At 45.8% G+C, this 57,671-nt stretch carries 47 protein-coding genes (2 of these 47 cut by a window edge); 23 read left to right on the plus strand and 24 right to left on the minus strand.

Translation table 11 applies throughout. From position 1 onward, the window contains the following. The 3 genes from NDI35_RS20460 to NDI35_RS20470 all read left to right on the plus strand — a co-directional run. Positions 1-482: the 3' portion of an ATP-dependent Clp protease proteolytic subunit gene (locus NDI35_RS20460; protein WP_333038231.1), read on the plus strand. Its footprint begins 178 nt before the window's first position; only the last 482 of its 660 coding nucleotides appear in the window; the start codon falls outside the window, past its left edge; its stop codon occupies positions 480-482. Between the two features lie 243 nt (positions 483-725). Beyond that, positions 726-1,319, plus strand: a complete 594-nt coding sequence (locus NDI35_RS20465) for an ATP-dependent Clp protease proteolytic subunit (protein WP_445314335.1) — start codon at positions 726-728, stop codon at positions 1,317-1,319. A gap of 130 nt (positions 1,320-1,449) precedes the next feature. Further along, the gene (locus tag NDI35_RS20470; protein ID WP_445314336.1) at positions 1,450-2,076 is read left to right on the plus strand and encodes a J domain-containing protein; all 627 of its coding nucleotides are present in this window, start codon (positions 1,450-1,452) and stop codon (positions 2,074-2,076) included. Here NDI35_RS20470 and NDI35_RS20475 read toward each other — a convergent pair. Then, positions 2,070-3,008, minus strand: coding sequence for a protein kinase domain-containing protein (locus NDI35_RS20475; protein ID WP_445314337.1), 939 nt, complete (start codon positions 3,006-3,008; stop codon positions 2,070-2,072). The genes NDI35_RS20470 and NDI35_RS20475 overlap by 7 nt on opposite strands. A 473-nt stretch (positions 3,009-3,481) precedes the next feature. Beyond that, positions 3,482-4,213 (minus strand): DUF7873 family protein, encoded by a 732-nt coding sequence (locus NDI35_RS20480; protein WP_190732936.1) that lies wholly within the window; start codon positions 4,211-4,213, stop codon positions 3,482-3,484. Between the two features lie 476 nt (positions 4,214-4,689). Here NDI35_RS20480 and NDI35_RS20485 point away from each other — a divergent pair, with 476 nt between their 5' ends. Then, on the plus strand, positions 4,690-4,944 hold the full coding sequence (locus NDI35_RS20485; RefSeq protein ID WP_190736500.1) for a hypothetical protein: 255 nt from the start codon (positions 4,690-4,692) through the stop codon (positions 4,942-4,944). A gap of 3 nt (positions 4,945-4,947) precedes the next feature. Here NDI35_RS20485 and NDI35_RS20490 read toward each other — a convergent pair whose 3' ends face one another. Then, positions 4,948-5,841, minus strand: coding sequence for an EI24 domain-containing protein (locus NDI35_RS20490; RefSeq protein WP_445314338.1), 894 nt, complete (start codon positions 5,839-5,841; stop codon positions 4,948-4,950). Positions 5,842-5,930: 89 nt separating this feature from the next. Between NDI35_RS20490 and NDI35_RS20495 the strand changes: the two genes are divergently transcribed. Next, positions 5,931-6,722: a 2-phosphosulfolactate phosphatase family protein gene (locus NDI35_RS20495; protein ID WP_445314339.1), complete on the plus strand. Its 792-nt coding sequence runs from the start codon at positions 5,931-5,933 to the stop codon at positions 6,720-6,722. 133 nt (positions 6,723-6,855) lie between these two features. Here NDI35_RS20495 and NDI35_RS20500 read toward each other — a convergent pair whose 3' ends face one another. From NDI35_RS20500 to NDI35_RS20515, 4 genes are all read right to left on the minus strand, one after another. Continuing rightward, a complete protein-coding gene (locus tag NDI35_RS20500) occupies positions 6,856-8,241 on the minus strand; it encodes a lipid-A-disaccharide synthase-related protein (RefSeq protein ID WP_445314340.1) in 1,386 nt (461 codons plus the stop codon). A gap of 390 nt (positions 8,242-8,631) precedes the next feature. Further along, complete coding sequence (locus tag NDI35_RS20505) at positions 8,632-13,827, minus strand: PAS domain S-box protein (RefSeq protein ID WP_445314341.1); 5,196 nt, start codon at positions 13,825-13,827, stop codon at positions 8,632-8,634. A 408-nt stretch (positions 13,828-14,235) separates the two neighbouring features. Further along, a complete protein-coding gene (locus tag NDI35_RS20510; RefSeq protein WP_445314342.1) occupies positions 14,236-15,528 on the minus strand; it encodes an ATP-binding protein in 1,293 nt (430 codons plus the stop codon). Between the two features lie 183 nt (positions 15,529-15,711). Then, complete coding sequence (locus tag NDI35_RS20515; protein ID WP_445314343.1) at positions 15,712-18,030, minus strand: tetratricopeptide repeat protein; 2,319 nt, start codon at positions 18,028-18,030, stop codon at positions 15,712-15,714. 160 nt (positions 18,031-18,190) lie between these two features. Here NDI35_RS20515 and NDI35_RS20520 point away from each other — a divergent pair, with 160 nt between their 5' ends. Further along, the gene (locus NDI35_RS20520; RefSeq protein WP_445314344.1) at positions 18,191-20,758 is read left to right on the plus strand and encodes a glycosyltransferase; all 2,568 of its coding nucleotides are present in this window, start codon (positions 18,191-18,193) and stop codon (positions 20,756-20,758) included. Here the strand turns inward: NDI35_RS20520 and NDI35_RS20525 are convergent. Further along, positions 20,755-20,919: a hypothetical protein gene (locus NDI35_RS20525; RefSeq protein WP_445314345.1), complete on the minus strand. Its 165-nt coding sequence runs from the start codon at positions 20,917-20,919 to the stop codon at positions 20,755-20,757. The two genes, NDI35_RS20520 and NDI35_RS20525, sit on opposite strands and share 4 nt — an antisense overlap. Between NDI35_RS20525 and NDI35_RS20530 the strand changes: the two genes are divergently transcribed. Continuing rightward, positions 20,918-24,430 carry a glycosyltransferase gene (locus NDI35_RS20530; RefSeq protein WP_445314346.1) on the plus strand — a complete coding sequence of 1,171 codons (3,513 nt, stop codon included), beginning with the start codon at positions 20,918-20,920 and terminating at the stop codon, positions 24,428-24,430. The two genes, NDI35_RS20525 and NDI35_RS20530, sit on opposite strands and share 2 nt — an antisense overlap. Positions 24,431-24,496: 66 nt before the next feature. Beyond that, a complete protein-coding gene (locus NDI35_RS20535; RefSeq protein ID WP_445314347.1) occupies positions 24,497-25,825 on the plus strand; it encodes a GH39 family glycosyl hydrolase in 1,329 nt (442 codons plus the stop codon). A 95-nt stretch (positions 25,826-25,920) separates the two neighbouring features. Here NDI35_RS20535 and NDI35_RS20540 read toward each other — a convergent pair whose 3' ends face one another. Both NDI35_RS20540 and NDI35_RS20545 read right to left on the minus strand, forming a co-directional pair. Further along, the gene (locus NDI35_RS20540) at positions 25,921-26,220 is read right to left on the minus strand and encodes a contact-dependent growth inhibition system immunity protein (protein ID WP_445314348.1); all 300 of its coding nucleotides are present in this window, start codon (positions 26,218-26,220) and stop codon (positions 25,921-25,923) included. Then, positions 26,217-26,756: an RNase A-like domain-containing protein gene (locus NDI35_RS20545; protein ID WP_445314349.1), complete on the minus strand. Its 540-nt coding sequence runs from the start codon at positions 26,754-26,756 to the stop codon at positions 26,217-26,219. Before NDI35_RS20545 ends, NDI35_RS20540 begins: the two co-directional genes overlap by 4 nt. 356 nt (positions 26,757-27,112) lie before the next feature. Here NDI35_RS20545 and rfbF point away from each other — a divergent pair, with 356 nt between their 5' ends. The 5 genes from rfbF to NDI35_RS20570 all read left to right on the plus strand — a co-directional run bounded on the left by rfbF (position 27,113) and on the right by NDI35_RS20570 (position 31,986). Continuing rightward, the gene (gene rfbF / locus NDI35_RS20550; RefSeq protein ID WP_333255384.1) at positions 27,113-27,889 is read left to right on the plus strand and encodes a glucose-1-phosphate cytidylyltransferase; all 777 of its coding nucleotides are present in this window, start codon (positions 27,113-27,115) and stop codon (positions 27,887-27,889) included. A 154-nt stretch (positions 27,890-28,043) separates the two neighbouring features. Then, entirely contained in the window at positions 28,044-29,108 is a 1,065-nt protein-coding gene (locus tag NDI35_RS20555; RefSeq protein WP_445314350.1) for an acyl-CoA dehydrogenase family protein, read from the plus strand. An 84-nt stretch (positions 29,109-29,192) separates the two neighbouring features. Further along, positions 29,193-29,924, plus strand: a complete 732-nt coding sequence (locus NDI35_RS20560) for a cyclase family protein (RefSeq protein ID WP_445314351.1) — start codon at positions 29,193-29,195, stop codon at positions 29,922-29,924. A gap of 177 nt (positions 29,925-30,101) precedes the next feature. After that, positions 30,102-30,848: a DUF1995 family protein gene (locus NDI35_RS20565; protein WP_445314352.1), complete on the plus strand. Its 747-nt coding sequence runs from the start codon at positions 30,102-30,104 to the stop codon at positions 30,846-30,848. A 367-nt stretch (positions 30,849-31,215) separates the two neighbouring features. Next, the gene (locus tag NDI35_RS20570) at positions 31,216-31,986 is read left to right on the plus strand and encodes a metallophosphoesterase family protein (RefSeq protein ID WP_445314353.1); all 771 of its coding nucleotides are present in this window, start codon (positions 31,216-31,218) and stop codon (positions 31,984-31,986) included. A gap of 187 nt (positions 31,987-32,173) precedes the next feature. On the opposite strand, the gene NDI35_RS20575 is transcribed toward NDI35_RS20570, so the two are convergent. Beyond that, entirely contained in the window at positions 32,174-33,025 is an 852-nt protein-coding gene (locus NDI35_RS20575; protein ID WP_445314354.1) for a M48 family metallopeptidase, read from the minus strand. Between the two features lie 373 nt (positions 33,026-33,398). Between NDI35_RS20575 and NDI35_RS20580 the strand changes: the two genes are divergently transcribed. Next, entirely contained in the window at positions 33,399-33,923 is a 525-nt protein-coding gene (locus NDI35_RS20580) for a DUF4330 domain-containing protein (protein WP_445314355.1), read from the plus strand. A 209-nt stretch (positions 33,924-34,132) separates the two neighbouring features. On the opposite strand, the gene NDI35_RS20585 is transcribed toward NDI35_RS20580, so the two are convergent. Further along, positions 34,133-35,038, minus strand: a complete 906-nt coding sequence (locus NDI35_RS20585) for an alpha/beta fold hydrolase (RefSeq protein ID WP_445314356.1) — start codon at positions 35,036-35,038, stop codon at positions 34,133-34,135. A gap of 529 nt (positions 35,039-35,567) precedes the next feature. On the opposite strand from NDI35_RS20585, the gene NDI35_RS20590 reads away from it, so the two are divergent. Continuing rightward, on the plus strand, positions 35,568-36,182 hold the full coding sequence (locus NDI35_RS20590; RefSeq protein ID WP_333135909.1) for a hypothetical protein: 615 nt from the start codon (positions 35,568-35,570) through the stop codon (positions 36,180-36,182). Here NDI35_RS20590 and NDI35_RS20595 read toward each other — a convergent pair. Next, a complete protein-coding gene (locus NDI35_RS20595; RefSeq protein ID WP_445314357.1) occupies positions 36,150-37,103 on the minus strand; it encodes a hypothetical protein in 954 nt (317 codons plus the stop codon). The genes NDI35_RS20590 and NDI35_RS20595 overlap by 33 nt on opposite strands. Positions 37,104-38,217: 1,114 nt before the next feature. Between NDI35_RS20595 and NDI35_RS20600 the strand changes: the two genes are divergently transcribed. The 3 genes from NDI35_RS20600 to NDI35_RS20610 all read left to right on the plus strand — a co-directional run bounded on the left by NDI35_RS20600 (position 38,218) and on the right by NDI35_RS20610 (position 41,647). Then, on the plus strand, positions 38,218-39,120 hold the full coding sequence (locus NDI35_RS20600) for an MBL fold metallo-hydrolase (protein WP_445314358.1): 903 nt from the start codon (positions 38,218-38,220) through the stop codon (positions 39,118-39,120). A gap of 239 nt (positions 39,121-39,359) precedes the next feature. After that, complete coding sequence (locus tag NDI35_RS20605) at positions 39,360-40,574, plus strand: bifunctional riboflavin kinase/FAD synthetase (RefSeq protein WP_445314359.1); 1,215 nt, start codon at positions 39,360-39,362, stop codon at positions 40,572-40,574. A gap of 164 nt (positions 40,575-40,738) precedes the next feature. Then, on the plus strand, positions 40,739-41,647 hold the full coding sequence (locus NDI35_RS20610) for an AAA family ATPase (protein ID WP_445314360.1): 909 nt from the start codon (positions 40,739-40,741) through the stop codon (positions 41,645-41,647). Between the two features lie 532 nt (positions 41,648-42,179). Here the strand turns inward: NDI35_RS20610 and NDI35_RS20615 are convergent. After that, positions 42,180-43,388, minus strand: coding sequence for a glycosyltransferase (locus NDI35_RS20615; RefSeq protein WP_445314361.1), 1,209 nt, complete (start codon positions 43,386-43,388; stop codon positions 42,180-42,182). A 384-nt stretch (positions 43,389-43,772) separates the two neighbouring features. Beyond that, the gene (locus tag NDI35_RS20620; RefSeq protein WP_445314362.1) at positions 43,773-43,979 is read right to left on the minus strand and encodes a hypothetical protein; all 207 of its coding nucleotides are present in this window, start codon (positions 43,977-43,979) and stop codon (positions 43,773-43,775) included. Between the two features lie 114 nt (positions 43,980-44,093). On the opposite strand from NDI35_RS20620, the gene NDI35_RS20625 reads away from it, so the two are divergent. Together NDI35_RS20625 and NDI35_RS20630 are read left to right on the plus strand one after the other, a co-directional pair. Continuing rightward, positions 44,094-44,420, plus strand: a complete 327-nt coding sequence (locus NDI35_RS20625) for an MgPME-cyclase complex family protein (RefSeq protein WP_445314363.1) — start codon at positions 44,094-44,096, stop codon at positions 44,418-44,420. Then, positions 44,417-45,154 carry a hypothetical protein gene (locus tag NDI35_RS20630; RefSeq protein WP_445314364.1) on the plus strand — a complete coding sequence of 246 codons (738 nt, stop codon included), beginning with the start codon at positions 44,417-44,419 and terminating at the stop codon, positions 45,152-45,154. The genes NDI35_RS20625 and NDI35_RS20630 overlap by 4 nt, the downstream gene beginning before the upstream one ends. 67 nt (positions 45,155-45,221) lie before the next feature. Here NDI35_RS20630 and NDI35_RS20635 read toward each other — a convergent pair whose 3' ends face one another. Next, positions 45,222-47,363: a tetratricopeptide repeat protein gene (locus NDI35_RS20635; RefSeq protein WP_445314365.1), complete on the minus strand. Its 2,142-nt coding sequence runs from the start codon at positions 47,361-47,363 to the stop codon at positions 45,222-45,224. Positions 47,364-47,820: 457 nt separating this feature from the next. Next, positions 47,821-48,762, minus strand: a complete 942-nt coding sequence (locus tag NDI35_RS20640) for an NAD-dependent epimerase/dehydratase family protein (protein ID WP_445314366.1) — start codon at positions 48,760-48,762, stop codon at positions 47,821-47,823. A gap of 349 nt (positions 48,763-49,111) precedes the next feature. Between NDI35_RS20640 and dnaG the strand changes: the two genes are divergently transcribed. Continuing rightward, positions 49,112-51,139: a DNA primase gene (dnaG, locus tag NDI35_RS20645; RefSeq protein ID WP_445314367.1), complete on the plus strand. Its 2,028-nt coding sequence runs from the start codon at positions 49,112-49,114 to the stop codon at positions 51,137-51,139. 87 nt (positions 51,140-51,226) lie between these two features. Here the strand turns inward: dnaG and NDI35_RS20650 are convergent, their stop codons facing one another. The 4 genes from NDI35_RS20650 to NDI35_RS20665 form a co-directional block, all read right to left on the minus strand. Then, positions 51,227-51,553 carry a YnfA family protein gene (locus NDI35_RS20650; RefSeq protein ID WP_445314368.1) on the minus strand — a complete coding sequence of 109 codons (327 nt, stop codon included), beginning with the start codon at positions 51,551-51,553 and terminating at the stop codon, positions 51,227-51,229. A 380-nt stretch (positions 51,554-51,933) separates the two neighbouring features. Then, a complete protein-coding gene (locus NDI35_RS20655; RefSeq protein ID WP_445314369.1) occupies positions 51,934-52,452 on the minus strand; it encodes an SET domain-containing protein-lysine N-methyltransferase in 519 nt (172 codons plus the stop codon). Positions 52,453-52,473: 21 nt separating this feature from the next. After that, positions 52,474-53,478, minus strand: coding sequence for a DMT family transporter (locus NDI35_RS20660; protein ID WP_445314370.1), 1,005 nt, complete (start codon positions 53,476-53,478; stop codon positions 52,474-52,476). Between the two features lie 298 nt (positions 53,479-53,776). Then, positions 53,777-54,292: a pentapeptide repeat-containing protein gene (locus NDI35_RS20665; RefSeq protein ID WP_333044350.1), complete on the minus strand. Its 516-nt coding sequence runs from the start codon at positions 54,290-54,292 to the stop codon at positions 53,777-53,779. A gap of 14 nt (positions 54,293-54,306) precedes the next feature. On the opposite strand from NDI35_RS20665, the gene NDI35_RS20670 reads away from it, so the two are divergent. Beyond that, positions 54,307-54,936, plus strand: a complete 630-nt coding sequence (locus tag NDI35_RS20670) for a YraN family protein (RefSeq protein WP_445314371.1) — start codon at positions 54,307-54,309, stop codon at positions 54,934-54,936. A 198-nt stretch (positions 54,937-55,134) separates the two neighbouring features. Here NDI35_RS20670 and NDI35_RS20675 read toward each other — a convergent pair whose 3' ends face one another. Next, complete coding sequence (locus tag NDI35_RS20675) at positions 55,135-55,524, minus strand: hypothetical protein (protein WP_006632408.1); 390 nt, start codon at positions 55,522-55,524, stop codon at positions 55,135-55,137. Positions 55,525-55,672: 148 nt separating this feature from the next. On the opposite strand from NDI35_RS20675, the gene queA reads away from it, so the two are divergent. Then, positions 55,673-56,812, plus strand: coding sequence for a tRNA preQ1(34) S-adenosylmethionine ribosyltransferase-isomerase QueA (gene queA, locus NDI35_RS20680; RefSeq protein WP_445314372.1), 1,140 nt, complete (start codon positions 55,673-55,675; stop codon positions 56,810-56,812). A gap of 42 nt (positions 56,813-56,854) precedes the next feature. Here queA and rpmF read toward each other — a convergent pair whose 3' ends face one another. Continuing rightward, positions 56,855-57,028, minus strand: a complete 174-nt coding sequence (gene rpmF / locus NDI35_RS20685; protein ID WP_006632406.1) for a 50S ribosomal protein L32 — start codon at positions 57,026-57,028, stop codon at positions 56,855-56,857. Positions 57,029-57,208: 180 nt separating this feature from the next. Beyond that, positions 57,209-57,671: the 3' portion of a TM2 domain-containing protein gene (locus tag NDI35_RS20690; protein ID WP_190738825.1), read on the minus strand. It continues 14 nt past the right edge of the window; 463 of the gene's 477 nt are visible here — the last part of the coding sequence; its start codon lies beyond the right edge, outside the window; the stop codon is at positions 57,209-57,211.

The raw sequence follows: 57,671 nt of genomic DNA on the forward strand, positions 1-57,671 counted from the left end.
ACCCGGATAAGCCGATCAAAATCTACATCAACTCGACCGGCACTTCTGGTTACAGTGGCGAACCCGTCGGCTTTGAAACAGAAGCCTTCGCTATCTGCGATACGATCAGGTACATTAAGCCGCCTGTGCACACTATTTGCCTCGGTTCGGCAATGGGGATGTCTGCGATGCTGTTAGCGGCTGGTACAAAAGGCTTTCGGGCGAGTTTGCCGCACGCTTCGATTGTGTTGCACCAACCCAAGGCTTACACGCGGGGTCAAGCAAGCGACATTCAAATTCGGGCTAAGGAAGTGCTGGCAAATAAAGCGACGATGCTTGAGATTTTTGCAAGCTGTACTGGCCAACCGATCGAAAAGATTACTAAAGATATGGATCGGTTGCTGTACATGACGCCCCAGGAAGCTAAAGAATACGGTTTGATCGATCGCGTTCTTGAAAGTTCGGAAGAATTGCCGAAACCGCTGCCTGCAGGAGTCATCTAACTGGGAATGGGGAATGGGGAATGGGGAATTGGGAATCGGGGATCGGGAATCGGGAATGAGTGAGAATTAAGGGTTAATGCCTAGTAGTTTCTACCCTGATTAGTTACTCAATAGTCTTTTTATGACTAACAATTCCCAATTACCAATTACCAATGCCCAATGCCCAATGCCCAATGCCCAATGCCCAATGCCCGATGCCCAATTGCCCGATCACCAATTACCAACTAAACGGAGTTCCGAATTATGCCTATAGGTGTGCCAAAAGTTCCCTATAAAATGCCGGGTGGTTATGATACTCAGTGGATTAATATCTACGATCGCCTCTACCGGGAACGAATTATTTTCTTGGGCAGGGACGTTGACGATGAAATTGCCAATCAAATCATCGCTGTGATGCTCTACCTCGATTCTGAAGATTCAGGTAAGGATATTATTTTGTACATCAATTCCCCAGGCGGAATGGTGTCGGCAGGCATGGCTATTTTTGATACCATGCAGCACATTAAATCGGACGTGGTGACGATTTGTGTGGGCTTGGCTGCTTCGATGGGTTCTTTCCTGTTAGCTGCCGGTGCGAAGGGGAAACGGTTAGCTTTGCCTCACTCGCGAATCATGATTCACCAGCCTTCTGGGGGCACGCGGGGACAAGCAACGGATATTCAGATTGAGGCGAAAGAGATTCTGCGGCTGCGCCACGAACTCAATAATATCTACGCTAAAAATACTGGCCAGCCGATCGAGAAAATCGAGAAGGACATGGATCGCGACTATTTCATGTCCGCTGAGGAAGCTAAGGAATACGGCTTGATTGACAGAGTGATCGAAGAGCGTCCGTAAGTTGTTTGTTCGCCTCAGTAGTGCGGGCAACCCTCGCACTACAACCTAGTTCGCAATAAATTTTGGCAGAATCTTTACATTTAAGGATTCTGCCATATTTAATGGTATTATAAACGCTCATTCATGCTAAATGGATATTGCAGATTATTACCGACAGTTAGGACTGAGGTCTGGCGCGAGTTTATCGCAAGTTAAGGCCTCTTATCGGCAGTTAGCCAGACAGTATCACCCCGATGTGAATCCGGGAAACGAACAGGCTAAGAATAAGTTTATTGCTATTACTGAGGCTTATAAGTTCCTGGTGAAGGTTGCCCCCCCCGATGTTGCGGAGTCGAAAGTTGCCAATTCAACTGTGCCGCCTACTTGGACACCGCCGGATCAGGGGGTGAAAGCTCAACCGCAGACAGTTAAAGTGACTCGAAAAGAGGCTGCGGTTCAATCTAATGCGGATCTGTCGGCTGCGGAACAAAAGTTAAAGCAAGATGCTTATTTTGAATTGCAGCAGTTGCTGAAATATCAGAGGTTCCCGCGGGCGATCGCCTTGATTGAGGGTTTGGCACAGCGGGTTCCCGAAGATTTGGAGGTGCGTCAGTGGCAGGCGATCGCCTATCAGCGCTGGGGACGGCATTTGATCGGAGAAAAGCAGGTTGATAAGGCGAGAATTTATTTGAAAAAGGCTGTGAAAACTGACCCTCACAATCGGGCTTTGTGGGCAGAAGTTGAGCGGGATTTTCGCCGGCTGGAAGAGATTTATTGAAGTGATGTTGCGTCCCCCTTTTTCAGGGGGTCTGCGTCGTTAATTTTTAAGTTTTCTAATTTTTCTAAAATAACTTGAGTATTTTCAGGTCGATTTTCTGGTAGCGGTTCGATCAATTCGTCGATCGAGTCTAGGAGTAACGGGTCAATATCTACAGCCTGGTTCCTCCAATTAATTTTACCAGTTTTTTCATTAAGGGGAAAGTCGATCGGCTCTATGCCTGTTAATAAATGTACAAAAGTACGCCCTAGGGCAAAAAAGTCCGATCGCACGCCTGCTTTACCTAGAATTTGTTCCGGTGCGGCGTATCCAGCAGAACCTATGGGTGCGGTATCTATATCTGCTTCTGTGGCGGCGCCGAAGTCAATTAATCTCAATTTCCCATTGGCTTCAACCATCAGGTTGGATGGCTTAATATCCCGATGCACTACATGATAATTGTGGATTTCCTGCAAAATATTGGTCATTTGTTGCAGCCAATCAAGAGCCAGCTTTTGAGAAACGTACTGTTTTTTAGTTAAGAATTCGGCCAAGTTTTCTCCGGTAATTTTTTCCATCACCAAACAAGACAATTTCTGGAAGTTATGGGGGAGTTTAATGGGGAAATAACCGTCAGGTTCGACTTGGGGAACGGAGCCCTTTCCGGCCAGCCAAATCAAAACTCGCGCTTCTTGCTTGAACAAGCGAACTAAATCGGGATTGTGGGTGTGTTTCAAGACTTTTAAAATTTTGACAGTTCCCCATTCGTTTTCCCCTGTTCCCAAATCTTCGACTTCAAAGATGTCTGTGGGGCGTGCGGGATTGGGCGATCGCACTGGTTTAAGGATGCGATAGCGATCGCCAATTAACAAATCTGTGCCGCAAGCCTGACAATTTTGAGCAGCAGCAGGATTTTCGCGTTGTTCGCAGTGAGGATTGATGCAATAAATCATCTGTCTTGATACGTCCAGGACTGACGGATTTAACGAATTGAATCAATTATTAGCATAAAACCCAGCAGTTCTGACCTTACTACTGGGTTTATATTTACCGCCCATTTGGGCACGCTATCACATTTAAGTCAAGGATTTAAGATTAATAGCATCGCGCTCTACCGATTGAGCTACCCCCCTGCGTTTGGTAGAGGGGGCTGGATATGAGCCAGCAACCTCGATGATGTGATTTTCCTGACATTCGTTTTAGCGATCGGCGGTGAATGCTGAGTTTAGAGTAATAGCTTGCTGTTGAATTTGTACGCAATGCTGCCTCTGCCAATTGGGCTACCCCCCTATTTTGGGCTCTATTTTGGGTAGGAGGGACAGGAGTCGAACCTGCACTGTCACATTTGTACGGTTTAAGTTTAAGTTTGAGTTTAAACTTGTACTCTGTTTATATCTTAAACCATAACTATCAAAAAAGCAAGCAATTAGCGGAAAATAAATTGAAATATTCGCTCTCCCACTCTCTGTTCCTCAACTTCAGAATTGTTAGCTTCTTCGCGGGCGAACATAACAGCTTGCTGCAAGATTTCCACCCTTTGCAGCAACTCATTGATCCGCCGTGCTGGCAAAGCTCCAGAAAACTTGACAGTCCGCCAATAGCCGATCGTAATATCTTCGTAATAAACATCGACTTGAGCCGGGTGGTGTTCGGTAGCTTCAGCTTTAACGTGATTGCGCGGAGTTTTAAAAGTCTTGAGAGTTTGCACCGGTTCTGTTGCCCAACAGTCGGCCGAAGCATCGAAGTTCCAAGTCTCGGAAGCATCTAAGACTGGAAGTTTTTTGATAAATGCTTGCAAATCTGCTAACTGCTTTTCAATGAATAGCAAATAGCTGACGGGAACTTGGCTCAAAAGCACGTTTCCGTCTACAGTTACGTCTGCGCGGGCGCTACAATTTGTCCAATCTTTGGTTGCGGTTACGTCGAAGAGTTTGGTCAAAACTTCAGTCGTTTTGCGGATAATCTCTTCTGCTTTGACTTCCACTTTTTTGGACTCTGGCGGCAGTTGTTCGCCTTCTTCGTCTTTGGGACGATAAGTGCGGGAGATTCCAGAAAGCACAGCGGGCTTCTGGAGAGCTTTTTGAGCTTCTGCCAGTTCTTGAACCGAGCGGCTTTTGATGCCTTTTTCGATCGCAATAATCTGATTTAAGCGTGCCATTGTTCGATTTTATTGACGCTGAACTCACATCAAGTCCGGTTGATTTTGATAATCAAATGGTTTGTCCTGTGGCTTTTAGGGCTTTGATAACTCTCCCTCCTCAGTACAAACTTCACGATCGTTCTTTAACCAGACTTGTTCATTTTGTAGTATTGCATAATTCAATATAAATTACAACCTTTTTTTTGTAGGCGCGGTGCCAAGAGAACCCGCCGCTATCCGTGCCCAGCAATTTATCTCTCAAAAAATCGGCCAAATCTCTAGCGTCGCTGCCAAAGTGTAGCAAATATAACTCTTTGTCAGCGCTCCAACTACCTCTGGAGATAGATGCGGGAATCCCTCTCAGGGCGCGTTGTCATATCGGGAAATATTTCTTAACATATAGATAACAAAGGGAATCCGAGGAGACACCAAAAATCCTTAAGCCCTTGGGGTGCCCCGGTTAATCAGACTTTTCGCAAACAAGGGCTAAATCAATGAACAAGCAGCAAAACTCCGAAGTTTCAGCATTTTTGCCCATGCTCCAAAAAGGCATTTGGCTGTTTGGGATTCTCTCTTGGATATTCGGGCTGACAGATAGAACTATTGCACTATTATCTGACGGATATTTGTCGGCGATCGATATTGTCCAGCTATTTACAGCATCCTTTTTCTTCATTAGCTGGCTGTTGTTAAGCCCGTTTTTGGGTCTTAACTCCCAGAGTCGGCCGAAGGAAGAAGCATCTTCCTAGTTTTTAATTGGTAATGTTAGTTTCTCGATCGCTCTTTGTTTCTTCTGGGGCAAAGCGGGCCGGCCAAATGCGATCGCAAAAAAACAAAGTTCCCGCCGTCACGCACAGCGGAATCGCCAACAGATTCAACAGCGGAATGCTCACCAAACCCAAACAAACCAAACCAAAACTCCCGCTGGCCGGCAAACTCGCCCAAATTATCTCCAATTTCTCCTGAAAAGGTCGCCTGCGCCTCTCCAAAGGTGCATCTAGAAAGTCCAAACAGACAATAGTCGCGCCCAAAGCTACGCCACCCAAACTGCTAAGAATAGAACCGACACCAGGGAGAAAATTTAGCAGCAGCAGCGGTATACCGACGCTAAACAAAATTTGTAGTTTTCGCAGTTCAAAGGCGATCGCCCTTTGAATATCCCCAAAACTACTCGCCCAATTCATTGGTGCTTCTGCGGGCAATTGACCGTTCCGCAGGAGTTCCAATTGTTCGGAAAGTTTGCCGTACCAGGGCGAACCTAAAATCACGCCAAACTGCACTAACAAAAATCCAATTATCAGCAAAAGTCCTGACACTAGGAGTACCCGCAGCAGCCAGCCGAAAGCAACTGTTAACACGCCGAGAAAGCTCAGCCAAGCTGGAAAACTCGCAATTAGAGTATTAAATCGGACGGACAAATCGGCAACCAAAACGTCTATCCCTGCCAAACTGGGAAATAGCAAGCTTAAATAAAGACCAATACCAATTATAAAATTTAGCACCACGGGAACTAATACATAAGTCCACAGCTTGGGAGTTTGCAAAATCAGCGTGAAAGCTCGCAAAGGATAGGTGAAACCTGCCAGGAGTCTAATTGGTGCGGTAATGGCGGCGTGGGCGGGGTTTGAATTTAGCTGTTTTGACATATTTTCTGCTTTTGAGGACTAGACTCTATTTTCTATTATCCACTTTCCATTATTATTGCTGATGAGGATTTATCGCAGGTAGCCCAAAAGTGAAGCTTTTTATTTACCATACCCCGGAACTTACGCCAGCCGACAAAATGCCGGCTTGCGCGATCGCAGTTGATGTGCTGCGGGCGACTACGACAATGGCAACGGCCCTGAATAATGGGGCGGAAGCTGTCCAAGTTTTCAGCGACTTAGATAAGCTAATGGCCGAGAGCGAAAAATGGCCTGCAGATAAGCGGATTCGCGCTGGAGAGCGCGGCGGCGGCAAAGTTGACGGATTTGACATGGGGAATTCTCCGCTGGACTGCACGCCAGAAAAGGTGACGGGGAAGCGAATTTTTATCAGCACAACTAACGGTACTCGCGCTCTGGAGCGAGTTCAAGCTGCTGCAACTGTGTTAACGGCGGCTTTGATTAACCGCAAATCTGTGGTGCAGTTTTTGTTAAATAAACGGCCGGAAACTATTTGGATTGTGGGTTCTGGTTGGGAAGGGAGTTATTCGTTGGAAGATACGGTTTGTGCTGGTGCGATCGCCCAAAGTCTCCTAGCAGAAAGCGGTATTCCTGCGAGCGATTTTGCTGGGAATGATGAAGTATTTGGGGCTATTGCTCTTTATCTCCACTGGCAAGATCGGTTACACGAATTGTTGGAACGTGCCAGTCACGGCCAGCGCCTCCTCGGTTTAGGTGTTATTGAAGATTTAAAATATTGCGCGCAAACGGATACTTTAGATGTGCTGCCCGTGCAGCGAGAACCGGGAGTTTTGGTTAAGTCGGATTTTAAAATTCCTCAAGCTAATTTCTGGGATCAATCTTCGGAAAAAACGGCGACTTGAAATTTTCTGCAAGGGCAGTATTAGTAAGGTGCGCCTAGGCGCACCCTACGGAAATTAGTAGTTACCGAACAATATTTTTTTAAAAGAAAGTAGTATTAAAGATACTGGGCAGGAACACAAAATTGTTTTGTTCCTAGTCTATTGCAGGCAATGGAGAATTGCTGGATTCACCGCCGAACCGCTGAATTAAACACTCGGCAATTCTGGCTGCTGCACCGGGTTCTCCCATGCGCCGCCAGCCATTGTCAGCGATTAGCTGCAACCTGTCGGGATCGCGGAGCAAAGACTGCACGGCGCCGGCAACTTCGGCGGGATGTTTGACTAAAATTAATGACGGGCCTAACAGGCGACTTTGAGCTTCTGCAAAGGCGCGAGTAAATTGCGGGCCGTTTCCGGGAATGGCGATCGCCGGTTTTCCTAAACCTACAAATTGTTCTGTAGCAGTTCCTGCCATTGCTATTGCTAAATCTGCTTCGTACAAACAATCGTTAAAACTTTGCTGAGTCAAAATCATCGTGGCGTTTCTCTGCACAAATGTCAGGGGCAATAGCAAATTAGGAGATTCTTGCTGGATTTCTTGAGCGCTAGAAACAGGAGGCCGCAAAATACTTCCTTCTCGCCGCTGCGTTCTAATTTCGCCGTCTTGTCGCCAGCCGAAAAATTCTAAACTAGGTCGCAAAGCTTCTAAGTTTAACTCTGGAGAAATGGCTCCGAAAAATAACAATTTCCGATCGGCAAACAGCGATAAAATTCCGGCTACAGCCTCTACTATTAGCAGCCAATTAGCATAGGCTTCCGGCGCTCTAGAACCGGGGAGTAAGGTGATGATGAGCGATCGCTCGATTTCCCGAAACTCTGCGTCAGGGCCGTAAAAACCGGCGGGGTTTTCCGGTTCGAGTCCGTCCATCATTGGGTTTCCGAGATTGTAAGCGGGAATTCCCAGCTTTTGTAAAGTCTCGGCGGTTAGCGCGTCCCTGGCAAAAACCGCCCGACAGCGCGCTCTACTCATCAACCAGCGCTCCCAAGGGAAATAAATCGAGCGCGGGCAACCCCACCAACCAAAGACTCGGGATTTGCGAGCCAGAGGCCCGTTCTCGTCGCGCAAATAATACTCCGACTTTGCCGTACCGACAAAGGCATAGGGCACGCCGCTGAGCCAAGCAAACAGCAGCGGTACAATATCCCCGCAGGCTAAAATAACGCCGTCTTGATTCCCAGACTGTTGTTGCGATCGCACCCAAGCGCGGATGGCTTTAAACTGAGCGATGGTTAACTGAAGCAGACCGCCTTTGACATCGCGCAAAAATTCCCTCCCGTCCATGTAAATAAAGCCGCCCGAAGGCATCCGCTGCACCGGGCCGATGATGCGGGCGTTTTCTAGTTGAGCGAAAGCTTGCCCTTCGCCCACTAGCGGAAACACGGCTAATTCTGGCGGATGCGGGTGCTGTTGCAGTTCCTGCAAGATGCGAAGGGCGATCGCGTCTTCTCCGTGGCCGTTACTGAGGCAAAGTAATTTCAATCCCAACTCTCTCAAAAACTCTATTGTCAAAAAATAGCCTGCAAACCCTGGGACTTCAGTCTAGGGATGGAAAGCAACTTTCCACTTTAGTTTACCAGAAAATTGTTGTTTGAAATAGTACAAAACACGGTAAGAGCGAACCCGATCCGGCGCCGATCAAAATGTCTGCTGTACCCAAAAATATCTGGCATTTAACAGCAGTTGATCTGACTCTGGGAGGGCAACTTCTGAAGCTGGAAAACAACTTGTTTAATGTTGGGACTTACGACCGCCTGCACTGACAATTCCCCGATCGACAATTGCCAGATATCCGGCTAAATAACGCGGCAGTAACTTGCTGCACATCTAAATTATCTGTATGCAGTCAAGCTCTCAATCATGAGAGTCATACTATTTTCCCTCGATATATTGCTTTAAAGTATTCCGAATTTGTTTGAGCTGAAATCCTTTAGCAAGTTGGCGCAGCTTCGAGACAAACGGCATTAAATTAGGTTCTAAACTCTCCAGCTTAGCACTCTCCTCAAAAATTTCTTCAATATCGCCAATAGCTGCGAGTTTCAAAAGTTTTGCTACTGACTCAGAAGCCGCAGGTAACAGAGAAGAATAAGCAGGAAAATCAGAGGCGGGTAGCAAACTGGGAGTTTTGCGCTTTTTGTTTTCCGAGGATTCCCCATAAATCCATTCTAGTCCCAAACGCACGCGCAACTGTTCCAAAAAGTGATTTGCTTCGATCGGTTTGGGAACAAAAGCATCGTACCCTGCGAGGATGCTATCTTGCTGCGTAGCCTCGAAAACGCTCGCTGACATAGCGATTAACACAACATCTTTTAATTCCGCAAACTGGCGCAGTTTTCGTGCAGTTTCTAAGCCATCCATTACAGGCATCCGCAAGTCCATTAAAATCACATCCGGTTGAAATTCAACTGTTTTGCAGAGGCATTCTTGCCCGTTTTTTGCTTCTGCAACCTCAAATCCCAAACGCCGCAGCAGCCTGCACAACAAATCGCGATTCTGTTGATTGTCATCCACGATTAGCACTTTCCGCTTGTTGCCGATAAAACCGACAAGCCAGCGTTTTTCCTGTAAAGGAGACACCTCCAAGTACCGTTTAGCTGCTGGCAATTCTAAATCTACCCAAAAAGTGCTGCCTTTTCCCAAAGTGCTGTGGACTCGAATTTCGGTACCCATTAGTTTCGCTAATTTCTGGCTAATTGAGAGTCCGAGACCTGTACCTTCAACAAACGTATTGCCTCCTACTTGGTGGAAAGGCAAAAATATTTCTTCTAACTTGCTTCGCTCTATTCCCGTGCCGGTATCTTCGACTTGAAAGCGGATTTTTAAAGCGTGTTGGGCTGCGATCGGATTGTGGGCGAAGCGCATATAATTTTCTTTCAGTTCCGAACTCAAAGTCGAGAGCTCATAATTTTCTCCTTGGCCTCGACTCCAGGCCCCTGTGCCGACATAGCCGACTTTGAAAGTCACACCGCCGCTGTTAGTAAATTTAACGGCATTGCTGAGTAAATTTATGAGAATTTGGCGCAATCTTTTTGGATCGACACGAACGCAGCTAGGGAGGGGAGAGACTTGTTCGTAATGGAATAAAATTTCTTTTTGAGAGGCGCGCATCTGAAAGAGATCGGCAATGTTTTTCGTGAAATTTAGAAAATTTAACTCTTCCGGGTAGAGTTCCATTTTTCTAGCTTCAATTTTGGAAAGATCTAAAACATCGTCGATTAACATCAGCAGGTGTTGACCGCACTGTTGAATATTGCTGAGACTTTCTTGGTGATCTGAGTTTAAGTCTTTGTCGGTTTTGAGGATTTGAGCGTAACCTAAAACGCCGTTTAAAGGTGTGCGTAGTTCGTGGCTCATGTTGGCAAGAAATTCACTTTTGGCACGGTTGGCGCTTTCTGCGGCTAATGCAGCTTGTTGGAGGGCAGATTCTGCAAGTTTGCGATCGGCAATTTCCGTTTGTGCTTGTTGAAATAGCGTTGATTGCTGGATCGCGATCGCCAATTGCACGCACAATTGCCGGAGGGATTCTATTTCTGAGGCATCCCAGGAACGGGGGCCACTGCAATCGTGAGCGATCAGGAGTCCCCAGAGGTGATTTTCTGTCGTCGGTTGGACTTGGGAAATGCTTTCTCGTGCTTGTAAAATCGGCACTATTAAGTTAGCTTTAACTTCAAATTGTTCGAGAAATTTAATGTGACATTCGCTCATATTTTCCGCGTAAATATCTGCTACAGCGCGAATATTACCTTGCTGATAAATATCCACAAAATTATCTCTAAAACACGTATCCAAATAATCCATATTTTGCAACGAAATTATATCTTTTGCTACGGATTCGACAACTACAAGACCGCTCCAGTCGGGATTAAAGCGGTAAATAATTGTGCGGTCTGTTTGCAAAAAGTGCCGCACTTCTTCGACAGCAGTGCTGAGGACTTCTTCTAAATTGAGAGAGGAGCGAATGCGATCGAGCATGGCAACTACTAGCCGTTCTCGCCTTAATTGCTGCTGCAGGGCCATCTCCGCTTGTTTGCGTTCGGTGATGTCGGTAATTACTCCCACTAACCCGATTAAATTACCAGTTTCATCTTTAATGCCGTCGGCGCGAAATAAAGTTGTTACCAGTTCGTTGTTTTTAGTGTTGATTTTGAGTTCGCCTTGCCAAGATTTGCCTTTACGGATCGTTTTAAACATTTCTAGCAGCACTTTAGTTTGGGGGTAAATTGCTGTTAATCCGCCTGCTGTGTTTAGTTCTTCTGCTGTGTAGCCGTACTGTTGAACAAAGGCTTGATTGTGGTAGAGCGATCGCCCTGTCAAGTCAGCAATGCCGATCGCATCGCTGGTGCTTTCCACCGCTTGAGTAACTCGCAGCAAATCTAATTCTGCTTGTTTGCGATCGCTAATATCAGTAATAGTGCCGATATAGCCTTTAATTTCCTGCTTGTCTCCGATTTCTGCAATTGCCTGACCGATCACCCAGATTACCCGACCGTCTGGACGCTGAAAGCGGTATTCTGATTTAAAAGGAATTTTCTCAATAATTGCTCGATGCCATTCATTTTTTACCCGCTCGACATCATCGGGATGTATGGCATTCATCCAGCCAATTTCGGCGGCTAATTCTGCGTTTAGTCCCGTAATTTCGCTCCACCGTTTATTCACATAAAGGCAATTTCCCAAGGTGTCGGTGTGGAATATGCAAACTGGCGATGCTTCTGCTAAAGTTTGGTAGCGGCGCTGGCTCGACCGCAGGGCTGATTCTACCTGTTTTCTATTAGTTATATCGCGGACTATAGAAATGATTTCGCCACCTACAAGCATTGTCAGCGACAATTCTTGAGGGAACTTAGTACCGTCCGGGCGCTGACCGCTCGCTTCTATATTGCAGTACCCTTTTTGCAGGAGAATCGGCATTATTTGTAGTTCAAAAAATAGATTTTCTGCTTTGCTGTAGAGCATTTTCCATTTCTTCCCATACAGTTCGCTAGGGCTAGCCAAGCCGTACATTTTGAGATAAGCGTCGTTGGAATAAATACATTCTTTATTATTATTAAAAATGGCGATGCCGTCATAAGCAGCGGCCATTGCTACTGCTTGTCGCTGGAGTTGGGACTCTGCTTGTTTACGAGAGGTAATGTCGTGACCGACTGAGTAGATTAAACCTTCTTCGCTAAATGGCGATGCAGTCCACAGGAAGTATTTGTAAGAACCGTCTTTGCAGATGTAGCGGTTTTCAAAGGAGATACTGGACGTACCGGCGATTAGTTTTGCTCCTTCGGCTGCGGTGGCTTTTCGATCGTCTGGATGAACAAATTCGATCATTGGCTTGCCAAACATTTCACTAATACTGTAGCCTAAAGCTGTTGACCAAGCTGGGTTTAAACGTTTAAAATGACCGTCAAAGCCAACAATGCAAAGCAAGTCTAAGGAGATAGTAAAAAAACGATCGCGCTCTGTTTGTGCCTGCTTTAATTCAGTAATATCCATCACTAAACCGTCCCAGAGAATATCGCCTTCGCTGCCAGATTTGCTCTCATTAGTGAGCCTTTCTGGTCTCGCCGCTCCTTGCAGCCACTTAACTTTTCCAGATGGTAAAGTCTGCCGCCACTGCTGCTGCCAAGGTTCCAGCGTAGTGGCTGAAATGGCGATCGATGTTTTTAAATCTAAGAGATCGTCTGGGTGAATTCCCTTAGAAATCAGTTCCGCATTTTGCTCTATTGCTTCTGCCTCTAATTCGTAGAGTTGGCTACTGCCTGAAGAAATGTAGGGGAAAGACATTTTTCCAGTTGCTGACATTCGTAATTGATAAATTATTCCCGGCAGGTTAGCTACCAATTTTTGAAAGCGAGCTTCGCTTTGTTCTAGGGCTTTTTGTTGCTGTCTGTATTCTGTAAAATCTCTAATTGTACCCACTATTACTTTACTGCCGTCGGCTATTTGGAAGACGCTTTTTTTGGTAGAAATTATGTGTTCTCTCCCGGCAGAGTCTGTGAAGTTTTCTTCGGTTTCCAAGCATACACCCGTTGTCAAGACTTCTTCATCTTTTGTCCAAAAAACAGCAGCTTCTGATTGGGGGAAAAAGTCATAATCTGATTTGCCCATCAGTTCTTGTCGCGATTTGCCGACCAACTGACAAAAAGCATCATTTAATATCATCCAGCGGTGTTGCTCGTCTTTGACAAAAATTGGGTCTGGCGTAGCATTTATGGTGTGGTTTAAAAATTCTTCTGACGCTTTCAGTTTGGCTTCGTAGCGGTAGCGATCGCTCACGTCCAACACTACTTCGATTATCCGGTCGATAGACCCGTCTAGGCGACGGATGCAGCGCAGGGAAACTCGCGTGTGAACTATTTCGCCGTTTTTTCTGAGCCACCTTTTGTCTGAGATGTAACCGTCGAGCCTACCTGCTAACATCTGAGAAAAATTTTCACAATTAGCCTCCAAATCCTCTGGATGAGTCAACTCTAGCCAATTCTTTTGCACGAGTTCGTAGCGCTCATAGCCCAGCAAATTGCACAGGGCATCGTTAACTTCTATCCAGTGACAATTTTGAGGAATTTCGCTGTCAATAATTGGAGCGATGATGGCAATGCCGATCAGGGAATTTTCCACCACCGAGCGATATTTTTCTTCACTTTTTCGCAAAGCATCTTGACTGTTCTGGCGTTCTATGGCGTAACGGAGCGATCGAATTAACAGTTCGCTGTCGATTTTTCTTTTTACCAAATAATCCTGTACGCCAACTGAAATCAACCGCAGGGCAAGTTCTTCGTCGTTTTGGGCGGTCAGAACTACGATCGGCACATTTACCCCGTACTCTTGTACCCGAGCCACCGTCTCGATTCCCAGACTATCGGGCAGTGAAAGGTCTAATAAAATTATGTCAAAAGTTTCTTGATTCAATCGCTGCTGCGCTTCGCTGAGACGCTCTACTTTCGTCAGCACTATACGCTGCGCGCCGCCAATTTCTGACAGCAAATCTTCAATCAGCTCAGCTTCATGAGGGTTGTCTTCTACTAACAGAACTTTAAAGCAGATAGGAGGCAAAGCTAAGTTAAAAACTGCTTTCATAATATTTATTAATCAAGAAAATATTAAACTAACTTGAATTTTACCTTTTATTTTCACGGCAGTCATTCAATTGCACGTACACATACATCGACCGTCAGATTGGGGAGGGTAAGCAAGCGCTACAAAAATTCTGTTTAATAATTAAAATTATATCACGCACCAACTCGACTGTCAACGGAAAAGAATTTTTATTATAACTGGCCATTTATACCACTTAAAAAAATGCAACTCTAGCCCATCTCCCCACCCCGATAGTCACAGTCATTCCCAATTCTTTACTGCTTTCATCTGCCCTATTCAATAGTATTACCTTCTAGATTATATCTTCTAGGTTAGGATTGAGAATATAGAAAGTAAGTAATTTTACCTCCCTTATAGCTTATAGCTGTTGCCGAAGTTATGTCTCAATTAAGCGAGAGTAAAGTAAAAAGTAGAACCTTGCTCCGGTTCCGATTCCACCCAGATACATCCGCCGTGAAGCTCCACAATCTTTTGACAAATTGCTAAACCAATACCTGTCCCCGAATATTCTCTTTGAGTATGCAAGCGCTGGAAAATTTGAAAGATACGTTTTTGATGCTGGGGAGCAATCCCAATTCCATTATCGGAGACAGAAATTAACCAGTTTTCCTCCTGTTTGCAAGCGGTAACATGAACCACAGGCGGTGCATCGTGGCGATATTTAATCGCATTGCTGACTAAATTTTGAAATAGCTGTACGAGTTGAGAAATATCCCCCATTACCGTGGGTAATTCGCTGTAGGTGACAACGGCTTTAGTCTCGCGGATGGCCCCTTGCAGGTTCGCGAGTGCTTGCTCGACTGCATGATTGCAATCTGTCAGTTGAAAAGGTTTCCGACTCCGGCCAACGCGCGAATATTCGAGTAAATCGTCAATTAAAGTTTGCATTCTGGTGCAGCCCTGAACGATATTACCGATAAACTTACTACCTTGGCTGTCGAGTTGGTCTTTGTAGCGTTTTTCTAAAAGTTGAGCGTAACTGGCAATGGTTGCTAAAGGCGCTTGCAAGTCATGAGAAGCCACATAAGCAAATTGTTCTAGTTCTGCATTTGAACGCGCCAATTCTTGGTTAGATTTTAATAGAGCAGATTCGGCGCGCTGGCGGTGGGATATCTCTTGTTGGAGTACCAAATTTTGCTCTTGCAGAGCTTTTTCAACAGCGCGACGGCTGCTGATTTCTTGTTGCAAGATTTGGTTTTTTTCCTGAAGAGTTTTTTCGACTGCTAAGCGGCTCGTGATTTCTTCTTGCAGCAGCATATTTTGTTCTTTTAGCTGCTTTTGTAAATTCCGCAGGCTGAGGTGACTTTCGATGCGGGCGAGCACTTCTTCAAACTGAAATGGCTTGCTGATATAGTCAACAGCTCCCACAGCAAATGCGTTTACTTTGTCAAATACTTCATCTTTAGCGCTGATAAAAATTACCGGGATTTCGCGAGTTTTTGCTTCTAGTTTCAAGTGCTGACATACTTCGTAGCCGTTCATTTCCGGCATCATTATGTCGAGCAAAATCAAATCTGGTGGATTAGAATTGCAGGCTCTCAAAGCCATTTTTCCGTTAATCACGCAGCGGGGGGTGTACCCCCTCTGAGTCAACATCGTAGACAACAGACGCAGGTTTTCTGGTGTATCGTCTACTACTAAAATGTTTCCTAACGGCGTCCCTGGTTGCTGATTGTTCATTGATTATTTCCCAGTTACTATTTTCTTCACAAAAAATGTTGGCAGCTATTTTATTTAGGACTTACGGAAAACACCCGGTTTATAGTAAGAATGTTGGGGAAAGAAAATGAGGAATCCGCTCATAAACCGGGTGTTTAGCCGTTTGTGTACAAGCAAGTCCTGTTATTGTTCGTTTACCAATCCTCAAATCCCCAGCAGCAGAGTCAGAGCATTATTGTCCCAAGTCAATCCTTTGTCTAAAACGTTAAATCCCGCGACTTTGCACATAGCTTCTAAAGCAGTAGCTGTAGGTAGCCACCACCACGGCGCAAAATTGTCCATGTCAAAAACGGCTTTTTCAGTTATCCCTATAAGTGCGTTGTTGTTGATGTATGTCCGCCAGTAAGCTGTTAAAATAGCTCGTTCTGCGTCGTCCAAAGCGGGAATAAACATTACTCCAGAAGCGGGAATTTCATAGCATCCCAACTCATTTTCTATAACTTCTTGGGTGATAGCTGAAGTGAAAACTAAATGCTCGCGAGTTATCTGACGCAAGGCAACTAAAATCTGCAACGGATGGGGGTGATGGTACAAAACTCCTGCACAGTGAACTACATCGTAAGGCTCGCCAATGTCTGCAAGCTGAATCTGAGTGATATCTTGATTGATACAGTGATAATTAGCAATATTTAAACTTGTCATGCGAGCATGAAAATCTTGCCACCAATGGAGGGATGCCGGCATGGCATCAATCATTGTCAGAGAAACTGCACCGTATTTGCTAGCTACAGATACTTTTTCGCTGACAGTTCCCCACAAGCCGCCGACTTCTGCAAAAGTCTTGCCTTTGACTACTCGGGCAATGTAGCGATCGCGAATATCCTTAGCCTTCAACTCTAATAATAGAGTAGATTCCCCTGTTTGACGCTGTTTTTCTAAAATATCCTCTAATTTTTTGGATATTTCTGGATCTTTTGGTCTAATTTCTAATGCCATCAAGTACAACATTATGGCCTCGTTCAGCCGATCGCTCTCAGTAAACTTATGGGCTATTTCGCAGTAAAATTCAGGAGCGTGCAGCGGCTGCATTTCGTGGTGATAGTAGCTAGTTGCTACATCTGCATCTACTGGAGTTCTTTTAATTAGAGCCTCACCTAACTTTGTGTAAATTCCCGGTAGAGACGGCTCGATTTGAAGGGCACAAAGGTAGGCGGAAACAGCATCGTTCCATGCGTGACTTTCACTCAAAGCATCGCCTAAATTGTAATAAGACCAAGAAATACTGGGATTAAGTTCAATAGCACGTTGGTAAGCGGTAGCTGCGGCTTTCCACTGTTGGGTTTTTAACAGCGCTTCTCCTAAATTGTGGTAAGTCCAAGAGAATTCTGGATTGAGTGCGATCGCCCGCCGATAAGCGAGTGTTGCTGCTGCAAACTTTTGAAGTTTAACTAAAGTCAAAGCTAAGTTATAATGAGACCAAAATAAATCCGCATTTAGTGCGATCGCCCGTTCGTATGCAGCCTCAGCTTCTGACCATTTTTCTAGTTTAAAAAGAGCATCTCCTAACTTGTGAAAAGCTGCGAAAAAATTCGGGTCTACTTCAGTAGCGCGCTGGTAAGCAGCAGCGGATTCAGACCATTCTTCTAATCGATCGCAAGCTGCACCAATGCTGTAGTAAGACCAAGAATAATCCGGGTTAATTTCCACAGCCGTGCGGTAAGCGATCGCAGCTTCTTGCCATTTTTCTAAATTGAGCAGCACGCTGCCTAAGTTGTAGTATGAGAAAAAAGAATTGGGATTTAAATCAATACTTTTTCGGTAAGCCGCCTCCGCTTCGCGCCAGAGTTCCTTAGCTTGCAAAACATTGCCTAATTTGTAATAAAACTCCGAAATCTCCGGCTGGAGTTGAATAGCTTTGCGGTAATGAATAATAGCTTCGTCCCACTTTTTTAGCTTGCTAGCAGCTTCTGCTAATTGGCAGTAAGCTTCGCAAAAACTCGGGTTTAAATAAATCGTGCGGTGGTAACAAGTCAGCGCTTTTTCGGGTTTGTTTTGCGCCAACAAAGTATTACCTAAATCAAGATATTCTTCCGCTATCTCTATCGGTTCCAACATGAGTGCTTGATACCAACAGTCTGCTGCTTCTTCAGCTTGACCGACTTGGGTAAATATCCGGCTCAAATTTCGGTAAAATCCTGCAAAGTCCGGTTGGATGGAGATGGCTTTTTGATAACAGGCGATCGCCTCTTGCCACTGTTCCAAAGTAGCGCAGAGAGTGCCGAGGTTAGCAAAAGCTTCGGCAAAATCGGGTTGCTGGGCGATCGCAACTTTATACCAATACCTTGCGTCTTCTAGTTTACCCTGAGCTTGCAGCGCCTTTCCCAAGGTCTTGCAAGTCTCTGCTGAATTGGGTTCAGATGCCAAAACTTGTTGGCAAAGTGCGATCGCCCGATCGAAGTTCCCTGTAGCTAAATAAAGTTCTGCCTGTTGCTGAAAATTCACCTGCGCTGTTTCCGAATTCATTTTTTATTTTCCTTTTGAGTTATCATTCCATGTAAGATTATATGCTACAATTTGCCAAACTTCAAGTTTCTGTAAGTAGAGCTAGCGAGCTGAGAATAGTTCTGAATTTCCGCGAGATTAATATAAACTAGACAGTAATAGGTTAACAGCGAGCTAAATAATGTCAACAGTCAATCCAACACCGCTAATCAGCGTAATTATACCTGTATATAATGGCGATCGTTACATCGTACAAGCGGTGGAGAGCGCCCTACGTCAAACTTTTACTAATTTTGAGATTATAGTTGTAGACGATGGTTCGACAGATCGCACGCAGCAAGTATTGCAGCCTTATTTTGACAGAATTCGCTACATATATCAGGAAAATAAAGGAGCAGCAATAGCTCGGAATCGTGCTTGCCAGCTAGCCAAAGGCGAGTTTTTAGCTTTTCTAGATGCGGATGACTATTTCCTACCATCCAAGCTAGAGAAACAGGTAGCTTGCTTTGACGCTGACCCCACATTAGATATGGTGCAAACAGGTTGGCTCATGGTCGATGAAAAAGGGCAACATATTTCTGCGGTAAAGCCTTGGCAGCAAGCGCCCCAATTAGATTTAGAAAGCTTTATTCTCTATAAATGTGTGCGCCCAAGTGCCATGCTACTGCGGCGTAAGTGGTGGGAATACTTGGGCGGTTTCGAGGCGGGGCTTCCGCCGACGGAAGATTTAGACTTTGCCTTGCGTTTAGCTTTAAAGGGGTGCAAAGCAGTTTGGTTAGAAGAGGTACTTACCTGTTATAGACAGCACGATACTAATCTCATGTCAAGCGGTTTTCCGCTAATGAATAATACAGAAATTCTGATGAAAAAATTCTTTTCTAGACCTGATTTGCCTCAGTCTATTCGACAGTTAAAAAAACAGGAACGCTATCAATGCTTGGTGTGGATGGCATGGCGGATGTATCGCGGCGGTCATCTAGCAGAGATGGCGGAGTGTTTGGAAAAGTCATTGCTATATACTCCTTTTTCGTCTACAGAAACAGTGGTGAATTGGCTGCAAACTTTTCAGAGCCTTTCTGAAGAATACGGTGACAATTTTGATGCTTATTCACTGAGTCAGTTAGGAGAATGGCAAGATATAATTTTGATGGTTATGACCCATCACTCCGAATCCCAACAGAGTTCTATTTCTACACCTCCAAAAGCACGTGAAGCGAAGCTATCCCCTAGGGAAACGCACATTCTACTCTACAACGCCGACGATCCGGGCGTGGGAGGATTAGCGCAGTACAACCATGCCATTCTCTGTCAGTTAGCCCTATTAGGCTATCGAGTCACTTGCGTGCAAACCAAACATTCTAGCCCCTTGCTTGAGCGAGAACGAGAGTTAGGTATAGAGCACTCGTGGCTGGATTTTAGCAGCCATAGAGATTTAGCGCGGGTGTTAAGAAATACTGATGATGCACAAGAGATTTTTTCTACTAATAAACCTGATCTGATTATTTTTAGCGATGGCTGGCCCTATTCCAATTTTGCAGTTAAACAGGTAGTTATTCAGATGGGAATACCATACATGATGTTAATCGGGTTAGTCATGCCAGATCACGCAAATTTTGCCTACGGGGATGTAGTGCCTTATCGAGAGGGAGTGCTGTATCAGTGCCTGCAAGCTAGAGCCGTGATTGTTTTGGCTTACGAACATTTGAATTTATTGTGCCAACATTTCAATTTGCCAAAAGAGCGAGGACAAGTGATTTACTTGGGGCGCTCTCCTGAATATTTTGCACCTCCTAATCCTTCGGCTCGCCAACGCCTGCGGCAAGAGTTAGAAATTCCTGAAGATGCGATTGTCTGTTTCACATCTGCTCGATTGGCACCCGTTAAAGGGCATCGATATCAGATCGAAGCAATCAAACAGTTGAAGCAGTCTCCGGTGTGGTCTAAACTTTATTTTGTCTGGGCTGGAAATGGCGAGGGAAGCTATAGGGATCTAGAAAGAGAATTGAGGGAAGCTGTTAGAGAGTTAGGAGTGAGCGATCGCGTGAAGTTGATCGGACAGCGCTGGGATATCCTAGATTTACTGGATGCTAGCGACATATTCATTTTGACATCTCTCGGCGATGCAGCACCTTCTTTTGCAGTCATGGAAGCGATGGCTAAAGGATTGCCCGTAGTTGCTTCGGCAGCGGGCGGGATTCCAGAAGGACTCGGCGATACTGGGAAGTTGTTGCCCGATCCGAATACCGATCCCGAAGGCACAGCGAGGGAATTGGCGGAAACTGTAGAAGCTTGGGCGCTGAATCCAGAATTGCGCCGCCAAATCGGTCAAGCTTGCAAGCAGCGGGCCGAGAAAATGTTCAAAGAGGAGCGGATGCTCGCAGAGTCTGTTGAGGCGATCGAAAAAGCTTTACTTTCCGATAGCGAAAAAGATCAATTTGTTACTCACAAACAGGTGCAGGAGTGGATGGCGAAGGTAGAAAGCCGGGTTCGCTACAGCTTTTTAGTGTGGAAGGCGTGGCACGCTTACTGTCAAGAAGATCTCATCGGGATGCAGAAGTGGCTTCAAGAATCTTTGCAGTGTACGCCTTTTTTGAGTACAGAAACGCTGTTAAACTGGATAGATTTTTTTTGTAATTTTTCGTCAGCTAAAGGGCATCATTTAGATACATATTCTCTAACTAACTCAGCAGAATGGCAACAATTGGTCGAGGGCGTCCAGGGTCTTAATTCTGTATTTTATGCACGCTAAAATAGCAGAGTAGAATTTAAAATTGGGATGGCTACCAGCAGTAAAATAGCATTTATATTCTGCCTTCTGCCTTCTGCCTGACCTCCGTTACAGCCATTACATCCGTTACAGAACCCGTTGCCGAACTTCCTTCTTCCTTCCTTATCACCGATAAAACTCATGTCAATGGCAAATCCGACACCGCGAGTAAGTGTAATTATTCCAGCATATAATGGCGATCGCTACATCGGGCAAGCGGTAGAAAGCGTCATCAGCCAAACCTATAAAAACTGGGAAATTATCGTCGTAGACGACGGCTCAACCGACGACACCCGCCAAGCATTGCAGCCTTATGTTGAAAAAATTCGCTATGTTTATCAGGAAAATCAAGGAGTAGCTGCCGCCCGCAACCGAGGAATTCAGGAATCCCGAGGTGAATTAATTGCTTTTTTAGATCAAGATGACTTTTTCTTGTCAGATAAATTAGCTGGACAAGTTGCGTTATTTGACGCTCAGCCATCACTAGGAATTGTTAATAGTGGCTGGCGTTTAGTGAACGAGCAAGGAGGGACAATTTCTGATATCAAATGTTGGGAAGATTTCCCAACATTAAACTTAAAAACATGGATAGTACAGATGCCCCTACTTCCTAGCGCCATGATGTTTTCGCGAAAGTGGTTAGAAAATGTAGGGGGATTTAACTCAGAGTTTGATTCCGTAGATGATGCCGATTTAGTATTGCGTTTAGCATTGTTAGGCTGCGAATCTGCTTGGCTACCCCAGGTGACCGTATGTTATCGCCAGCATGACAAAAATGTGTCAATTAAAAAATCGACCGAACAAGCAAATCTGTTTATTAAATTAAAACAAAACTTATTCAATAAACCCGATTTGCCACAGCACATCCGCGACTTAGAAAATCCTGCTTTCTACGAAGCACTGACATGGATGGCATGGCGCTTGTACTATACCGGTTATCCGGCGTCAGCGGTTGAGTATTACCAAAAATCTTTCGCTTATACTCCTTACTCTGCTAAAAAAACCGTAGGAGATTGGATAAATCGTCTGGGTTGTTGCTGTAAAGCTTACGGATTTCCCCGAAATATGCAATCTTTAAGAAACTTACCCGAATGGAAACAATTAATGTCTAGCATTCTCCCTCACAAAACAGTGCGAGTCAGCGTAATTATCCCGGCATATAACTGCGATTTCTATATACTTAGAGCAGTAGAAAGTGTGATAGACCAAACTTACCAAGACTGGGAAATTATTGTCGTAGATGACGGCTCGACCGACAACACTCGCCAAATCTTAGAGCCTTACTACGATTTAATTCAGTACGTTTATCAAGAAAATCAAGGGGCAGCAATAGCTCGTAATCGGGGCTGCGAACTAGCCAAAGGGGAATTTTTAGCTTTTCTCGACAGCGACGACTTCTTCCTCCCAGAAAAACTCGAAAAACAAATTGCTTGCTTTGACGCTGACCCCACATTAGATTTGGTGCAGACAGGTTGGCTGATAGTTGACAAAAAGGACGAAGGCATCTATGGAGTAAAGCCTTGGGAAGAAGCACCCCAATTAGATTTACAAAGCTTAGTTTTGTACAAATCAGTGCGTTCCAGCGCCCTGATGCTGCGCCGAGAGTGGTGGGAACGCTTGGGGGGTTTTGATCCTCGCTTTTCGCTAACTGAAGATTTAGATTTTGTCTTACGTTTAGCTTTAAAAGGCTGCAATCTAGTTTGGTTAAAAGAGATATTAACCTGCTATCGCCAGCACGACAGTAATCTCATGTCCAGCGGCTCCAAAGTAATGAAAAATATGGAAATTGTGATGGAGCAATTTTTCGCGCGGCTAGACTTACCTCAGTACATCCGCGACTTGAAACGCGAGGAACGTTACAGGTGTTTAGTATGGGTAGCGTGGCGGATGTACCGTGATGGATATTTGACAGAGATGGTCGAGTGTTTGGAGAAATCTCTTCATTACACTCCTTTTACAGGTACGGAAACAGTATTTAAATGGTTAGAAACTTTTAGGAGTGTTTCGCAAGAATATGGTATCGACTTTAATACTTATGCCTTAACCAATTTAAAAGAATGGCAAGATATCGTAGTGGTTGCTGCTAACAATACTCCTCAATTTCAACCTGCACATATTTCGATTGACCAACCGCGAAAAGCCCGCCTACTACTGTACGCCGAAGACCACGGAGTGGGAGGTTTAGCTCAGTTTAACCACTCGCTGATGTGTAAATTAGTAGCCGAAGGATACCAAGTTATTAGCGTTCAAACTAAAGCTTATAACCCTTTAATTGCCGAACAAAAACAGTTAGGGATAGAACATATTTGGCTGGCTTTTGACACGATAAAAGAGTTTTTGCAAGTTGCTTACAATTTAGGCGATGCTGAAAAAATTTACGCGCAGGCTCAACCGGATTTAATTATATTTAGCGACGGCTCGCCGATGGCCAATTTTGCGGCCAAACAAGTTGCTATTAAGCAGAATATACCGTACATAGTTACTCTCGGTTATATGGGTCGCAATTATGAAACTTTCGATCGGGGCGATCAAATTCCCTATTTTGAGGCTGTCTCCTATCAGTACGATTTAGCCAAAGCAGTAGTAGCAGTGTGCCAGGAAAATTTAAACTTGTTCAAAAGAATTTTTAAAGTGCCTCTAAAACGAGGCAAAGTTATTTATTATGGGAGACCGAACAGTTATTTTGAACCGCCGAATCTTTCAACTCGCCAACGCCTGCGTAAAGAACAAGGAATCCCCGAAAATGCTGTCGTTTGTTTTACGGCGGCGAGATTGAGTCCAATTAAAGGATATCAGTATCAATTGCAGGCGATCGCCCAATTGAAAAATTGTCCAATTTGGCCCCAAATTTACTTTGTTTGGGCCGGGCCTGGGTCTACTGTTCACGACAATCTGGAACCTGAATTAAGAGCCACTGTGAGCAAATTGGGAGTAGAAGAACAGGTTAAATTCTTAGGACAGCGCTGGGATATTGCCGATTGGCTCGACGCCAGCGACATCTTTATTTTATCTTCCCAAGCAGAAGGCATGCCGCTAGCAATTATGGAAGCAATGGCGAAAGGATTGCCCGTAATTGCCACAGCAGTCAGCGGGATTCCTGAAGAATTGGGAGATACGGGAAAGTTGCTACCCGATCCTACAATCGACCCAGAAGGAACAGTACAAGATTTAGTAAAAACGGTGGAAATATGGGCAGAAAATCCCGAATCGCGCAGACTTGCAGGACAAGCGTGCAAAGCGCGAGCCCAAGAACTATTCAAAGAAGAACGGATGCTTCGGGAATATGGAGAAATAATTGAACAGGCATTTGTAAGTGACGGTGAGAGCGACAGTTTCTCTATTAGTCCGAAACTCAAAAAGCAGCTACAGCAAGTGGATAGCCTGCTGAAATACTATTATTTAGTGTTGAAAGCTGGGGATGCTTACTATAACGGAGATATGTCCGAGATGGTGAATAATTTGCAATCTGCTTGGGATTGCACACCTTATTTTACCACAGAAACTATCTTTGATTGGGTGAAAAATTTTGGTATTTTCGCTGCGGAAAAAGGAGTTAATTTCGATCCCAACGAGCTGATCAACTCCCGCTCGTGGCAACAAGTGATAGAATCAAGACAGGGTTTTGAAGTGTTTTCATCGGTTCGTCAAAACTGAGTTCTTGCAGCATTCTTAGGAACGGGCAAGATGCCCTTTCCACAAAACATCAACTAAAGAAAAGATATGCAATTTACATTCAAGTTCCCACGGATCAATAAACTGCTGCCAATTTGTTTAGCTATTGTTACTGTTCTGTTAATAGCCTATTTGGGACAGCCAAGAGCGATCGCCCAACTTCGATCGAACGTTACAGTAGATTTTGGACAGCCAGCCACCGGTACAATTTCCATGAGTGGCATCCTGCACGGAATCGACACTGCCAAACCGCCGGATAGCTCGATCAAACCCTTGCAGCCCAAACTTTGGCGGGCCGGGAGACTCGATATTTACGATCGAGTAATCGCCAGCGGAGCCGAGTTTCAGTTACTCGTTAGCGACTTGTGGGGCTACGGTACCAATCCCAATGGCTGGCCCTATCAAAACTACCCTGCGTGGGAAGCATTCATCCGACAGTTAGCGCAGCAAAATAAAGGCAAGAAAATTATTTGGGATGTATGGAATGAACCCGATTTAAAAAATCCGTTTTGGAATGGAAGCAGAGAACAATTCTTTGAAACCTACAAAAGAGCTTACAAAATTTTGCGAGAAGAATTGGGGCCGTCAGCAATGATTGGCGGACCGAGCATTACCAACTACAACAAAGGATATCTCGCCGCTTTTTTGGATTACTGCAAAGCGAACAAACTGGAAGTAAATTTCCTAGCTTGGCACGAACTCAACGATACCATGATCTTATTTGTTGACGATCATGTAATTGATGCTAAACGCAATTTTCAGCAAAGTCCCTCTTACAAGGAACTGAAATTGCAAAAAATTTACGTCAACGAAATTGTCGGAAACTTAGCGCAGTACCAGCCTGGGGAAATCTTAGGTTATTTGTATAACTTAGAGTATGCAAAAGCTGACGGTGCTTGCAGAGCTTGTTGGGATACTAAAGGGCCAAATAAAGTTAGCAATTGCTTCAACAATACGCTGAGTGGGATGGTCACGCCTAATACTTTTGAGCCAAGAGCAGCTTGGTGGACTTACAAAGCTTATGCTGACGGAGTTAATTCACGGGTGCGGAGTTGGTCAAATAACAATCGCCTTGTCGCTTTAGCCAGCAAGTCAAATCCTGAAGGTAAAGCACAGATACTTTTAGGTTATTTCGACCCCAATTTTTCCTCAGCAACAACGGTAACATTAACCCTCGGCAATTTGGAGCAGCTAGGTATTCAAAGGGGTCAGAAAATAACTCTAAAATTAGAAAAAATTCCCAACAATCAAGAAGGAGCCGTGCCACAGCTTGTCACCGTTAAAGAAGAAAGTTTGTCGGTGGGTAGCGGCAGCTTGGCTTATGTTATCCCTAATTTCAACGTCCACGAAGGCTACTTATTGACCGTTAGCAAGTGAGCTAGCTATCCTATTAAATTGTGAACAAATTGTAGGGACACGATCGTGCCGTGTCCTTACAAATATATAGCCGTGTTCTTACAAATATATAGATTTTAGCTGCCATTATTCAAAGATTTTTGCACCGATTCCAACCACTCTCGGACTGTTTGATTTTCGGATTGTGGGTCGTAGTAACACCCTAATTCATCGAGGATGAATGCTTCTAAATCGGCGGGGGCGATCGGCATTTTGAGCAGTTTGCTGAGCTCTTGCGATGCAGCTTCAACGCTTGGGCGCGGTTCGCTGCTGCGGTAGTTGTTCACTACATCGCTGGGAGTGTCAGCTTCTAACGGCCAGTCTTGGTGAAAGTAGGAACTGAAAAATTGGGTTAAATGAGGAAATTGATTGATCATTGGGGATAGGCGGTGAGAATAAAGTATCCGGGAGGTAATTTGGCGCTGCGCTGGAGGACGATTCTCAGGCGAGATGTTGAAGTTGCTTTGGATGCGCGGCGACGCAGAGTAATGCCAATTATTCTGTTGGCATTGTAGTCGATCGTATAACGATTACCTCGACTTTTCACCCAAGAGTCGATCGCACTTTGATTTCTGTTCATTGCTTCTGCAATAGCCGCTTCGGCGACGGAACGGTCAGTAAAAGAAGATGCTGCAGAAATTCTCGTTTCGCTGGCGAGTCGCTGTGCTAGTTCTGTTTCTGTTTTACCAACGTGTCTCTCTAAAGTGTGTCCTCCTGCTGATTCGTGAAAGTCTAATCCGCCGCCCGGTATGTTGGGTACAAAAGCTACGGTGGTTTGTGGTATGGTTGAGATTTTCGGTGCAACAACCGTGGCGTAAACACCAGGTATAGCCGATTGGAATAATATAATTATTGAGGCGATCGCACAGAGGATACCTAAAAACTTTTTTAGGCGATCGAGTTGATTTTTCATTTCTGTTGAATGTCTTTCTTATATTTAGTATAGGTTTTTTCTGTTTTTTTGTCTATTTCTTAATCGACTATTAATAAGTTAGAAATTGCGCTGTATTCAAATATACTGTCCGCAGTACCCACCCTACTCTTAGTTAGAAATTGCGCGCAGCATTTAAATACATGGTGTGTACGGAACACCCTACGATTATTCCTAAATACACGGTGTCCACGGATCACCCTACGATTATTTATAATAATTCGTGATTTTTGTGGTTTACAAAGCTTCACTCACTATGAGAAAATGTTAATAATTCTTTGAAAAAATCCCTGATGATTGATGATAAATTAATTTATCATCTTTAAAAATGTGACACAATGCAAGTAGTTATCCTAGCTGGCGGTCTCGGTACTCGTCTCAGAGAAGAAACAGAATTTCGTCCCAAACCCTTAGTTGAGGTGGGGGGGCATCCAATTATTTGGCACATCATGAAGATATATGCACACTACGGTTTCCAAAACTTTATTGTGTGCTTGGGCTATCGCGGCAACATGATTAAGGAATATTTCCTCAATTATGAAGCCATGAATAATGACTTTACTATCTGTCTGGGACGCCAAAATACCATCACTTATCACGAGGAACATCTCGAACAAGATTTTAAAGTGACACTAGCTGAAACTGGCGCGGCAAGCATGACAGGAGGGCGGGTAAAACGGATCGAAAAATATATCGATCGCGAGAATTTCATGGTGACATACGGCGATGGAGTAGCTGATGTCGATATTGACGCCTTGATGGATTTTCACAAATCTCACGGGAAGCTGGCAACTGTCACTACATTTCGCCCGATTTCTCGCTTTGGAATTTTGGAGGTAGATAGCGATAGCCGCGTAGTTCAATTTACTGAAAAACCTCAAATCGACGGCTGGATCAGTGTTGGGTATATGATATTTAACCGCCGGGTATTTGAGTATTTGGGGGGAGATGATTGTATTTTAGAACAAGAGCCGATGCAGCGTTTGGCGGCAGATGGACAGTTGATGGCTTATCGTCATGACGGCTTCTTCTTTGCGATGGATACTTTTCGAGAATACAAGTATTTAAACGAACTTTGGGATGAAGGGAAGGCTCCTTGGAAAGTGTGGAAATGAGTGAGTTTGGGAGCGGGCTTTTAGGCTCGCTCCACAAGAATTTGAAGGAAAATAAGGCAGATTCTACGTTTATTAAGTACACCCCGCGAGCGAGGGAGTAGTAGGGACACGGCAGTGCCGTGTCCCTACCTCTGCTATAAAATAATTATAAAAAATGGATTCCCAAGATATTCTCAACAGCACAGAAACTTACCTACAAAAGTGCGTTGCACCTCACGCGGAAATTATCGACAGCGACTCCGAAGTGCTGAAAACAGCAGTTGCGGGATTGGAAGATCGATCGCTCTTAGCATTGCGAGTTCCCCAAAAATGGGGCGGCGCCGAAATTGCACCGGAGATTTTTTACCAATATCAGGAATTGACGGCTCGATATTCCGGCGCTTTGTCTTTCCTGCAAACTCAGCACCACAGCGCAACTGCGATGCTTACCAACAGCGACAATGAAATCCTAAAAAGCAGATACTTGCCCGCGATCGCCCAAAAAGAGCTACGCTTGGGTATTGGGTTTTCGCATTTGAGGCGATCGGGCAATCCGGCCGTCACCGCAACTCCCACAAAAGATGGCTATTTACTGTCAGGAAAAGTTCCTTGGGTAACAGGTTTTGGCTTGTTTCAAAAGTTTATTGTAGCGGCGGTACTTCCTGACGAACGCGCTGTTTTCGGTTTAGTGCCTTTTGCCAATATTGGAGGCGAATATGGTAAAATAGCTTGTAGCGAAATCATGCAGTTAATCGCCATGAACTCGACTAATACTGTGACAGCAACTCTGGATAATTGGTGGCTGCATGAATCGGAAATAATTTCAGTTAAACCTGTCGGCTGGATTTCGGGAAACGACACCAAAAATATACTGAATTTTGTTCCCGGTACTTTTGGCTGTATTCGAGCGGGATTGGATGTAATTGCAGCAGCGGCGGCTGCTAAGAATTCACCTTTTATAAGGGTGGCTTGCCAAAAACTAGAGCAAAAGCTCGATCGGCTAAAACAGAATTTCCCACAATCTCAACATAGCTCGAAAGCAGAACAATTAGCGCTGCGAGCTCAAGCCATTGATTTAGCGGTGCGTTGCGGGCACGCTGCGGTTGCAGTTTCTAGCGGTGCTGCTAACGGTGCGGTACACCCGGCCGGGAGAGTTTATCGAGAAGCTTTGGTGTATACTGTTTCCGGGCAAACAAAGGATGTGATGGAAGCAACGCTCGATCGACTAATCGAATTTTAGATTTTAGATTTTAGATTTTAGATTGAAATCGCAGAAGGTCAAAAACTCAACTGTGTTTAATAAATAATAGATATATTTTACCTGATGACAAACAACTTTAAGTCAAATAACTTAAAAACGATCGCCTACAGCAAAATTGTAGACTTAACCCATTCAATTCACCCAAATATTCCCATTTGGCCAGGAGATCCAGCGACAGAAATTGCCACAGTAGCTCAAATAGAAACAGACGGGTATTTCCTGCGAAAATTCTCAATGGGCGAACACAGCGGCACTCACATTAACGCACCCAACAGCTTTTATGCAGGAGGCGCCAGCATTGATAGTTATGCCCCGCAGTCGCTCGTTGTACCGGCAATTGCGATCGACATCCGAGAGCAAAGTCTTGCCAATCCCGACTACACTTTAACAATTGATGATATATTGACTTGGGAACGGCAGCACAAACTTATAGAACCGGGAAATATAGTTTTATTGTATACTGGCTGGCAAGAAAAATGGGATGACGAGAAAGCATTTTTTAACCGAGACGAGCGCGGAATTTGCCACTTTCCCGGATTTGGCAAAGCAGCCACTCAATTTTTGCTAGAAGAACGCTCTATCGCAGGCATTGGAACCGACACTCACGGAGTCGATACCGGGCGAGATGAAAGTTTTGCGGTTAACAAATTGGTATTGGAAAAGCAGCGAATAGTGCTGGAAAATCTAGCAAATCTCGACTTGTTACCTGCGGCTGACATCACTTTAGTTATCGGAATTTTGCGTCTTTTGGGAGGTTCCGGCTCGCCTGTGTCAGTGTTAGCTTTTGTTGCTTAATGCGGTAAAACTTACATCTTGCACCATGCTCAAGAACAGGCATCTTGCCTGTTTCACAAAGAGTGAATTTTCTTGTGGAACAGGCCGGAAAGCCTGTTCCTAAACAGGTAATTGAGAATGGTGCAATATCTCAGGTAAAATTAGATTGAGAGAAGTCGAGTAAAAACAATTAAATTAATGACAGAACTGCCCAAGGATCTCAACGAAGCGATCGCCCAATCCCGCATTGCCACCGCCGCAGCCCTCTCGGACGGCCAAACTCTACTGCAAGTCGAATTAGTATTTCCAGAAATCGCCCTGCAAGCACAGTCTATCACTGAACAATTCCTCCCAGAATTTGAGGAAATCTACCCCGGAGTAAAAGTCTTTTTTCCCGACACCGGTGCGGCAGCCCTCGCGCGCCGTGACTGGGGAGAAACACCGTTTAAAGTCACTGATTTAGGTAGCAGTCGCACCCCTGTTGAAGATAAAATAGCACCGGAAGATCAACTTTTCATTTTGATCAATCCAGCAGCCGTAGAAGTGGCCCAAGTCGAACAAATTTACATAGCTGCGGCCGGTCGCCCAGTAATTCTACTCAACCCGCGCCTGGAAGATGTTGCCACCATAGGTATAGGCTATGCGGGCCGCCAATTGCGCGATCGATTCCTCAGCAAAATTGAATCCTGCTACTACATCAGACCCCTAGACACTGCTGCTTTATTCCGCTGCTACCCCCAATCGTGGCAAGTGTGGCTGGAAACCAACAACCAATACGAACTAATTTCTGAAACTGCCCAAAAACCAGTCGGAGACGATTTAGAGCGGATTTTAGCCAAAGCTCTCGGAACCGACGATCCTGACTCCACCACACCTGCCAAACCTGTAAAAAAGAAAGGTTTTTTGGCAGAACTCCAGACATTCCTCAAAGCTTTGACTCAGTGACAGCAGTTTTCAATTCTCTGAAATACGCCCAGGACACGGCCAGGCGCCGTGCCCCTACCCGATATTTGTACTTCGCTCAAATTAAAACTGCCATAATATCGTTTCCGGTTGCATCGGTATTGTTCAAATGTCCAAACAGTCAACAGTCAACACTCATATCGAGGAGTGCAACCGGAATTGATATAACTTGCCTCTGTTTCTATCAGTAGCTACGCAAACAGGTACTGGCGAGCTTTACAGAATCTTTATACAAAGCAGTATAATGGGTGACACCCCTCCACCGTAAAAGAGGAGAGGCAAATAGCAGCAAAATCAGATGCTATAAGCTAGAGATGGGGCTTTTGAGTCAGGGAAGCGGATAAACACAATGGAGCATCGGCGCATTGTTATCGGGGACGTACACGGGCATTACGACGGCTTAATGACCCTGCTAGAGGCACTGGCCCCCAGCTCGAACGATCGCGTCTATTTTTTGGGAGACTTAATCGATCGTGGTCCCAAAAGCGCTCAGGTATTAGATTTTGTGCAGCAAAGCCCCTACCAAACTCTGTTGGGCAACCACGAACAACTGATGCTGGAGGCTTTGTCGGGAACGCCGATGGATATGCGAGCGTGGCAATCTTGGCTCTACAGTGGCGGCGATGCCACAGTAGCGAGCTACAGAGATACAGGGATGATGCCGTACAAACACTTAGAGTGGCTGCGATCGCTCCCCACGCACCTGGACTTAGGGGACATCTGGCTGGTTCACGCCGGCGTTGACCCCCATCTGTCGCTCGATGAACAGTCGATCGAACAACTGTGTTGGATTCGCAGGGAATTTCACACCATGTCGAAACCCTATTTTCCCAATAAATTAATTATCACCGGTCACACGATCACCTTTACCTTTCATGGGGTCAGACCGGGCGAATTAGTCAGGGGCGAAGGGTGGTTGGATATTGACACGGGTGCTTATCATCCCAAAAGCGGCTGGCTGACAGGATTTGACCTCAGCTACCGCAGAGTTTATCAAGTAAATGTATTTAACAATCAAGTCCGAATTTTGCCGTTTGACGAAGTTGTCAGGCAATTGAAGCCGCAGCCGATAGCACCCCCGAAACCTGCGATCGATTCTGTTGTTCAACAGCAGTGTTAAATCAAGTTTTCCTTGTAGGGTATGTCAGCTTAAGTCCGAGCTCTTAAATCGAAATTAACTTGCTGCTGACATACCTTAGTAACTGGATTTATTTTTTAACGAACCGCGAAGACGGGAAGATCGCGAAGTAAGAAAAGAGAAGGGAAGAGAAGAGAAAATAAGAGAGTGCCTGACTGATTTACGTTTGCTACGAACCTAAAAGCCTGCGGATTTCTAGCCTGTAATCCTCATTATTCAAACCTTCACCGCTAGCAAGCTCCGGATCTATAGCCTGTGAAATAGCAGCAATACGATCGCCAGTTGCCGGGTGAGTGCTCAAAATGCTAGGAGGAGAAGGTTTGTCGAGCAACTTTTTCATAAAATCAACCATCCCAGATTGAGCGTAGCCCGCTCGCCCCATAGTTTGCAATCCCAACTGATCTGCTTCATACTCAGCTTGGCGACTGTGGGGGCGCCGCAAAGCCAATTCCACCCCAATCTGAACCGCCTGAGATCGATCGAGCCCAGTCGCCGAAGCTACACCTGAAGCTATGGCCATTTGACGCATTTGTTTAAGCGCGTGGCGAGCATTAATGTGAGCGATTTCGTGGGCGATCACACTTGCCAATTCTGCCTCATTGTCCGCCGCTGTCATTAAGCCTTTATTCACATAAACAAAACCGCCCATAGTTGCAAAAGCATTAATCGCGTCGTCGTCAATCACTTGAAAAGTATAAGGAATATTGGGGCGAGTGCTTTCTTGAGCGAGTCGTTGACCGATACGGTTGATATATTCTGTAGTGTCCCGATCGCGGTCAATCTTAAACTGGCTGTTCGTTAACTGCTGATTAATTTGTCGGCCAATAGTCACCTCTTGCCGATCGGACATATTCGACAATTGAATAACTTGAATGCCTCGAAAAATCAGTTCGGGCAACGAAAATGCTTGAGTCGGTTCTGGGGAAACCACCCAGATACCCGCAGCCACAATCAGGGACAGAAACAGATAAATCCCCCGGCCACAAGTACGCCGGCAAGTCAACCAAAAACTTTTTAACATGATTGATACGTGGGAGAAGTTAGATAAAATTTGAGGAAAAACTCGAAAAGTCACTCAATAGGCAGACGCAATTTAAGGCTGCTTAGTTGCTATTCTAGCTTTTTGCCAATTTTTCACCGCCCCACCAGCTTCTGGGCGATCGACCTGTCGGCCAACCAACCGCCGTCAACTGCCTTCTGGGTTAAGTGCCCAAGTCATGCGGATTTTGGGCGATCGTTGTGGTAATATCTTTTAGCTTCAGGACTTACGCATCAATAAAGTATGTCATTGCCAGCGGTAGCTCAGCAATAGCCGCATCTGTTTTTCATCGATGTCTGCGTAAGTCCTGAGCTTGTAAACATACTCCTGTCGCTATCAGTATAATAGGCGATTTATGAAAATTTTGGATTCTCAAGGCCGGCTGTTCGGCAAACTCAGCATCCTAGACGTAGGTGCCGCTCTAATCGTACTGCTAGTTGCAGTCGGAATCTTCTTCTTTCCCGGCACTTCTGGCGGTTCCGTCGCCCAAGTCGGCACCAGTATCAAACCTGTAGAAATTGATGCAATTGCGATCGGTCTCAAAGGAACAAACGTTCAAGATTTGTTCAAAGCAGGTGATAAAATCAATGTGGTGATCCGCAATCAACCCTCCGGTCAGATTACCATCAAATCGGCCAAAACTCTCACCAGAACCCTAGCAGTTCCTCAGCCCAACGGCACTCTGAAAGCTCTCCCCGATCCCAGAGAAGAAGAAGCCTTCAGCAAAAATATGATGTTTACCTTAGAGGGAAAAGGTCAACTTACTGAAAATGGCCCGGTTTTAGGTAATACGAAAGTCAAAATTGGCACTACGCTAGAGCTTGAAGGCAACAAGTACATTTTCAACGCCAGCGTCATCGACGTGCGAGTGAAAGAATAATTAGTAGTCATTAGTCATTAGTCATTAGTAATGGGTAATGACTAATGACTAATGGAGAATTGGAAATTGGTAATGGGTAATGGGTAATTAATCTTCCTTCTTCCTTTTTCCTCCATCCGTTACATCCGTTACAAAATCCCTTGCCGAACTTCCTTCTTCCTTTTTCCTCCATCCGTTACATCCGTTACAAAATCCGTTGCCGAACTTCTTCACCCTTCTGAAAGCAATTTTAAGTATTGCCGAATTAAGCCAATCGTAACAGCGGGAATTTCTAACTGCGGAGTCAAACCTACGTTTTCCAAAGGTTGAAAAACTTTGATTGCTTCGGGGTTGAGGTTGGCCAACCGCTGGCCGATATCGGGTCCGGTAAACTGCGATTTTTCTCCCCAAATAATCGCGGTCGGCGTTGTTAGCTGAGTGATGTACAGCGACAAATCAAAGCACAAATCTCCCCGTACAAAAGACAGGGCGGCATATTCTGCATTTGGTTCCAAAGCAGATGCGAGGTAAGCATCAACAATTTCTTGATAAACGCGGCGGGAATCGGCAAATTGGCGCTGTTCTAGGAAGTTACGGATGCCGCCGTCTGTGGCGATGCCGGTACTGTAGAGCAAGCGATCTAAAATCGGCGTGTTGACTAGCTTAGCGAAGAAACTGCTGCCGTAATCTTGTCCGAAGTCCGACAAACCGCTGGGTATGGTCAAAATTAGGGATTTGAAGAGATCCGGCCGTGCGATCGCCGCTCGAATCGCGATCGCCCCTGTTAGCGAAGAAGCAATCACCTCTGTCGGACTGCCACAAGTTTTTTCGAGAAATTCGATCAAAGTTGTGATATAATCTTCTACCTGATAATTTCTTGCCGGATGTTCCGATCGCCCCCAACCGATTAAATCCGGTGCTAAAACTCGATATTCTGCCGCAAAAGCCGGATAAACTTTCGACCATTCGTAGGCACTCGACCCGCCGCCAAAACCGTGAAAAAATACTAAGTTCGGCTTATTTTCCGAAGTTGAGGTCGGCAACCCCATCCAAGGCATTTTTTCAGCAGTGTAGTAGACCATTCTGCCGAGAGAAGTAACTATTGATCGCTGACCGAAGCCGAGGGGTACAAGCATAAACTAACCTCAATCGCTGTTATATTTTAGATTCTTTTCCGTCGCCCCGTCTCTGTTTAAAAAACTTGCAAAGCTGGTGGCGTTTTTGTAAAGATTGAGTAATGATTTAAATCTATTTTAGTACAGGTGAAGCGTGAAACTACAGACAGCAAGTAACTTTTGCGATTTGGGCAATTCGGCTGTGTAGTTATCCTTACCCTTGCAAACTAGCGCCGATCGGAGATAATAGCAAAATGATGGGTAAGACCCCTCAACAAAATAGAGTCTGTTCGCCAAGCCGGAAAGCAGACCCTCGGAAAGGAGGAGTATTAGAACTCGCTTTCAGGCAGGAGGCAGGTTGGCCGACGCTCGCCAATCACAAATCATTAATCACGATATTTTGCGGAGCAGTGGCTTTTGAGGTCGAAAGTCTTTGTTGGAGGGCGGGCGATGGGGTTTCGATTCCTAATTGCAGGTTTGGCAATCACGGGCCTCGCCGTTATCAATTCCAAAACACAAGAAACAACTAATCTCAGGGAGGTCTACTAAAATGCAACTGCTCAGAAAAAGGGATCGCGAGGGTTTTATGGTTGATGCGAAAAGTCTTCAATCTGACGGGTTAGCAGAATTTGACACAGCCTGTCGAAGCATGGATTTAAACGGCAAAAAGTCTTTTGTCGCCACTCCAGAACGCTCAGGCGCAGGTTCAGATGTGCGATCGCGCGCCACGGTACCTGCGATCGTCCGCGTAGCTTTAGAAGACTTGAAATGCTTTGAAGTAGTAGAACACCAGTTTGCACATTGGGGGGTGACTTTTAGCAATGCCGTCGCCATCCAACCTTCAAACCCAGCATTTTTCACGGGTTCTGGGGCAACAGTGTTAATGGGGGCCCCCAAAAGCGGACTGATAGAAGTAACTTTTAAGTATCCAGTTCGCTGGGTGTCAGGACTTGTCACCAGTTCGCGACGAACTGTTTTATCTGCTTGTGACATTGACGGCAACCCAATTGTTCAGGATGAAATGCCGGCGCCCAATCTGGTGGGGTCTAATTCTCCGATCGCCCCTAGGGCTCCCCTGCGCGTAAAAGCTCCGAATATTCATAAAATTACTTTTTACGCTTTTGACGGTCAGCTAATAGTCGATGACTTGATTTTTGGATTTTAAAGCGATGCCATAAGTAGCGTCCCAAGTCTGCAAACCTTCGAGAAGGGCATTGCGGACTACAGCTTCTGGTTCCCGACTCAGCATCAGGCGAAAGCACTCGGCAGCGCGGGAACGGGCGATCCTCTGCGAGGGCTTCGCTAACGAACTTTTGACAGAGCTCACAGGACCAAACCCACCCTGATTCACCAAATCGGTCATTTGCCGAACTGCAATCAAACGCTTCACGGGGTCAGCATCAGTCAAATCCGCCAAGATGCGATCGAGCGCCACTTCATCTTTTGCGGCTCCCAGACTCAACGCTTGGCGCAGCAACAGCCCAGCAATCGCGATCGTCCCCAAGTTCTGCAAAATCAGGCTCAAAGCCATCCAATGGCTATCGGAGTCCGCCCAAATCCCCAAACTCATGTAAGCGCTCAAGGTAGCAATGCCACCCGTACCCACCGCTAAAACAAATCGGCGGTTCGGGCCCTCCCAAAATTGCTCGCCTTTTGCTCGCACCAATTGCCAGTCCCACGACTGCCCTCGGTAAACCAGCATCATCGCTGCTATCCCCAGGCCTGTGGAAAACAGTAACTCACTGTTCCACAACCCCCAAACTCCTGCCAGGGTGACAACTGCCAGCCAACCTTTCGATCGAGTCAAACTCTCTAGCAGCCACTTGAGAAACGCAGTAGAAACCACAGGCGATCGAGTCCACTCGCTCTTGCCATCTACCCTCTGGCGTCTGGTTTCGGGAGTCCGGCTTGTGGCTGTTGGGGTTCCCGGTGGGCGATCGTCCGAACTAAATTCCCTCAAAGCTTGGCCATCAGTTATTTCTAAAGACAGGTCGCTCAAGGGGAGATTACCGAGTTCCAAAGTGCGATCGGACACTTTCACAGGCGATCTATTCAGCTTGGTTGTAGTTTTTTTAACTTGATTCATACTGACTTTTTTGAAAAATAACTTAAAGTTATCCAGGCTTTTTTAGCACTGAGTTAGATTCTCGGTAAACAAGAGTCTAAGACTCTATGATACCCGAAATTCAAACCCGTGACGAGTACCGCAACTGCGCGGAATTCCGAGAAATCTTTACCCAAAATAGAGCTAGTGAAGATTGTTGAGAAAAGCACCACAGATTAACAGGGAATATTTCTGCATCACTCTTGAGACAGAATGGCGCTCGGAGTTGGCATGATGGCAAAAAATCGAAATTTTTTATTTTCCACAAATAGGTAAATTTTGAGTGATTCAATTGGTTCACCAAGAAATGCACGACGAAAATTTAGCCTTTTGCCTGCAGGCCCGGACTCTCACTACTATCCCGGTGTCAGATGAGGCTGGGTTCAGCTTGACCCCTAGCGGGACGAACCGCAGCCTCTGGGCGGGCCCAGAATCCAGACAGTCTTGGCGCATAATTAATAGCAGGAGCATTCCTAAACTGCTAAAATTTTTGAATTAATGGGAGTTGAGTTAATTAAACCGGGTTCTGCTAAAAAGGAGTCCCGGATGCTTATGGGCAGGGGTTAAATGGCGGGAGCATCTCAAGTCGGGTAAATTAACCGTCATTCTTGTAGAGGCGCGTTCACGCCCGCTCGGCAATATCAGCCAGATATCGGCGCACAACACCCCCGCCACCTGCATATTATGGTCGATAGACCGGACTAGATAGCAGGAAAGCCATCATCCAGGTTCCAACCCGTAAAGCAGCAAGGCAAACAACCGACCGCGCGATGTGTTCGGCAAGTGCGGAGGCTGGAAAAACAGCGGCTTTTGACCAAACTCAGACAGAACTGCGGCCCCAAAGTGTGTCTGCGGAGGTTAGGCTAGTGAAGAGAGGAAAAGAATAGTTACGATCGAGACTTGATTAGTCTACCTTGTAACTTATTGCTCAGTTGTCAAGCCCAACAGTTTTGCATTCTCGCGATGAGCGAGACTCTTGGCACTTCCAACAAGTGGGGAACTCGACCCTCAAAGAACTTGGGTTTGATGGTAAAGCCCTTAGTAATATGTAAACACCTTACCGATAACTCGCCGGAACAATCTTGCAAGAAAACCCATGTCTAGTATGCAAAACCAATTCACGGTTCACTTCTGGGGCGTTAGAGGTAGCATAGCGTCTCCCGGAGCAGAAACAGTACGTTACGGGGGCAACACGCCCTGTGTAGAAATGCGAGTGGGTGACAGTCGCCTAATTTTCGATGGCGGTACTGGATTGCGGGTTTTGGGACAAACTCTCCTTTCCCAGATGCCCGTAAAAGCTCATATGTTTTTTACTCACTCTCACTGGGATCACATTCAAGGATTCCCATTTTTTGTCCCAGCTTTTATTCCAGGCAATTGTTTTCACATCTATGGGGCTATTGCTCCTAATAAGGCTACTATCCAGCAGCGCCTCCACGACCAGATGTTGCACCCCAATTTTCCGGTGCCCCTGCAAATTATGGGGGCAGACCTGAAATTTAACGATATAGAAGTGGGCAAACCGCTGGAACTCGGAGAGATTAAGGTAGAAACTGCTTTGCTGAACCATCCGGGGGAAGCTATAGGCTACCGCGTCAACTGGCGGGGGTATGCGGCTGCTTACGTGACTGATACCGAACATTTTCCCGATCGTTTAGACGAAAATGTGCTGCATTTGGCTCAGGATGCTGAGGTGCTGATCTACGACGCTACTTATACCGATGAGGAGTATTATGCGGAGAAGAGCAGCAAGGTCGGCTGGGGACATTCGACTTGGCAGGAAGCGGTGAAGGTGGCAAAGGCTGCTAATGTCAAAAAGTTGGTGATTTTTCACCACGACCCGCTGCACAATGACGAGTTTTTAGACAGGGTGGGAGAACAAGTGGCTCAACGGTTCCCGAATAGCTTGATGGCGCGGGAAGGTTTGTCGTTACAATTGCTGCCTCCTGATAACGATTTGTCTGAAGCGTCGGTGCAAGCGCCTCAAGTGTCTGTCTGAGGGATTTGAGCTTGTCAGATGGTTCTGAAATCTCGATCTGTGAAATCTGAAATTTAAGCGAGGGCTGACCTCACTCAAAGACGGATAAAAGCCCCCGACTCCTGTCGTGGAAAACCAAAAAGTTTAGACCAAAGTTCAAGCTTCCAGATTTATCTGTGGAGTCAATTCTAAAATCTAAAATCTAAAATCTAACATCGACTGGCGATCGCAATCTGGCTAAGTATGTCAAAATTTTAAGCGTGTGGGTAACTTCTTCTTGTACCGCTGCTCTGACTCCAACTTCTGTTGCCTTGGGAAACTTTGATGGTTTGCACCTAGGGCATCGACAAGTCGTGCAGCCAATTTTAAATCGATCGCCTGGACCAAATTCTGCGACGGTTTTTGCGTCGGGGCAAAACACGCGCTCAAACGTTTGCACAGATCAAAATTTGCCAAGGGAACATCCGGCGACCTGCGAAAATGACTCAGCAGCACCGCCCGGTAGAGCCGACAGCAGCCATAATTTCGAGGGTTTGATAGGCCCCCAGGCAGAGGGCAACAGCCTCTCTGGGATCGATTCTGATGGGGTCGATCGACTTTACAGCACTGTGCTGACATTTGATCCGCACCCGCAAGAATTTTTTACGGGTCAACCGAAAAAACTGCTGACGCCTCTGGCAGAAAAGGTAGAATTGCTCGCAGCAATGGGTGTCGAGCAACTTGTGCTGCTGCCGTTCGATCGAGAATTGGCGGCCTTGACTGCTTCTGAGTTTGTCGAGGAAATTTTGGTGCGGCAACTAAAAGCGAGTCGAATTAGTGTGGGGGTTGATTTTCGGTTTGGACGGGGACGCGCTGGGACGGCTGTGGATTTGCAGTCGATAGCCTCCGGTTACGGTATTGATGTTTCTCTTGCACCCCTCCACAATTGCGGTGAGGGCGATCGGATCAGCAGTTCTGCAATCCGCGAAGGTCTGGCCTCCGGCGACCTCACAAGAGCAAATCAGTTGCTGGGGCGACCTTACAGTTTAGTCGGGACTGTGGTTGGCGGACAGCGGCTGGGTAGGACGATCGGATTTCCTACTGCTAATATCGAACTGCCGCCGGAAAAATTTTTGCCACGTTTTGGCGTGTACGCGGTGCGAGTCTCGGTGAAGCATGGATGGGAAAATATGAAAGAGGAAAGTTCTTCCTATCAGCAGGAAAATCCCAAATCTCTAATCTCCGGCGGATCATCAAATTTATTTTTTGTCAATGGGGTGATGAATGTTGGTTGCCGCCCGACAGTAGACGGCCTGCAACCCACTGTGGAAGTTCACCTGTTAGATTGGTCTGGGGATTTGTACGGTAAAACCTTGAGCGCGAGTTTGGTAGAGTTTTTGCGGCCCGAACAAAAATTCGCTTCTCTGGATGCTCTCAAAACTCAAATTCAGGCAGATTGCGATATTGCTAGAAGCCTCTTAACTGCTAAAGTCTAATAATTATGTGATCTAGAACAGCGTCATAGGTTTAAAAAATGGTGGAAGATGAGTCAGAATCAATTGTAGTTTTACGAATACGAAGTCCGCAAGGCAAAGACTCAAGGTTTTGGCAGTTTGATGTTTGATAAACCATTAGCAATTAGCACTTAGTAATCAGGGATATGAGACAACATATTGAGCGACTCAAACAAAATCTAAGCAAAACTATGGTCGGCAAAGCGGATGCTATTCGCTTGGTGCTGGTAGCCGTGCTTTCTGGCGGACACGCGCTGCTGGAAGACGTGCCTGGTGTGGGAAAAACGCTGCTGGCGAAGTCTTTGGCGCGATCTATTGATGGGAAGTTTCAGCGGATTCAGTGCACTCCCGATTTGTTGCCGACGGATATCACTGGTACTAATATTTGGAATCCGCGCAGCGGAGAGTTTGAGTTTTTGCCCGGACCAGTTTTTGCTAATGTTTTGCTTGCCGATGAAATCAATCGGGCGACGCCACGAACTCAGTCAGCTTTGCTGGAGGTGATGGAAGAAAAGCAGGTGACAGTAGATGGAGTTTCTCGAAATGTTCCGAGGCCGTTTTTTGTGATTGCGACTCAGAACCCGATCGAATATCAAGGCACTTTTCCGCTGCCGGAAGCGCAAATGGATCGGTTTACTTTGTCTTTGACTTTGGGCTATCCCGCTGCGTTGGAAGAGTTGCAAATGTTGGAACGGCTTTCTGATAGTTTTGCTGTTGAAGATTTGCAGCCTTGTATTTCTTTGGAAGAGGTGCAGGAATTGCGCCGTTTGTGCGCTGCTGTGAAGGTGGAAGGATCTTTGAAACAGTATATTGTAGATTTGGTGCGATCGACGCGGGAGGATGAGGAGATTACTCTGGGGGTGAGTCCCCGGGGTGCGGTGGCTTTGCACCGGGCGTCCCAGGCTTTGGCGTTTATTTCGGGGCGGGATTTTGCTACCCCGGATGATGTGAAGGATTTGGCACCGCACGTACTTTCTCACAGGTTGATTCCGGCGGGGGGAAGGAGGGCTAAGACAATTGTTGACAAGTTGTTGCGGTCTGTTCCTATTCCTTAAACGGAACTTACCCCCTGGGGGGGTACTTCCGTCGGCTGAAAGCATTGATGTATATAAGATATAGGCATTTCAGAACGAAAAAAAAGTAGTCATGTATGAGTGGCGGTCGCCAAAAAATTTGGTAAAATAGGTTTCAAGACTGAGATCGGCCCAAATCCCCGCCACATAAAGGTTTCAACGGTTTGTAGTCATGTAAGGATTTTCCTTGATGTTGGAAAGTCTTATCCGGTAATGCTTTCAGTCGGAAGTACCCCGATTCGCGGGGTAAGTTCCGCTTAAAAAGTTGGTAAATAGGTTGGTCTAATTAAAGGAACAGGCAAGATGCCTGTTCCACAAAGAATGAATTTTATTATGGGATAGGCATGATGCTCGCCCTTGTTATATCAAATCCGGTGGCATCCGAATTAATATTACACACCGTCAGGAAACGGCAGTGCCGTTTCCCTACCATTAATAGGGCGAGAGTTACATCCGAGGGGGGCTAATGATTATTTTGGGGTAGGGAAACAGCATTGCCTTACTACTTTTTTAATCACGGCTTAATAGCACTCTCAAACAGCGCGACTAATTTTTTTGCCTCTAAATCAACATTATGTTGTTGAGCAACTCTCTCGGCTCCTGTTTTCCCCATTTGTTCTAGCTTTTCTAAAGGTGCTTCCAGTACCGCGCGCATCGCTACGGCTAATGCTTCTGCGGAACCGGGAGGAACTAACCAACCGCAAACACCGGGTTCTACGAGTTCCGGGATGCCAGCAACATAAGTGCTAATTACGGGCCGATTGAGAGCGAGGGCTTCCATAATTACGACGGGCAAACCTTCAGCAAAACTCGGCAATACCATTGCCCGTGAAGCTAAAATCTCTTGCTGAACTCGATCGCCACTGGCCCAGCCGGTAATTTCTATATGATTTTGCAGGCCGAGTTGCTGAATCTGCTGTTCAATATCCGATCGCAGCGGCCCGTCTCCTACGAGTACCAACTTAAACTCTAAGCCTTGAACTGCTAGCAAGTTAGCAGCTTCTAGCAATAACAAATGACCTTTTTGTTCGCTGAGCCGCCCAACACAAGCTAAGCGAGGTGCTGCGGGTATGGGGACGTAGGGTGCAGCTAAAAATGCAGCATCTACGCCGCAGTGTATGACGTGAATTTTTGACCAAAAAGTGCGATCGCACCACCGAAAAAGCTGACTTTTACCGAAGGAACTAACTGCTGCTACAAAGGTCGATCGTTTAATTTTTTCGTCTAAGGAAAGAATTGTGGCTTTATCAAATTCTTCAGGGCCGTGAACGGTGAAACTGTAAGTCGGGCCGCCAAGCACGCGGCACAGCATTGCGACTGTTGTCGAATTTGTCCCGAAGTGAGCGTGAACGTGTGCTGTACCCGATTCTGCAAACCAATTTAAAAGAATGCAAGCTTCTGCTAAATAAGCTAGATGCAGCAAAATCCCCCGTTCCGAGTGCCAGCCAACTTTGAACATTAACCGCACAGCTTCGATGAATCGAATGGGTCTAGTTGCGGCAACGCGGAGCAAACCCCACGCTAACCCCTGTACACCAACTCCTAAGATTACTTTAGTCAATTCTTGCTCTAGTTTGTCGGCCTCATCAACGAGTTCTGACTCGCAGGATCGGATAGAATAACGTGCGACTTTCATGCCGCAATTTTCAACGGCTAGGACTTCTCTGCGGACAAAGCTGTGGCTGACTTTGGGATATTGGTTAACTAAATAAGCGATGTTCATGAAGGGGGAGAAACTTTTATGGTAAAACTTAGATTAGTTTAGCCTTTAGCTGCATTCCCTGGGGAATAAATTTAGCTGATTTGTTGAGCTTATTTGAGCATGGGTGGAGGGCGATCGCTTTTGGCGGGATGGGGGAAGTGGCAGCGGGGCGATGGCTATTCCGGTGAGAGCAAATCAATCCACACATTTTACATTTTTAATACAATAGTCACGACAGTTTTTAGGTAGTAGTCACAAACCCTTGATTTTCATGTAGGCAGATCGATCGCCATGAAAGCCTTATTTTAGGGTTAGCCATCAAAGACTGTCCGAAGAGTTTTCAGATGCAAACCACTCCAAATCAGGTTGAACAACCCCCAGATTGCCTCAATCATTGGTAATTATTCAACGTGCAATTCCATCTAATTTCCTATTGTCACCTAAATTTTCCCGAAAATCACCAGCCCGAAAAATAATCGCCCAAATCCCCAAAAAACCAGCAACTCTGGCAACTCTCACAACTCCCCCAACTCTCACCACCAAAGATTTTTTTGAAGCGACTTGCTCTGCATCTACCCAAGATGACAGCAAATAAGGTAAAGTAAACGGCACAAGAGTCTAGAACTCTCCAACGACCGCAACTGAGCAAACCCGCCCCTGACCAGCCAAACTGGCAGGTACAGGTGGCATTAACCGCTAACCGTCAACCTCTAACAACCGACAAAAATGCAAACCTACTACTACGTTTTAGCCAGCCAACGCTTTTTGCTAGAAGAAGAAGCCCTAGATGAAGTGTTTAAAGAAAGAACTCGCAACTACAAAGAACAAGAAAAAGAAATAGACTTCTGGTTGGTCAAACAGCCCGCTTTCCTAGAAGTACCGACAATGGCCGAAGTTAAAGCAAAATGCCCTCAGCCAGCCGCCGCTATTATTTCTACCGATCCTGTCTTCATCACTTGGTTGAAACTGCGATTAGAATATGTACTGACAGGTGAATTTCAAGCCCCATCACCAACTATTCCCGATGCCCTCGCATCCCTACAGACAGCATGAATAAACTTGTCCAAAATCCGACAAAACAACTCACAGAAATTAGAAGTCAATTGTACAAATTTATTTTGTCTCTACCCCTATTTTCTGCTACTTCGATCGCCCTTTTTGCCTTGACAATTTTATCGACTTCTGTTAAAGCTGAGTCGAGCTGCCAACCGCCCCAGTCCGATGAATATCTACTGTTAATTGTCACCCCAACACCCGAAGAGCAAGAAAGAGCAAAACGCTCTTTCCCTGGAAATACTAACAACACAGTTTGTCGGTACATCAATGACACGGTGACGCGAGTTGGTGGCTTTCGAGACTCGCAAATTGCCAGCGATTGGGTTAAATACATCGAAGATGTTGTCGGATTACAAGCTTACATAGTACGATCGCCCGCAGCGGCACTACCCCAAAATTTGCCAGTCTACAACCCTCAGCCAGCACCAGGTTCTGAACCAATCACCAATTCTGCAACGGGCAATCTTGCCTTCAATCCCCAACCCCTGGGCCCTGGTTATGCAGTGTTAGTAGATTACTTCAACCAACCGGAATTAGCCGCCCAAGTCAGGCAAGCATTCGGCACGCAAGTAGGCTTAGCTTCCTACGGCCAGCGTCCCTTTTTATTCGTCGCTTATACAACGGATCAAAACGCCGCTACTGCTGCGGTAAAAGCATTGAGCGATCGAGGTTTTTGGCCGATGTTAGTAGACAGCCGCCGAGTTACCGTAATTGCTCCCGCTGTTCGCTAAAAGATAGAACTTGGCAATTCAAATTGCTTCTTGTCAAACAAAGTCCGCTTAAGGGAACTAATAACAATTATTGTTGTTGTTCGGATTCTAGCGGGCTGCTTCCTAGCTGACTTTCTGCCCGCTTTTTTGCTTCCATTGCCGCTCGGTAATCTGGTTTGTAGCGAATTGCTTTGTCATAAGAGGCGATCGCATCTTCGTATCTTTTTACCGCCACAAGTGCATTGCCGCGGCTGTACCAGGCTTCCGAGTAGTCAGGCTTGACATAGACAGCTTCATTGTAAGATACTAGCGCCTCTTCATACCGCTTTAAATTGGACTGAGCATTTCCTCTATTGTACCACGCTTGATATTCTTTCGGGTTTAAATCTAAGGCTCTGTTGTAACACTCAATTGCTTGTTCGTACTTGCGTAATTCGTGATATGACCAACCTAAATTGTACCATGCTTGATAATAATCAGGTTTTAATTTGACAGCTTTTTCGTAAGCTTTTACCGCTTCTTCATGTCGGCGCATTTTCAGCAAAGCGATGCCTTTACTGTACCACCCTTGATAAAAATTGGGCTGAAACCGCACGGCTTTTTCGTAGGCTTCAAAAGCTTCTTGTTTTTTGTTTAATTCGAGGAAAACATTGCCTAAATTGTACCAAGCTTCATAATTATCAAATTTGATTTCAACTGCTTTTTGATAGGATTCAACGGCTCGATCGTACTGTTTTAATTTTTGGTGAGCTTGTCCCCGGTTGTACCAGGCACGGTACAAATTGGGCTGAAATTTTACGGCTTTTTCGTAGGAAGCGATCGCCTCTTCGTACCGCTGCGAATCTAACAGAACATCGCCTCTGCCTTCCCACGCTGGGCCATAGTCGCGCTGGATTTTCAAAGCGTTATCAAAAGATGCGATCGCCTCTTGAGACTGTTGCAACTTATCCAAAGCATAACCGCGCCCCGTCCAAGCTTCTAAGTATTCTGGCTTTAATTCTATTGCTTTATCATAAGCTGACTGCGATTCTTCGTATTTTTTCAATTCGTACAAAGTTTTGGCTTTTTCCTGCCAAACTTCCGCGTAGTCCGGCCTGAGAGTTATTGCTCGCTCGTAAGCGGCCAGAGCTTCTTCAAATCGGCTTAAATTGTAAAGAGTATTGCCTCGGTTGTACAGGTCAGTTGCATTTGCCGCATTAAAAGTATTTACACCATAAATTGATGCTATAATACTGATGCCAATTAAACTGGCGATCGACAATATTTTTAAATACAGTTTTTTTCGGGATTTGGGCGGCCCCTTCGCCGCCGCAACCGGAGGCAATACAGGAACTGTACCGCTGAAAGAATTTTTCAATTCTTTAATAGCTTGCAGGGTTTCGCCGGCACTAGAATAACGCTGGCGAAAATCGTACTTTACCATCTTATCTAAAATCTTCGCAAATTCAGGACTGACTGATGTTTTGTCCTGCCAAATAATTTCCTCTGTATCGGGGTTTTTTGGCATTTGGTGAGGATTTATGCCAGTGAGGAACTGAATTGCGATCGCACCGACGGCATAGATATCGCTGCTGAGTTTCGGGTTGCCGTGAGCTTGTTCGCTGGGCATATAACCGGGAGTACCGATGCTGACACTCAAGCTATTCTTGGGCTGAGAATTGGTGAGTTGAGTAGTAATTTCTTTGACCGCGCCGAAGTCAATTAAAACTAATTTTCCGTCTCGATCTCTGCGGAGGATATTGCGGGGATTGACATCGCGGTGAATCACATTTTGTTGGTGTACAAAGTCTAAAATTTCGAGAAGTTCCTCCAATATACAAATGACTGCATCTTCCTGCATGACTCCCGCAGTTCCCCCTTGGTAAGAGGAGCCCCCCCCAGCCGCCCCTTGGTAAGGGGGGGTTTGGGGGGGTATAATTTCTTGACTTAAATCGTGACCTTCTATAAATTCTTGAACTAGATAAAACTCTTGATTCTCTTCAAAAAAAGCAAAAAGTCGGGGAATGCGATCGTGATTTCCCAACTTGTACAAAACTTGTGCTTCGGTATCGAATAAACGTCTTGCTACCTTTAGAGTTTCCGGATCGGTTGCGTGAGGTTTAAGCTGCTTGACGACGCAGAGGTGATTGCCTGGTAGCTGCTTATCTTCCGCTAAATAAGTTTGAGCAAATCCGCCGCCTCCCAAGTGACGGATAATGCTGTAGCGATTGCCGAGTGTTATTCCAAGCATGAGATTTACCTAATATTCCTAGTCTTTGGGAGAATTAGCTTCCCACCAAGCTGTCAAATCTTCCGCATTGGAAAATTCTAACATGGCCTATCTAAATTTTTTAATAGGTCGAACGACAACTGGGGAGTTTGAATTTCCATAAAATAAATTTTTGGGTGAAATCCCTTGTGCAGTTCTTCAATCATTAATTTAGTTCCCTCATTTGTTGCTGTATTGTACAAAGCTAGCTTGTCTCGGGTCTGCAGGTATAGAACTTGGATTTCAATAATTACAGACGTGCCTTTGTGGAGTTTGGCTATCACCTCTAAGTAGCTATTTTTGGCTGCGATGTAAGGTCGCTGTGCGAACTTTACGGTGACAGTCTGTTGGCTTTCTTTCTTGTTCCCTCCCCTTAGTAAGGGGAGGGTTAGAGTGGGGTTCTAGATTGTGGCTGGCATTGGGATGCTCCCACTCTAACTTAACTTTGAACCGATTTCAAAATTTGATCATCGACTGAAAAATCTATCTCAGCTTTGTCCCGCCCCGAAACTAGATAATCATTCTGAAAAGAATCTTTCAATCCAGAAAGTAAGTCAAATTCCGGCTGCCAGTTAAGCTCGGTGACAGCTTTATTAACTGAAGCAAAAAAGTGCTGCAATCTCATCGGAAAAGCTTTCTTTTTGCCGAACTCAAATTGTTTCGGATCGTAGTGTACAATCTTAATAGCATCAGGGGATTTGCCTGCGGCTTGAATGCAGGCGCGGGCTAAACCGTCAAAGGTGACAAATCGATCGCCCGAAACGTTGTAAATTTGCCCGATCGCCTTTTCGTTGCCCAAAACCGCCGCCATTGCTTTAGCCAAATCCTGACCGTGCCCCAACTGCGTGAAGTGCATTCCGTTACCGGGAATCGGAATCGGTCGATCGCGTACAATGCGATCGAAAAACCAAGCCTCCACATCGTTATAATTTTGGGGGCCGTAAATGTAAGTCGGGCGAATCGAAGTCCAAGGCAAACCCGATGTGGCCAAGTAATTTTCGGTTTCGCATTTACCTAAATGCCGGCTTTTAGGATCAGTAGCGTCCCCTTCAATATGAGGCATTTGATCCGATTTCAAATAAACCCCCGCAGAGCTCATGTAAACAAAGTGCTGCACCCGCCCTTTAAATATTTCAGCTAAAGGCTTTGTATCGCTGAGTTCGCGGCCGTTGTTGTCAAAAACCGCGTCAAACTCGACCGTCGATAACTTTTCTTGCAATTGTTCAACATTTGTGCGATCGCCCTGAATCTGTTTTACGCCCGCAACCGGTACAGGCTTGTTGCCCCGGTTAAACAACACCACTTCATGCCCTTGTGCTGCTAAAATCTTAGTAAGATAAACCCCGATAAACCGAGTACCGCCCATCATTAAAATTCGCATTATTTTCGATGCTCCTTACAGTTAGTGTAAATATCTTACAATAAAGTTATGCCTTACGGAGAAACCGGGTTTTTTAATAAAACACATATTAACAGCGATCAGCCCTGGTATAAAAAACCGGAACGCTTGAGTTTTTATGTGCAAGTCCTAAATGTCAGTTTTGTGCTTTACTAAAGTGCGAGCGCTCAAAATAAACATATAGCAATCCCTAAGACGATTAACACTTTCTCTCTTGCTAAAACCCTAGCTTTTCTACCTTATTCCTGACATCCGTTACATCCGTTACAGAATCCGTTGCCGAACTTCCTTCTTCCTTCCGCTATACTTTCAATTTGCCTAAAATAGCCCTATGCAAGTTCCCCGGCTGCATCCAGAAACAATCGAAGAAGTCAAACAAAGAGCCGACATAGTAGACGTTATTTCCGGTCGCGTCGTCTTGCGAAAACGCGGCAAAGAATTTGTAGGTTTGTGTCCCTTTCACGACGAAAAATCTCCCAGCTTTACAGTCAGCCCCGGCAAACAAATGTATTATTGTTTCGGCTGCGGTGCAGGCGGCAATGCTTTTAAGTTTCTCATGGAATTGGAGAAACGCCCTTTCAGCGAAGTAGTATTAGAATTAGCTAAAAATTATCAAGTCCCCGTCAAAACAGTCGAACCAGAACACCGACAAGAATTGCAGCGGCAAATTTCTCTGCGGGAACAACTCTATGAAATCTCAGCACTAACAGCCAACTTTTACGAACACGCTTTGCGACAAACCCAAGGAGAAGAACCCTTAGCATATCTCAAATCAGAGCGCCAGCTAAGCGAAGAAACTATCCAACAATTTCAATTAGGTTATGCACCCCAAGGTTGGGAAGCACTTTACAGTTATTTAGTAGAACAGAAAAACTATCCGGCGCAGTTAGTCGAACAAGCTGGATTAATTGTACCCCGAAAAAATGGCGGCAGCGGTTATTACGATCGCTTCCGCAATCGCATTATGATTCCCATTCGCGATACCCAAGGCAGAGTCATCGGTTTCGGCGGCAGAGCTCTCGGCGACGAACAGCCGAAATACCTCAATTCTCCCGAAACAGAACTCTTCGATAAAGGCAAAACTTTATTCGCCTTAGATACAGCGAAAACAGCCATTAGCAAAGCCGATCGCGCAGTGGTGGTAGAAGGGTACTTTGATGCGATCGCACTTCAGGCCGCCGGCATCTCCAACGCCGTCGCTTCACTCGGCACAGCCTTAAGTTTAAACCAAGTACGGCAGTTATTGCGGTACACGGACTCCAAACAAATTATCCTCAACTTCGACGCCGACAAAGCAGGAACTCAAGCAGCAGAACGCGCGATTGGGGAAATAGAAAAACTCGCTTATCAAGGAGAAGTGCAACTGCGGGTACTCAACATTCCCGACGGCAAAGATGCCGACGAATACCTCAAAACATACTCCCCAGAACAATATCGAGAATTGCTCGAAAATGCTCCGTTGTGGATCGACTGGCAACTGCAACAAATGCTCGTCAATCAAGATTTGAAGCAAGCCGATACTTCCCAGCAAGTCACCAAAAAAATTATTAATTTATTAAGCAATATCACTGACGACAATCAGCTAGCACATTATTTGCAAAAAAGCGCCGAAATTCTCAGCAAAGGAGATTTTAGACTTACAAAGATGCTCGCTGAAAACTTGCTCAATCAAGTAGTCAGCGATTGGGCTAAGCGCCAGAGTCAAGACGAATCTTTAACAATGCCCCTGTTAATTAGAAACAAGCTGAAGCCGAGCAAACAATATAAAAAGCAGCGTGCAAGCGGCGAAAACAAAAGCTCAAAATCAACCTTATCTGGCGTAGCCCGCAGTCTTTTAGAAGAAGCAGAAGCGCAATTATTGCAGATTTATTTGCACTGTCCCGAATACCGCCAAGATGTCAGAGAAGCAATAGAAGCTAGAGACGTGCAGTTTAGCCTTTCTCACCACAGATTTTTGTGGCACCAGATTGTGAATGCAGAAATATTGCACAAAATGTCTTTACAAGTAGCCCCTTCAGAGTTAATATTGAAATTGCAAGATAGCTTCATTGAATATCCCAATCAACTAAATCAAATCTCGCATTTATTTCACTTAAATGAGTTCTCAGAAAGAAACGTTTATCGCGCACCTCTAGTCATTAGATCAGCCCTCGCCTGTATCGAGCAAATTATCAGCATGAAGCGCCGCCGGATTGCACTCAATATGTGGGAAAAAGCCAAGGCCGCTAGCAGTTGCGAAGAGGCTATAGAATATCATCAACTCTTCTGTGCCGAACAAGAATGGCTCAAGGAATTAGAGCGGTTGCGTCAAGTTAATTTTTACGATTTAACATCTGTACCTTGGAGTGGGAATTTTTAGGAGTTAAGGACTAAAGCCGTGAGTCTAATATTAAAGTCGTATATTTAGGTTTTTTATCCCTAAGTCTTTAATTAGTTTGTCAGTCTGTTATTGGCGATGTGGGCTGAACAAGATCACGATTGTTCCCACTAGAGAGAATGTAACGCCAAGCAAGTCCCACTTATCCGGCTTAACACCTTCAACTAGCCACAACAAGAACAGGGATAAGAGGATGTACAACCCGCCGTAGGCAGCGTATGCCCTACCAACATTTGAGGTATCCACCTTGGTGAGAGAAAAAGCGTAGATCATCAGCGCTAAGATACCTGGGATAATCCAAAATATGCTTTTGCCAAGTCTCAACCACGCCCAAAAGGCATAGCAGCCAGAGATTTCTCCCAGGGGCGCAAGTAAGAAGAAAATAAACGTCTGCATATTTAGCTTGACCTTTAAACACAAGAGCTTAATACTATACAAAGCTTACGTAAAGGGCACAAGCGATCGCCATTAGCATTGTTGTTGTTCGAGGATGACGAGTGGTTAGATCCTTGGGAGTCTGGTTCGGTGGTTGTCCAGGTTTTGTCTGCCACTCCGGCGATACGGAAAGCTTCAACAAAGCGTACTTTGGAGAAGTTTTCAGTTCAAAGTTTTCGGACGTTAGTGACTAATTTATCGACATCGCTAAAAATCGAGTGCAGCCTAAACTAGCGGGTGTTTCAGTTAGTTTCGACCTGACGGCGGCAGCTCCTTTACAGCAGAAAGCCTTCGATTTGCTGGGGGGCCCGGATACATTCTAGTCAGGTATCCGGCGGGGGCTAAAGCCCGATCGCCCTATTGATGGGGGCAATACTAGGAACTTTAAGAGGACGCGGGAGAAGTTCCGTTTCAGGTGCCGTTACTCTGAGGTAATCGGCGATAAACTCACCATACGTTTTCCTGATTTCGTCAGGGAGAAATTTATATCCAAGGATCTTCGAGCGACATTCGGTGGAGCCACAACAACATTTGGGAATGTCAATGAAACTGTACTCTGTTGTAGAGTAATCCCATGTAATCTCGCTTCCCGAAGGAATATCAACCAATGCCACGAAATCGTAGGCTCCGAATTGATTATTCCGAACCCCTGTGTTTGGGCTACAAGAATGATTGATCAATAATGCCGGTTCATCTAATTTTATATGCAGGTCAAAGTCCATCTGAATCGAGTGAGTACCTCTTTCGGGCAAGATATCGACTCGGCGTCCAACCACCACAGTCTCACCTTTACGGAAGCCTCTGCTGGCAAAAACGCCTCTACCTTTCTCTGTTTGCTGGATCAAAATATCCAAACCCATTTTCCTCACTCTTAATACAAATTACAAATCTAATTCTAATTCCACGAGGTTAGCGCTCGAAAGCGACACTGGAGCGTTAATGGGTTCAGTATCCGAATCTGACAGCGCTGCGACAATCGACTCGTTAACCTGGATTTCGCCAGTGTGCTCAGAGTCCTGAGATTTGCTTTGACCAAAAACCATTGCCACCACTACAAGAGATGCGCCAATCACACCGCGTATTCCAAGTTTCTCTCCCAGTAGTAGAAACGAGAAAATCGCTGCGAAAATCGGATCGAGTGTATAAATTAGCGCCGTCTGGTAAGCGTTAACCCATCGTTGAGCCACTACTTGAAGCACAATCGTAGCAGCAGTATCAAATAAGCCAATATATAAAAGAATACCAAGATTCGCGCCAATTGCCTCCTGTTGTGCAAGCAGATCTGGAGCGGCCCAGATTAAAGAAAATATTGTTATCACCCAAAGCTGGATCGCGGCGAGTGGCAAAATGGGGTGGCGCAACGTGGTAGACTCAAGCTTAAGAGTGTAGATCGAGTAGAGGAAGGCGTTGCCCAAGATCAACAGATCGCCGATCGCTAGCTGTTCACTCTCCCAACACATCACTCCAATGCCAAAGAGGGCAATTCCTGCGGCGAGGAAAGTTTTTAGGAACACCTGCCTACCTAGCAGTTGCCCTAGCAGAGGAACTAGGATGACGTTGAAACTGGCAATGAATGCAGCACGATCGGCAGAAGTTGTCTCAAGGGCAACGGTTTGGAGGACTGATGCAGGAAACAGTATGAGTGATAAGAAGACTCCATCCCGTAGCAGGGAAAAATTCAGGAAGCGCAAATAGGGGGTAAAGGGCAACGCTGCTATTACGTAGCGGGTTGCAAATATTGCAGAAGGAGAAAGACTGCTGAGAGCTCCCTTGATAACCGGATAGCTTGTACCCCAGATTAGGGTGACAAGGACCAACACTGCTATACCCCAAGCATGGAGAGTGTTTGGCGATCTTTGAGAACCACTATTTAATTCTGTAGTCATTGAGTAGCCTAATCGATTAGCAATTGAACTAAATTCCGTTAGTTAACTTTAAAGAGGTTGACTAGAGTAAGAAATATCAATATTTTCAACTCGAATGTAGCCTAAACTAGCGGGTGTTGCAGTTAGTTTCGACCTGAAGACGCCAACTCGTTTACAGCATAAAGCCTTCGATTTGCTGGGGTTTCCGCTGATATTGCAGTCATGTATCGCGCCGTGGCTCAAGCCCGATCGCCCGACTGCCAGAGGGTTTACATGGAACTTACCCCGCGTGCGGAGTAAGTTTGGTTTAATTAGCCTTTTAATAGTCGCAAAAAAGAGTTTCGCGAGTATCTCTACCCGTCACCGGATTAGTACCTTTTGCCACTTTACAAAGTTTTTCTATCATATCGTCTCGCAGCAGTGTCTCTGTAAAATCAGCACCGTCAATGACAGCTCCTTCGAGTCGAGTATTGTAAGCGAAAGCACCCTCAAGAATAGCATTAGTTAAATTTGCTTTCATCATGCGAGCTAAATCTAAAGTCGCACCCGTGAAATTCGCCCCTTCTAAATTTGCTTCTTCCATATTAGCCGCAAAAAAGCTGACGCCCCGCAAATCTGCATTAGTAAAATTGCTGTTGCGAAGATTGGCTTTATTAAAGCTGTCGTCAGTCAGAACTTGCCCAGTAAAATCAGCGCCGACTAGGATTTCTTTGTCGTGATCCAAAGCGAAAGCAGGTGCGGGATTAATGCCGATCGCCCCAGCGGCAATTACTGCTAAAATAACAAAACTCAGCAAGAAAGTATAAATATGTTGGCGAATTCGAGAAATCATCATACAAGTTCAAGCTAATGGGCAGTCGTGACAGTTCAGAATTGAATTCTACCAGAAAGAGCGTCAAGCGTAGCTATCCCGTAGGGAATCGCCCGTTAGCGACGGCTGACTCCAATTTCCCCCAATCCCCAAACTCTCGGGATATCGGCACATTGGGAGAAAACTTAGTCGCCGACTGGTTGCAGCAGCAAGGCTGGGAAATCTTGCACCGGCAGTGGCACTGTCGCTGGGGAGAGATTGACATCATCGCACTCGGAAGAGATGAAGAAAGCGAAATCAACAGAGGTAACGAAAATTCCCCATTCCCCATTCCCCATTCCCCATTCCCCATTCCCCATTCCCAAACATTAGCATTTGTAGAGGTGAAAACTCGCCGCCGGGGAAACTGGGATGCTGGTGGAATGTTGGCTATTACTACCACAAAACAAGCCAAACTTTGGCAAACAGCCGAAATATTTTTAAGCACTCATCCAGATTTAGCCAATAATTATTGTCGCTTTGATGTCGCTTTAGTCAGGTGCGAACCTTCACAACAAAGCACTAAGCAAATATTGCCACCATTAACAGCAGCGCACTCTCAATCCGCCGTTGCAGGAAACTACCGACTCACCCTGCAAGAATACATTCGCTCGGCTTTTAGCAATTAAAAATATATAATTAAAATTTAGAGGGTAAAATCTCAAAGCAATGCCACTAGGTAATTTTTAATTGTTAACTTGCCTAGGCTGTGGCGCATTTCTCTCTTGAGCTTTAACGGAGCTGAAAAAAGCGTTCAATCTTCTCCCGCTTTCCCCTTCTCTCCCTCTCCTGTTCTGTCATCACAGTTAATTTATATGCGTAGCAATCTAGGCCAGAGTTTCCGGGCAATATCCCAGACCCTTGACAAACTGCTGGCGAAACGCTTCAATTTCTTTGCGGTCAGGGCTGCCGTGACAAACCACGGCCACCTGGTAGCGGCGCATCACGCTCAGTGGGGACTGTCCGGTTTCCAAACTCCAAAGCGCCATTTGCAAGCGAATTTCAGGATCGTAAGGAATCCCGAGTTCGTTCATAAAAGCCCGAAAATCCCCGTGCATTTCGGGTGTTAAATATTGGCTCATCTTCACCTTTACCACCCAGCCGTCAATTTGGTGAATAACAGTGATAAATTGCAAGGGAAGATGATGAGCCGTGCGTAGGTAATCCACGACTCTCAGAGTAAGGCTAGTATTGGCGATGTAGTAGAGGTATTCCATAACGATCCTTATGAGCAAAGCTGATGCTACACCTCTATCCTCGCGGGCTATACCCGCGACCACAAGGGGAAAAGCACCCGACTTTGGATGGGGGTTTTTACCCAATTTGTTACCCAGTTGACAGATCGATCGCACAGGAATTCACTTGATGACAGAGATGGACTGGTCTTTGGACGGCTACGACTACGAACTTCCGCCCTCGCGCATTGCCCAAAATCCCGTAGTGCCGAGGGACAGTTCTCGCTTGCTGGCTGTAGATTCTCCCAGCAGCCACCAACACCGGATTTTTAGGGATTTACCCGATTTGCTGCAACCAGGCGACTTGCTGGTACTGAACAACACCCGCGTGCTGCCAGCGAGGCTCTACGGGCACAAACCCAACGGCCCGGCTGTGGAGATATTGTTAATGGAAGAACGGCAGCACAACTGTTGGTTGGCTTTGGTTAAACCGGGGAAACGCTTAAAGTTGGGAGCAAAAATTGAGTTTGATCCCATCGCCCCTGCCTGTGAGGACTCTACCACAGCTCCTTGCTGTTGCCTTCCCGATGCCACGATGCCCGATCGTCGTCGATTGACTGCAACAGTTATAGACAGGGACGACGCAACAGGGGGACGGCTGTTGGAGTTTGACATCCCCACAGATGAGAATCTGGCGAAGTTTTTGGACGAATACGGTCACATACCCCTGCCGCCCTACATCGAAAATTCCCAAGCTTCAGCGGAACAGTACCAGACTGTTTATGCCGATCGGCTTGGGGCGGTGGCTGCCCCCACAGCAGGCCTGCACTTCACCGAAGAATTGTTCAGCCGCTTGGAACAGCGGGGAATCGAAAAAACTTTTGTCACCTTACACGTCGGAGTAGGGACGTTTCGCCCGGTGGAGGTGGCAGACGTGACGGCTCACAAAATGCACGGCGAATGGGTGGAAGTACCCCCCGCCACCGTCGAGAAAATTCGGGAAACTCAAGCCCGAGGCGGGCGGATCGTTGCCGTGGGTACCACAGCAGTGCGAGCTTTAGAGGGAGCGGCCGCCGCCAGTGGCGATTTTTCCTTGCAACCTTTTTGCGGCCCGACCAATTTGTTTATCTACCCGGGCTACAAGTGGCGGGTTGTAGAGGGGATGATTACCAATTTTCACTTGCCCCGCTCTACTTTAATGATGATGGTAAGTGCGATGATTGGAAGGCTTCGGCTGTTGGATTTGTACCGAGAAGCGATCGAGCATCAGTACCGCTTTTATTCCTTTGGCGATGCCATGCTGATTCTACCAACAGCAAAAAAGGATTGATCGATCGGGCATCGGGTTCGCCCCATGCCCGGTATTCCGTTTCTATTCTTCCTCCTCTTCTTCATTGCCGGGATACACGAAGCTGTTGGAACGCCCAGTCAGAACAGATTTGCCCAGAGACAGAGCTTTCTGAGCTGCCACTACAGCTTTGCGCTTCCATGTGGCCTTACGCATATTCTTCTTGGATTTGGAGGTTTTCTTCTTAGGGACTGCCATGACGCTAAATACTTTCTGCTTGCTTATATAGACAAACAAACATTCTAGCCGATTTTGTCGGCAATGCTTACTCGAAAAACCGCAATAACTGCTCGGTAAGCAATATCAAGTAGTAGGGTGCGTCAGCGATTAGCTTCTGGAAAAATAGACAAAATCCCCTAGGTAACGCACCCGCAGCAGCTAAAGTTCGTGAAAGTGGTAGATCACGACGCCAGTTACAGCATCGTTCTCGATACTCACATAACCCGTTTTGAGCATTGCCGTGAAAGCCTCTTCCACTTCGGCAAAAGTAGCGCCGGTCGCCATCACCCCTTGGGTGACAGATAATCTTCCGTTCTTGGTATAAGCTGCCTTCAGGAGTTTAACCCCTAACTGGTCTGGAGTTGGCTTGGGGTATGTCGCGGCGATCGCCCCGCTGCTGGGATATAGCGGTATACCTTCGCGAGATACGCCGAGTTTGCCCCTGAGACTGGCATTGTGTTCGTCCACCATGTTCGGCAGCAGCAGCAAGTCAAACAATTGCCCAAACCCAAACAAACCAAAGGTAAACAGCCACAGCAAACCACTACCAATTTTGCCGTTGTAGAGGCGGTGGAGTCCGAAGGGGCCGAAAAAACAAGCTGCCCATAAAAGGTAACTAACA

The organism is Microcoleus vaginatus FACHB-2002 (assembly GCF_040004035.1).
GTDB lineage: Bacteria > Cyanobacteriota > Cyanobacteriia > Cyanobacteriales > Microcoleaceae > Microcoleus > Microcoleus vaginatus_C.

Coding starts and splice junctions, on each gene's coding strand:
- NDI35_RS20490 (WP_445314338.1), bottom strand. CDS start 5,841: ATGTCAAAACAGCTAAATTCAAACCCCGCCCACGCCGCCATTACCGCA.
- NDI35_RS20535 (WP_445314347.1), top strand. CDS start 24,497: ATGCAATTTACATTCAAGTTCCCACGGATCAATAAACTGCTGCCAATT.
- NDI35_RS20625 (WP_445314363.1), top strand. CDS start 44,094: ATGCAAACCTACTACTACGTTTTAGCCAGCCAACGCTTTTTGCTAGAA.
- NDI35_RS20665 (WP_333044350.1), bottom strand. CDS start 54,292: ATGATGATTTCTCGAATTCGCCAACATATTTATACTTTCTTGCTGAGT.
- NDI35_RS20590 (WP_333135909.1), top strand. CDS start 35,568: ATGCAACTGCTCAGAAAAAGGGATCGCGAGGGTTTTATGGTTGATGCG.
- NDI35_RS20505 (WP_445314341.1), bottom strand. CDS start 13,827: ATGAAAGCAGTTTTTAACTTAGCTTTGCCTCCTATCTGCTTTAAAGTT.
- NDI35_RS20480 (WP_190732936.1), bottom strand. CDS start 4,213: ATGGCACGCTTAAATCAGATTATTGCGATCGAAAAAGGCATCAAAAGC.
- NDI35_RS20630 (WP_445314364.1), top strand. CDS start 44,417: ATGAATAAACTTGTCCAAAATCCGACAAAACAACTCACAGAAATTAGA.
- NDI35_RS20570 (WP_445314353.1), top strand. CDS start 31,216: ATGGAGCATCGGCGCATTGTTATCGGGGACGTACACGGGCATTACGAC.
- NDI35_RS20525 (WP_445314345.1), bottom strand. CDS start 20,919: ATGAGTTTTATCGGTGATAAGGAAGGAAGAAGGAAGTTCGGCAACGGG.
- NDI35_RS20560 (WP_445314351.1), top strand. CDS start 29,193: ATGACAAACAACTTTAAGTCAAATAACTTAAAAACGATCGCCTACAGC.
- NDI35_RS20640 (WP_445314366.1), bottom strand. CDS start 48,762: ATGCGAATTTTAATGATGGGCGGTACTCGGTTTATCGGGGTTTATCTT.
- NDI35_RS20655 (WP_445314369.1), bottom strand. CDS start 52,452: ATGGGTTTGGATATTTTGATCCAGCAAACAGAGAAAGGTAGAGGCGTT.
- NDI35_RS20465 (WP_445314335.1), top strand. CDS start 726: ATGCCTATAGGTGTGCCAAAAGTTCCCTATAAAATGCCGGGTGGTTAT.
- NDI35_RS20610 (WP_445314360.1), top strand. CDS start 40,739: ATGAGACAACATATTGAGCGACTCAAACAAAATCTAAGCAAAACTATG.
- NDI35_RS20520 (WP_445314344.1), top strand. CDS start 18,191: ATGTCAACAGTCAATCCAACACCGCTAATCAGCGTAATTATACCTGTA.
- NDI35_RS20475 (WP_445314337.1), bottom strand. CDS start 3,008: ATGATTTATTGCATCAATCCTCACTGCGAACAACGCGAAAATCCTGCT.
- NDI35_RS20675 (WP_006632408.1), bottom strand. CDS start 55,524: ATGGAATACCTCTACTACATCGCCAATACTAGCCTTACTCTGAGAGTC.
- NDI35_RS20595 (WP_445314357.1), bottom strand. CDS start 37,103: ATGAATCAAGTTAAAAAAACTACAACCAAGCTGAATAGATCGCCTGTG.
- NDI35_RS20585 (WP_445314356.1), bottom strand. CDS start 35,038: ATGCTTGTACCCCTCGGCTTCGGTCAGCGATCAATAGTTACTTCTCTC.
- NDI35_RS20660 (WP_445314370.1), bottom strand. CDS start 53,478: ATGACTACAGAATTAAATAGTGGTTCTCAAAGATCGCCAAACACTCTC.
- NDI35_RS20575 (WP_445314354.1), bottom strand. CDS start 33,025: ATGTTAAAAAGTTTTTGGTTGACTTGCCGGCGTACTTGTGGCCGGGGG.
- NDI35_RS20540 (WP_445314348.1), bottom strand. CDS start 26,220: ATGATCAATCAATTTCCTCATTTAACCCAATTTTTCAGTTCCTACTTT.
- NDI35_RS20470 (WP_445314336.1), top strand. CDS start 1,450: ATGGATATTGCAGATTATTACCGACAGTTAGGACTGAGGTCTGGCGCG.
- NDI35_RS20600 (WP_445314358.1), top strand. CDS start 38,218: ATGTCTAGTATGCAAAACCAATTCACGGTTCACTTCTGGGGCGTTAGA.
- NDI35_RS20515 (WP_445314343.1), bottom strand. CDS start 18,030: ATGAATTCGGAAACAGCGCAGGTGAATTTTCAGCAACAGGCAGAACTT.
- NDI35_RS20555 (WP_445314350.1), top strand. CDS start 28,044: ATGGATTCCCAAGATATTCTCAACAGCACAGAAACTTACCTACAAAAG.
- NDI35_RS20485 (WP_190736500.1), top strand. CDS start 4,690: ATGAACAAGCAGCAAAACTCCGAAGTTTCAGCATTTTTGCCCATGCTC.
- NDI35_RS20530 (WP_445314346.1), top strand. CDS start 20,918: ATGTCAATGGCAAATCCGACACCGCGAGTAAGTGTAATTATTCCAGCA.
- NDI35_RS20635 (WP_445314365.1), bottom strand. CDS start 47,363: ATGCTTGGAATAACACTCGGCAATCGCTACAGCATTATCCGTCACTTG.
- queA (WP_445314372.1), top strand. CDS start 55,673: ATGACAGAGATGGACTGGTCTTTGGACGGCTACGACTACGAACTTCCG.
- NDI35_RS20650 (WP_445314368.1), bottom strand. CDS start 51,553: ATGCAGACGTTTATTTTCTTCTTACTTGCGCCCCTGGGAGAAATCTCT.
- NDI35_RS20615 (WP_445314361.1), bottom strand. CDS start 43,388: ATGAACATCGCTTATTTAGTTAACCAATATCCCAAAGTCAGCCACAGC.
- NDI35_RS20545 (WP_445314349.1), bottom strand. CDS start 26,756: ATGAAAAATCAACTCGATCGCCTAAAAAAGTTTTTAGGTATCCTCTGT.
- rfbF (WP_333255384.1), top strand. CDS start 27,113: ATGCAAGTAGTTATCCTAGCTGGCGGTCTCGGTACTCGTCTCAGAGAA.
- NDI35_RS20565 (WP_445314352.1), top strand. CDS start 30,102: ATGACAGAACTGCCCAAGGATCTCAACGAAGCGATCGCCCAATCCCGC.
- rpmF (WP_006632406.1), bottom strand. CDS start 57,028: ATGGCAGTCCCTAAGAAGAAAACCTCCAAATCCAAGAAGAATATGCGT.
- NDI35_RS20670 (WP_445314371.1), top strand. CDS start 54,307: ATGGGCAGTCGTGACAGTTCAGAATTGAATTCTACCAGAAAGAGCGTC.
- NDI35_RS20580 (WP_445314355.1), top strand. CDS start 33,399: ATGAAAATTTTGGATTCTCAAGGCCGGCTGTTCGGCAAACTCAGCATC.
- NDI35_RS20510 (WP_445314342.1), bottom strand. CDS start 15,528: ATGAACAATCAGCAACCAGGGACGCCGTTAGGAAACATTTTAGTAGTA.
- dnaG (WP_445314367.1), top strand. CDS start 49,112: ATGCAAGTTCCCCGGCTGCATCCAGAAACAATCGAAGAAGTCAAACAA.